General features: G+C 63.4%; 52 protein-coding genes, 3 rRNA genes, 2 pseudogenes and 1 riboswitch (1 of these 58 cut by a window edge). Of the genes and pseudogenes, 31 read left to right on the forward strand and 26 right to left on the reverse strand.

Annotation, left to right across the window (positions count from 1 at the left end):
- On the forward strand, positions 1-526 hold the end of the coding sequence (recD, locus tag NY08_RS00755) for an exodeoxyribonuclease V subunit alpha (RefSeq protein WP_045194350.1). It extends 1337 nt beyond the left edge of the window; 526 of the gene's 1863 nt are visible here — the last part of the coding sequence; its start codon lies beyond the left edge, outside the window; its stop codon occupies positions 524-526.
- Between the two features lie 18 nt (positions 527-544).
- Here recD and NY08_RS00760 read toward each other — a convergent pair whose 3' ends face one another.
- The 4 genes and pseudogenes from NY08_RS00760 to NY08_RS00775 form a co-directional block, all read right to left on the reverse strand.
- A complete protein-coding gene (locus NY08_RS00760) occupies positions 545-1360 on the reverse strand; it encodes a TY-Chap domain-containing protein (RefSeq protein WP_052683690.1) in 816 nt (271 codons plus the stop codon).
- A 77-nt stretch (positions 1361-1437) separates the two neighbouring features.
- Positions 1438-2631: pseudogene (locus NY08_RS00765) on the reverse strand (sulfite reductase subunit alpha); the annotation flags it as partial.
- Between the two features lie 56 nt (positions 2632-2687).
- Positions 2688-4157, reverse strand: coding sequence for a DUF2079 domain-containing protein (locus NY08_RS00770; protein ID WP_045194352.1), 1470 nt, complete (start codon positions 4155-4157; stop codon positions 2688-2690).
- Positions 4158-4207: 50 nt separating this feature from the next.
- Entirely contained in the window at positions 4208-5188 is a 981-nt protein-coding gene (locus tag NY08_RS00775; protein ID WP_032395080.1) for a GTP pyrophosphokinase, read from the reverse strand.
- Positions 5189-5279: 91 nt separating this feature from the next.
- Between NY08_RS00775 and NY08_RS00780 the strand changes: the two genes are divergently transcribed.
- Positions 5280-6254, forward strand: a complete 975-nt coding sequence (locus NY08_RS00780; protein ID WP_032395156.1) for a sigma-70 family RNA polymerase sigma factor — start codon at positions 5280-5282, stop codon at positions 6252-6254.
- A gap of 12 nt (positions 6255-6266) precedes the next feature.
- Here NY08_RS00780 and NY08_RS00785 read toward each other — a convergent pair whose 3' ends face one another.
- Positions 6267-6674 (reverse strand): VOC family protein, encoded by a 408-nt coding sequence (locus NY08_RS00785; RefSeq protein ID WP_045194355.1) that lies wholly within the window; start codon positions 6672-6674, stop codon positions 6267-6269.
- 196 nt (positions 6675-6870) lie between these two features.
- Complete coding sequence (locus tag NY08_RS00790) at positions 6871-7140, reverse strand: hypothetical protein (RefSeq protein ID WP_045194358.1); 270 nt, start codon at positions 7138-7140, stop codon at positions 6871-6873.
- A gap of 268 nt (positions 7141-7408) precedes the next feature.
- On the opposite strand from NY08_RS00790, the gene NY08_RS00795 reads away from it, so the two are divergent.
- Both NY08_RS00795 and NY08_RS00800 read left to right on the forward strand, forming a co-directional pair.
- Entirely contained in the window at positions 7409-8590 is a 1182-nt protein-coding gene (locus tag NY08_RS00795; RefSeq protein WP_045194360.1) for an NAD(P)/FAD-dependent oxidoreductase, read from the forward strand.
- 70 nt (positions 8591-8660) lie between these two features.
- On the forward strand, positions 8661-9770 hold the full coding sequence (locus NY08_RS00800; RefSeq protein ID WP_045199482.1) for a hypothetical protein: 1110 nt from the start codon (positions 8661-8663) through the stop codon (positions 9768-9770).
- A gap of 64 nt (positions 9771-9834) precedes the next feature.
- On the opposite strand, the gene NY08_RS00805 is transcribed toward NY08_RS00800, so the two are convergent.
- Genes NY08_RS00805 through NY08_RS00820 form a run of 4 tightly spaced genes read right to left on the reverse strand, consistent with a single transcriptional unit; the run spans position 9835 to position 14819 of the window.
- Positions 9835-11277, reverse strand: coding sequence for a GntP family permease (locus NY08_RS00805; protein WP_045194362.1), 1443 nt, complete (start codon positions 11275-11277; stop codon positions 9835-9837).
- On the reverse strand, positions 11274-11903 hold the full coding sequence (locus tag NY08_RS00810; protein ID WP_094630839.1) for a bifunctional 4-hydroxy-2-oxoglutarate aldolase/2-dehydro-3-deoxy-phosphogluconate aldolase: 630 nt from the start codon (positions 11901-11903) through the stop codon (positions 11274-11276). Before NY08_RS00810 ends, NY08_RS00805 begins: the two co-directional genes overlap by 4 nt.
- A 5-nt stretch (positions 11904-11908) precedes the next feature.
- Positions 11909-13522: an N-acyl-D-amino-acid deacylase family protein gene (locus NY08_RS00815; protein WP_045194366.1), complete on the reverse strand. Its 1614-nt coding sequence runs from the start codon at positions 13520-13522 to the stop codon at positions 11909-11911.
- Positions 13523-13535: 13 nt separating this feature from the next.
- The gene (locus NY08_RS00820) at positions 13536-14819 is read right to left on the reverse strand and encodes an alanine racemase (protein ID WP_082073658.1); all 1284 of its coding nucleotides are present in this window, start codon (positions 14817-14819) and stop codon (positions 13536-13538) included.
- Between the two features lie 125 nt (positions 14820-14944).
- Between NY08_RS00820 and NY08_RS00825 the strand changes: the two genes are divergently transcribed.
- From NY08_RS00825 to NY08_RS00855, 7 genes are all read left to right on the forward strand, one after another.
- The gene (locus tag NY08_RS00825) at positions 14945-15967 is read left to right on the forward strand and encodes a sugar kinase (protein WP_235387053.1); all 1023 of its coding nucleotides are present in this window, start codon (positions 14945-14947) and stop codon (positions 15965-15967) included.
- Positions 15964-16761 carry an IclR family transcriptional regulator gene (locus NY08_RS00830; protein WP_045194371.1) on the forward strand — a complete coding sequence of 266 codons (798 nt, stop codon included), beginning with the start codon at positions 15964-15966 and terminating at the stop codon, positions 16759-16761. The genes NY08_RS00825 and NY08_RS00830 overlap by 4 nt, the downstream gene beginning before the upstream one ends.
- A complete protein-coding gene (locus tag NY08_RS00835) occupies positions 16758-17159 on the forward strand; it encodes a RidA family protein (protein WP_032395088.1) in 402 nt (133 codons plus the stop codon). The genes NY08_RS00830 and NY08_RS00835 overlap by 4 nt, the downstream gene beginning before the upstream one ends.
- Before the next feature lie 450 nt (positions 17160-17609).
- Positions 17610-19127, forward strand: a 16S ribosomal RNA gene (locus NY08_RS00840).
- Positions 19128-19486: 359 nt separating this feature from the next.
- A 23S ribosomal RNA gene (locus tag NY08_RS00845) occupies positions 19487-22641 on the forward strand.
- A gap of 133 nt (positions 22642-22774) precedes the next feature.
- Positions 22775-22891 (forward strand): 5S ribosomal RNA (gene rrf, locus NY08_RS00850).
- The 16S, 23S and 5S rRNA genes sit together here, the layout of an rRNA operon.
- Before the next feature lie 1236 nt (positions 22892-24127).
- Positions 24128-24343, forward strand: coding sequence for a hypothetical protein (locus NY08_RS00855; RefSeq protein WP_045194373.1), 216 nt, complete (start codon positions 24128-24130; stop codon positions 24341-24343).
- 3 nt (positions 24344-24346) lie between these two features.
- Here NY08_RS00855 and NY08_RS00860 read toward each other — a convergent pair whose 3' ends face one another.
- Positions 24347-24631, reverse strand: coding sequence for a GNAT family N-acetyltransferase (locus tag NY08_RS00860; protein WP_045194376.1), 285 nt, complete (start codon positions 24629-24631; stop codon positions 24347-24349).
- 186 nt (positions 24632-24817) lie between these two features.
- On the opposite strand from NY08_RS00860, the gene NY08_RS00865 reads away from it, so the two are divergent.
- Together NY08_RS00865 and NY08_RS00870 are read left to right on the forward strand one after the other, a co-directional pair.
- Complete coding sequence (locus tag NY08_RS00865; RefSeq protein ID WP_045194378.1) at positions 24818-25588, forward strand: hypothetical protein; 771 nt, start codon at positions 24818-24820, stop codon at positions 25586-25588.
- A 230-nt stretch (positions 25589-25818) separates the two neighbouring features.
- On the forward strand, positions 25819-26139 hold the full coding sequence (locus NY08_RS00870; protein WP_032393530.1) for a hypothetical protein: 321 nt from the start codon (positions 25819-25821) through the stop codon (positions 26137-26139).
- A gap of 15 nt (positions 26140-26154) precedes the next feature.
- Here the strand turns inward: NY08_RS00870 and NY08_RS00875 are convergent, their stop codons facing one another.
- Complete coding sequence (locus NY08_RS00875) at positions 26155-26517, reverse strand: helix-turn-helix domain-containing protein (RefSeq protein WP_045194380.1); 363 nt, start codon at positions 26515-26517, stop codon at positions 26155-26157.
- 74 nt (positions 26518-26591) lie between these two features.
- Here NY08_RS00875 and NY08_RS00880 point away from each other — a divergent pair, with 74 nt between their 5' ends.
- Positions 26592-27248 (forward strand): FMN-dependent NADH-azoreductase, encoded by a 657-nt coding sequence (locus tag NY08_RS00880; protein WP_045194383.1) that lies wholly within the window; start codon positions 26592-26594, stop codon positions 27246-27248.
- Between the two features lie 20 nt (positions 27249-27268).
- Positions 27269-28546 (forward strand): LCP family protein, encoded by a 1278-nt coding sequence (locus NY08_RS00885; protein WP_052683691.1) that lies wholly within the window; start codon positions 27269-27271, stop codon positions 28544-28546.
- Positions 28547-28581: 35 nt separating this feature from the next.
- Here the strand turns inward: NY08_RS00885 and NY08_RS00890 are convergent, their stop codons facing one another.
- From NY08_RS00890 to NY08_RS26360, 6 genes are all read right to left on the reverse strand, one after another.
- Entirely contained in the window at positions 28582-29319 is a 738-nt protein-coding gene (locus tag NY08_RS00890; RefSeq protein ID WP_045194386.1) for an ABC transporter ATP-binding protein, read from the reverse strand.
- The gene (locus NY08_RS00895) at positions 29312-30148 is read right to left on the reverse strand and encodes an ABC transporter permease (protein ID WP_200893157.1); all 837 of its coding nucleotides are present in this window, start codon (positions 30146-30148) and stop codon (positions 29312-29314) included. The genes NY08_RS00890 and NY08_RS00895 overlap by 8 nt, the downstream gene beginning before the upstream one ends.
- Complete coding sequence (locus NY08_RS00900) at positions 30126-31139, reverse strand: ABC transporter substrate-binding protein (protein ID WP_045194388.1); 1014 nt, start codon at positions 31137-31139, stop codon at positions 30126-30128. Before NY08_RS00900 ends, NY08_RS00895 begins: the two co-directional genes overlap by 23 nt.
- Positions 31136-31858: a TenA family protein gene (locus NY08_RS00905; RefSeq protein WP_045194391.1), complete on the reverse strand. Its 723-nt coding sequence runs from the start codon at positions 31856-31858 to the stop codon at positions 31136-31138. The genes NY08_RS00900 and NY08_RS00905 overlap by 4 nt, the downstream gene beginning before the upstream one ends.
- Positions 31852-31951: riboswitch (TPP riboswitch) on the reverse strand. (Overlaps the previous gene by 7 nt.)
- 63 nt (positions 31952-32014) lie before the next feature.
- Complete coding sequence (locus NY08_RS00910; RefSeq protein ID WP_032393467.1) at positions 32015-33412, reverse strand: sugar porter family MFS transporter; 1398 nt, start codon at positions 33410-33412, stop codon at positions 32015-32017.
- 118 nt (positions 33413-33530) lie between these two features.
- Positions 33531-34178, reverse strand: coding sequence for a hypothetical protein (locus NY08_RS26360; RefSeq protein WP_045194396.1), 648 nt, complete (start codon positions 34176-34178; stop codon positions 33531-33533).
- Between the two features lie 98 nt (positions 34179-34276).
- Between NY08_RS26360 and NY08_RS00920 the strand changes: the two genes are divergently transcribed.
- The 10 genes and pseudogenes from NY08_RS00920 (at position 34277) to NY08_RS00965 (ending at position 45807) form a co-directional block, all read left to right on the forward strand.
- Positions 34277-35854 carry a carboxylesterase/lipase family protein gene (locus NY08_RS00920; RefSeq protein WP_032393469.1) on the forward strand — a complete coding sequence of 526 codons (1578 nt, stop codon included), beginning with the start codon at positions 34277-34279 and terminating at the stop codon, positions 35852-35854.
- A 137-nt stretch (positions 35855-35991) separates the two neighbouring features.
- Positions 35992-37505, forward strand: a pseudogene (locus NY08_RS00925) (ATP-dependent DNA ligase).
- A gap of 101 nt (positions 37506-37606) precedes the next feature.
- Entirely contained in the window at positions 37607-38446 is an 840-nt protein-coding gene (locus NY08_RS00930) for a nitrilase-related carbon-nitrogen hydrolase (protein ID WP_197914655.1), read from the forward strand.
- A complete protein-coding gene (hydA, locus tag NY08_RS00935; RefSeq protein ID WP_045194399.1) occupies positions 38446-39867 on the forward strand; it encodes a dihydropyrimidinase in 1422 nt (473 codons plus the stop codon). Before NY08_RS00930 ends, hydA begins: the two co-directional genes overlap by 1 nt.
- A gap of 3 nt (positions 39868-39870) precedes the next feature.
- Positions 39871-40902, forward strand: a complete 1032-nt coding sequence (locus NY08_RS00940; RefSeq protein WP_032393473.1) for a TIGR03842 family LLM class F420-dependent oxidoreductase — start codon at positions 39871-39873, stop codon at positions 40900-40902.
- Positions 40899-41834 carry an ABC transporter permease gene (locus NY08_RS00945; protein ID WP_032393474.1) on the forward strand — a complete coding sequence of 312 codons (936 nt, stop codon included), beginning with the start codon at positions 40899-40901 and terminating at the stop codon, positions 41832-41834. Before NY08_RS00940 ends, NY08_RS00945 begins: the two co-directional genes overlap by 4 nt.
- The gene (locus tag NY08_RS00950; RefSeq protein WP_045194401.1) at positions 41831-42610 is read left to right on the forward strand and encodes an ABC transporter ATP-binding protein; all 780 of its coding nucleotides are present in this window, start codon (positions 41831-41833) and stop codon (positions 42608-42610) included. Before NY08_RS00945 ends, NY08_RS00950 begins: the two co-directional genes overlap by 4 nt.
- Positions 42607-43350, forward strand: a complete 744-nt coding sequence (locus NY08_RS00955; protein WP_045194405.1) for an ABC transporter permease — start codon at positions 42607-42609, stop codon at positions 43348-43350. Before NY08_RS00950 ends, NY08_RS00955 begins: the two co-directional genes overlap by 4 nt.
- 3 nt (positions 43351-43353) lie before the next feature.
- Entirely contained in the window at positions 43354-44496 is a 1143-nt protein-coding gene (locus NY08_RS00960) for an ABC transporter substrate-binding protein (protein ID WP_045194406.1), read from the forward strand.
- The gene (locus NY08_RS00965) at positions 44497-45807 is read left to right on the forward strand and encodes an aspartate aminotransferase family protein (RefSeq protein ID WP_045194408.1); all 1311 of its coding nucleotides are present in this window, start codon (positions 44497-44499) and stop codon (positions 45805-45807) included.
- Here the strand turns inward: NY08_RS00965 and NY08_RS00970 are convergent, their stop codons facing one another.
- The 3 genes from NY08_RS00970 to NY08_RS00980 form a co-directional block, all read right to left on the reverse strand.
- On the reverse strand, positions 45808-47190 hold the full coding sequence (locus NY08_RS00970; RefSeq protein ID WP_045194410.1) for an FAD-binding oxidoreductase: 1383 nt from the start codon (positions 47188-47190) through the stop codon (positions 45808-45810).
- Positions 47191-47280: 90 nt separating this feature from the next.
- Positions 47281-47817 carry a DUF3558 domain-containing protein gene (locus NY08_RS00975; RefSeq protein ID WP_045194411.1) on the reverse strand — a complete coding sequence of 179 codons (537 nt, stop codon included), beginning with the start codon at positions 47815-47817 and terminating at the stop codon, positions 47281-47283.
- A 4-nt stretch (positions 47818-47821) separates the two neighbouring features.
- A complete protein-coding gene (locus tag NY08_RS00980; protein ID WP_045194413.1) occupies positions 47822-48337 on the reverse strand; it encodes a DUF3558 domain-containing protein in 516 nt (171 codons plus the stop codon).
- A 191-nt stretch (positions 48338-48528) separates the two neighbouring features.
- Between NY08_RS00980 and NY08_RS00985 the strand changes: the two genes are divergently transcribed.
- Positions 48529-48840, forward strand: a complete 312-nt coding sequence (locus tag NY08_RS00985) for a hypothetical protein (RefSeq protein WP_032393481.1) — start codon at positions 48529-48531, stop codon at positions 48838-48840.
- Between the two features lie 7 nt (positions 48841-48847).
- Here the strand turns inward: NY08_RS00985 and NY08_RS00990 are convergent, their stop codons facing one another.
- Both NY08_RS00990 and NY08_RS00995 read right to left on the reverse strand, forming a co-directional pair.
- Positions 48848-49492 (reverse strand): Type 1 glutamine amidotransferase-like domain-containing protein, encoded by a 645-nt coding sequence (locus tag NY08_RS00990; RefSeq protein ID WP_045194415.1) that lies wholly within the window; start codon positions 49490-49492, stop codon positions 48848-48850.
- The gene (locus tag NY08_RS00995; protein WP_032393483.1) at positions 49489-49929 is read right to left on the reverse strand and encodes an HIT family protein; all 441 of its coding nucleotides are present in this window, start codon (positions 49927-49929) and stop codon (positions 49489-49491) included. Before NY08_RS00995 ends, NY08_RS00990 begins: the two co-directional genes overlap by 4 nt.
- Positions 49930-50183: 254 nt before the next feature.
- On the opposite strand from NY08_RS00995, the gene NY08_RS01000 reads away from it, so the two are divergent.
- From NY08_RS01000 to NY08_RS01010, 3 genes are read left to right on the forward strand one after another with little or no spacing between them, the layout of a single operon-like run.
- The gene (locus NY08_RS01000; RefSeq protein WP_045194417.1) at positions 50184-51302 is read left to right on the forward strand and encodes a Re/Si-specific NAD(P)(+) transhydrogenase subunit alpha; all 1119 of its coding nucleotides are present in this window, start codon (positions 50184-50186) and stop codon (positions 51300-51302) included.
- Positions 51302-51625: an NAD(P) transhydrogenase subunit alpha gene (locus NY08_RS01005; protein ID WP_032393485.1), complete on the forward strand. Its 324-nt coding sequence runs from the start codon at positions 51302-51304 to the stop codon at positions 51623-51625. The genes NY08_RS01000 and NY08_RS01005 overlap by 1 nt, the downstream gene beginning before the upstream one ends.
- Positions 51625-53046, forward strand: coding sequence for an NAD(P)(+) transhydrogenase (Re/Si-specific) subunit beta (locus tag NY08_RS01010; protein WP_032393486.1), 1422 nt, complete (start codon positions 51625-51627; stop codon positions 53044-53046). The genes NY08_RS01005 and NY08_RS01010 overlap by 1 nt, the downstream gene beginning before the upstream one ends.
- A gap of 43 nt (positions 53047-53089) precedes the next feature.
- On the opposite strand, the gene NY08_RS01015 is transcribed toward NY08_RS01010, so the two are convergent.
- Positions 53090-53815, reverse strand: coding sequence for a hypothetical protein (locus tag NY08_RS01015; protein ID WP_052683692.1), 726 nt, complete (start codon positions 53813-53815; stop codon positions 53090-53092).
- A 589-nt stretch (positions 53816-54404) separates the two neighbouring features.
- Here NY08_RS01015 and NY08_RS01020 point away from each other — a divergent pair.
- Both NY08_RS01020 and NY08_RS01025 read left to right on the forward strand, forming a co-directional pair.
- On the forward strand, positions 54405-54731 hold the full coding sequence (locus NY08_RS01020) for a hypothetical protein (protein WP_052049157.1): 327 nt from the start codon (positions 54405-54407) through the stop codon (positions 54729-54731).
- A gap of 111 nt (positions 54732-54842) precedes the next feature.
- Positions 54843-55868 carry a phosphotransferase family protein gene (locus tag NY08_RS01025; RefSeq protein WP_045194421.1) on the forward strand — a complete coding sequence of 342 codons (1026 nt, stop codon included), beginning with the start codon at positions 54843-54845 and terminating at the stop codon, positions 55866-55868.
- Positions 55869-55872: 4 nt separating this feature from the next.
- Here the strand turns inward: NY08_RS01025 and NY08_RS01030 are convergent, their stop codons facing one another.
- Both NY08_RS01030 and NY08_RS01035 read right to left on the reverse strand, forming a co-directional pair.
- On the reverse strand, positions 55873-56346 hold the full coding sequence (locus NY08_RS01030) for an acyl-CoA thioesterase (RefSeq protein ID WP_045194423.1): 474 nt from the start codon (positions 56344-56346) through the stop codon (positions 55873-55875).
- 10 nt (positions 56347-56356) lie between these two features.
- Entirely contained in the window at positions 56357-57574 is a 1218-nt protein-coding gene (locus tag NY08_RS01035) for a benzoate/H(+) symporter BenE family transporter (RefSeq protein WP_045194425.1), read from the reverse strand.
- Positions 57575-57671 lie beyond the last annotated feature (97 nt).

Consider the following 57671-nt stretch of genomic DNA (forward strand, 5'->3'; position numbering starts at 1 on the left):
AGCACTGCTCGGGCTCGAGAAACATCGCCTCCTGTGCGCGCACCGCGAGGGTCGATGGGGAGTCTCGCGGTGGGACCGGCAAGCGATGGAGTGGGTAGGAGAAGGCACCGGAACATTTCTCGACCCTTCGCTGTGGTATCCCGGTCAGCCGTTGTTGGTTACGGCCAACGACCACGAGGCGAGGATCTACAACGGAGATACCGGCGTTGTGGTGTTGGGAGACAACGGGACTCCGATGGCGGCGTTCGCTCGAGGTCGCGGCCACGTGTTGATTCACCCGAATGTGCTCTCCTCGGTACACACCGTGTACGCAATGACGATCCACCGCAGCCAAGGCAGTCAGTACGACACGGTCTCGGTTCTGCTGCCGGCCGAGGCATCGACGCTGTTGACGCGAGAACTGCTGTACACCGCCATCACCCGCGCACGATCGCACGTTCGAGTGATCGGTACCGAGGAGGCCATCCGCGAGGGCGTCGAACGTCAGGTGCTGCGGGCGAGCGGGCTGCGCCGAAAGATCCTGTAGCTCGTTCGATCGTGTTCGTCACCGGCACGCATGCCGGTCTGCCCTCGTCACGACGTCCATGCTGTGTGCGACCAGAAGCCATGTGCGGGCCAGGTTCTTCCATACCCCGACGTTGTTGCCAGTCGCGTCGGCGGAGGGGCGAGCCCGAACGGCGGCCGATCGATGCAGCGACAGAGCTCGCGCTTTCAGCGCGTCGATATCGCCGTCGGCGCACACCGATCGAACGGTGTGCGCATCGACGCGGCGACCGACCAACTGGCACAACGCTTGCAGTGACCTCAGCTCGGCAGGCACGTCCTCGGATGTCTCCGACGGGCTTTCGGTCGTTGTGCCGGACGTGCGACCGACGAACCCGCGCTGCAGGTCGACCGGTCCCGACGACGCAGCGTCGGCCGCGACGCTCCACACGCTCAGGAACGACGGATGTGGGACGTTCCAGAGCTCCCGGAACGCGCTAGTGATCATCTCCGCGACGAGCGCTGCATCTGCTCGGGTGTCGGTGCGCGTGAGATCGATGATCGACCCGTCTGCGACCGGCTTGCCTCGATCCAGCCAACCGAAGTCGAGGAGCTGCACATCCATGGCCGTTGCGTCCGGGGCATCCGGGTACAGCAGTGACGGCAGCGCTGCCACCGACACCAGCACGCCGCCGTCCGTCGCTGCCACGTCGATGTACGGCCGCAATCCGCGCTCACCGGGGCTCGCCTGGGCAGCGGAAACCGTGATGCAGTCCCGTCTCGGCAGGGTCCGAAGACGGGAGTGCAGGTTTTCGGTGAACGTGGCCCACGCGAGCGCGGTGGCGGAGTCGAAATGGCCGTTCTGCAATGCGGTCACGATGCGAACCCTCTTCTCGGACGAGAACTGATGCCTGTATCCGAGACCGTAGCGAGAGGGTCCGACAAGAACCTGGGTCAGTAGACGTCGCGAAGGTAGCGCTTGGATCGCTTGAGGTCGTTGACGTAGTCCTCGGCGGCGTCGGGGGAGCGGCCACCGTGCTCGGCGACGATCTCGTGCAGTGCCTCGTCGACACTCTTGGCCATCCGAGCCGCATCGCCGCACACGTAGATCAGCGCACCCGCTTCGAGCCACCCGTACAGCTCCTTGCCTGCCGCACGCATGCGGTGCTGAACGTAGATCTTCTGGGGCTGGTCGCGAGAGAAGGCCAGATCGAGTCGAGTCAGCAGACCGTCGCGCTCGAAATCGACCAGTTCGTCCTCGTACAGGAAGTCGCTCGCTCGATGCTGATCGCCGAAGAACAGCCAGTTCTCGCCTGTTGCGCCCCGGGCTCGACGCTCGTGCAGAAAAGCTCGGAACGGTGCCACTCCGGTTCCCGGCCCGATCATGATGATCGGGGTGTCGTCGGATGGAAGGCGGAACGATTTGTTGGCCGACAGGAACACCCCGGCTTGCTGTTGCTCCCCGACGCGGTCGGCCAGATACGTCGAGCAGACGCCGCCGCGATCACGCTCGGCGGACCGATAACGGACCGTGGACACGGTCAGATGCACGGTGCCCTCGTGCGCGAGCGGAGACGAGGAAATCGAGTACACCCGGTGTTGCAGTGGTCGCAGCAGTCCGAGGAACTCGGCTGGATCGAACGCTCCCGACCGATCGAGGTCGAGAACGTCCACGACGTCCCGACCCCACGTCCAGGCGTCGAACGACGCGCGGTCGCCGTTCTGCAGAACGTGATCGAGCTCGGCGTCACCGGCGCGTTCGGCCACGGCCTCGATCAGATCCATGGACGGGATGCCGATCTCGTAGTCCGTGGTCAAGGCATCGGCCAGGGTGATCTCACCGGATTTGGTGTGGACAGCGGTGTCGGCAGGCACTCCGAGACGCTCGATCACGGCCGTGACCAGCGCTGCGTCGTTGACGGGTTTGACGCCGAATCCGTCGCCGGCCTCGTAGGCGATGCCGCTCTCGCCGAGCGCGATCGAGAAGTGTCGAACTTCCTTGGCCGATGTGGGGCCGGAGAGACGTCGGTTGCCCAGAATCTGCGCGCGGTAGGGATTCTTCCGATTCCACGGTGAGCGCTTCGATGCGGTCTTGGTGGCGCCGAGATCGCCGGTTCGAGCGTCGATGTCCTGTACCTGCCTTGCGGTAGTCGTCTTGTGAGCCGACTGGGAGGTCGACTCGTTCGAACACTAATCGGGGCCACTCACTCGCGGTGCAGGACCTCGATTCCGTCGACGGAGAACACGACGTCGTATCCGCTCGCCAGCGCCCGGTCGATCGCCTGACGGTCGCCGGTCTCGTCCGTCGGCCACCCCGCAGGTCGTTGCCGGTTGACGACGATCCAATCCGGGACGGTCGAATCGGTCGTACGCTGCGGAAAGACCGAGACCTCGTGGTCGGCGACGAGTTGAGCCACGAGATTGTTCGACGCCGCAACCCGATCACCGGCGGGAATCCACTCGGAGATCTCCCGTGCGGTCGCGGCCTGCGGATCGATCGTCCATTCCTGCGCGTGCACCACACGTGACATGGGCAGGAAAGGCAGCGCGATGACCGCGAAGGCTGCCACGAACGCGACGATCAGCTTCCGGCCACGTTCGGTGAGCTGACCGTGGCGGTGGCTACGCGCCAACGCGTCGAGCAGGGCGACGAACACGATGACCATCAGGATCGCGTTGTAGTGGTAGATCGGCTTCCAGAAGTTGGTGTTGTCGCTGAGAAAGCGCCACGCGACCGTCGGGACCGCGACCAGGAGCAGTGGCGATCTCAGGGCGAAGAAGCCGGTGACCGCGAGAAGCAGAAAGGCGGTGGCCGCCCGTGAATCGCCGGCAACCAATCCGTGCGCGGTGCCGGCTATGCCCTCGCCGAGCGGAGGCAGCTTCGAGCCCTGATCGTACGAGTTGTCCGAGCTGAGGGCCGGGATGATCACCTTGACCGCGAGCACTACCCAGGTCAGTCCCCAGACAGCAGTCAGCGTCCCTGCAAGGCGCGTTCGGCCGGTCGTCCACAGCGCCACCAACGCCCCGATGACGATCACCGTAAGGCCCATGTCCTCTTTGACGAACACCAACGGTAGAGCCCAGGCCAGGGCCGGCAGCCAATGCTGTCGGACCAGCGCGACCATCGACATGGCCAGCAGGGGCATCGCGAACGCCACCTCGTGGAAATCGAAGTTCAGCGCGGCCTGCACGCCCCACGACAGTCCGAACGCCGCGGCCGTCACGATGCCCACGACCGTGCCGAATTTCTGTACCGCCAGTCGGCTGATCGGAATCACTGCGAGCGCGAACAGCACCGCTTGTGCGATCAGCAGTGTCTCGGCGTGCGGGAACAGTCGGTAGAGGGGCCCCAGCAACGCGGTGATGGGCGAGAAGTGATCGCCGAGCGTGTTGTAGCCGGTGCCGAGCAGGTCGGATGTCGGCGCGCGAAACTGCGAGTACGACGCGATCTGTTGGACGAATATCCCGAGGTCGAATCCGGACGTACGGAGCTGGCGATGGCCGAGGACGGACATCACCGAATACAGGGTCGCCAGCACGGCGAAGGAGACGACCGGCACCAGCGTCTCGGCGGAACGGAACGCCGAGCGCCGGTCTGTGGTGGCTGTTTCGTCGGTCGCTGTGTCGACACTGTCGGCATCGGTGACGACCGTGGATTTCTCGGTAGTGGTCACGAGAAGGCATGTCTACCGGACCGACGTGAGATGTTCCTGAGAACCGCCGGTCAGCGCTTGCGCTTCTTCGCTGGTTTGCGTCGCGGCGGCTGCGAGGTGAGGTGGTAGTAGAGCGCATCCTCGGAGTCCTCGACCACCACATCGATGAAGTCGCCGACTTCGAGGTAATCGTCGACGGCGATCCGGTCGGTCGAGCCGATGACTGCTTTCACCGATCGAGCGGGAACGAGGCCCCTACGGCCGTCCGGTCCGACGGCGAGTGCATAGCGTGGACCGGTACGGGTGACCCTGGCGCTGATGAAGTCCGGGTCCTTCGGTATCGGGTCGGCCGCGAGCACACCCCCGTCCTTCGACGCGGCCGTCAACGAGTCGAGCTGCGCGGCCAGATCGTCGGCCATCGCATCCACCTGATCGAGCAGGTGGGCCATGTGTGCGGCGTAGTCGGTGTGCTTCTTGGTCGGCTTGAGCGCCTCACCGGGCTTGTACATGTCTTCGTGGGTCAGCTCGCCCCAGGCGTCCTGCAGGCGCGTCTTGACCTGAACTTCCACTTTCACATCGAGATCACCCTGATGCGTTGCGACTCGGACGACCAGCACCGCGTGGTACGCGCGATAGCCACTCGGCTTGGGAAAGGCGACGTAATCGGTCGGTGGTTGCGCGAACCGAACAGAGCATTCCGGGTCGTTGCACGCACGCTCGAGAGCAGCGACGAACGTCAGCTGATCGCGCGGGGTCTTGCAGAGCACCTTGACGCCGACGAGATCGGGCAGAGCCTCGGCGACGGCATCGGCGTCGGTCGGCTCGGTGATGCGGCCCTCGGAGAGATAGCGGCGCAGTTTGTCGGCCGATCTGCCCGGGTCCTTGATGCGTGCCGTCTGCGCATTCAGTCGGTCTCGATCGACGTCCTCGAGAATCTCGTCGGCGATGGTCTCGAGGAAATTCTGCGCAGTGACGAGAGCGGCTTCCCACGCTCGACGACGCTGCAGGTACAGCTCTTCGACCAAGTCGTCGATACTCGTTGCCGATGTCACGATGCCGAGGTTAACGCAGAAGTACCGCCGATCCTGTCGGCGGCGCGCATTCGAGCTGTGGCGTGACTGTGTGCGGTTTACGCTCTACCGCATGACCGTGGCTTCGGAACAGAAGGACGACTTCGTCGAGCAGTTCGATCCCTTCCGTCGTGAGTTGCTCGCGCACTGCTATCGCATGACCGGGTCGATCCACGATGCCGAGGACCTGTTGCAGGAGACGTACATTCGCGCCTGGCGGGGGTACGCAAAGTACGAGGGCCGTTCGTCCCTGCGCACATGGCTGTACCGAATCGCAACCAACACCTGTCTCACCGCTCTGGACGGCCGGGCGAAACGCCCCCTGCCGACGGGCTTGGGTGCACCGAGTTCAGGCCCCACCGACGAACTCGTGCAGAACAACGAGATTCCGTGGTTGGAGCCGATTGCAGATTCCGATCTGGCGGATGCGAGTGATCCCGCATCGATCGTGGTGGCGAAGGAATCCGTGCGGCTCGCCTTCGTCGCCTCATTGCAACATCTGTCGTCGCGACAACGCGCGGTGCTGCTGATGCGCGAAGTGTTGCAGTGGAAAGCGTCGGAGGTTGCCGAGGTTCTCGCCACGACGACGACCGCGGTCAACAGCCTCCTGCAGCGAGCCAGGGAGCGCCTCGACGAGATCGCGCCCGATTTGGACGACATCGAGCCGATCGAATCGGCAGAACTGCAGCAACTGCTCGCCCAGTACGTGGACTGTTTCGAGGCCTACGACATCGACCGGTTGGTCACGTTGTTCACCACTGACGCGGTGTGGGAGATGCCGCCGTTCGTCGGGTGGTACCAGGGCGGCGAGACGATCGGATCGCTCATCCGCAACAACTGCCCGGCAAACGGCGCGGGCGATATGCGGATGGTGTCGACATCTGCCAACGGACAACCGGCATACGGGTTGTACATGTTGGGTGAGGACGGTGTGCACCGGCCGTTCCAGCTGCACGTGCTCGATGTCGATGCCAGAGGGGTCGGACACGTGGCCTGCTTCTTCGATCTGACTCTGTTCGATCGATTCGGATTGCCCGACCGCCTCTAGAACAAAGGTCGGTCAGCTCTCCGAGACGGCGGACGGGTCCATCCACATCACTTCCCACACATGATTGTCGAGATCTCGGAACGCCCTTCCGTACATGAACCCGTGGTCCTGTGGTTCCATCCACTTCGATCCACCCGCGGCGATCGCCGCGTCGGTGAGCGAATCGACCTCGTGGCGGCTGTCTGCAGAGATGCACATCAGCACCTCTCGGGCCGAGCCGGTGTCGCAGATCGAGTCCGAAATGAAGTCCTCGAATCGCGCGGTGGCCAGGAACATCACCGTCGCCTGGTCGCTGACGATCATGGAAGCGGTGTTCTCGTCGCTGAACATGTCGTTGAACTCGAATCCGAGACCCTCGAAGAATGCGCGGGTGGCGACGACGTCGCGAACGGGCATGTTGGCGAACAACAAACGTGACATGGGTACACACCTTTTCCGTGAAGAACCTGCTGCGTCGAACCGTCGAACAACGGTCTTGCTCGTACTGACAGCTGTCGATCCGAAAAGTCATCGGGTGAAGATGTGCCGACACGACGCGACCCCGCCGAGCGGGTGCTCGACGGGGTCGCGGACTGCGAAGCTGAAGGGGGCGTGTAGCTATCGCGGGATCTGCTGGCTATCGCGTGATCTGCGCGAGGCGCGACAACATGCGCGAGAAGACGTGGCCGTCGTTGCCGAGATCTGCGTAGGGGTCGGATGCCTCGTCCGACTCGGTGGTGCCGGGCGTTGCCGCAGCAAGCGTGCGCGCCAACCGGGTGCGACGCTCGATGGCGTCGAGGATGGTGGCGTCCAGCGTTGAAACTTCGTCGAAGAGCTGGTCGACGTCAGCTGTCGCGATGTCGGCACTGTCGGTGCCAATTGCGAGCGAATCGATCTGAACAGTCACATCGTCTCCTTTTGTTCGCGTCCTGAGGTGTGAGTCGTTCGGTCGGCCGGAACCGTTACAGCTCCATCCGAGTAAAAACGATGTTTCGTCGCCCAAACCAACATGCCCACTCGACGGGCCTGGGCCAACCTCTTCGGGGTGTGATGCTGCATACAGTCCGGTCGGTTCCGCTACCTGCGGGTTCTTCGGACGGAACGGCTCGAAGGATTCTTCTCGCGATGTTCCGGGTAGCCGTGGAGCGGATACGTCGACTTTCGAGGAGTGAACGATGCGTTACGACTACCTGATCATCGGTGGGGGAATGGTTGCGGACAGCGCAGCTCGCGGAATCCGCGAGCAGGACGCGACGGGCTCCATCGGAATACTCGGCGCGGACCCCGACGCGCCGTACACCCGGCCGGCGCTGTCGAAGAAGCTGTGGACCGACCCGGAATTCGGCCGCGATCAGGTCTCGCTCGACACGACGTCCGACACCGACGCATCGGTGCACACCGGAACTCGGGTGTTATCGGTCGACCGCTCGAACTCGTCGGTCACCACGGAATCCGGAGACACCCACGAGTACGGAAAGCTGCTCCTGGCAACGGGGGCGACGCCGACGCGCATCGAACTGACCCCCAGCCCGCGCGTGGTGTACTTCCGCACCTTCGCCGACTACCGGGCGCTGCGTGAACTGACGAAGACCGCCGACCACATCGCCGTGGTCGGCGGCGGATATATCGGCACAGAGATCGCAGCTGCGCTGTCTCTCCAGGATGTGAAGGTCACACTGGTCACGTCGGACTCCGTGCTCGGCGGACACATGTTTCCGCAGAGCCTGGCTGCCGGCTTCGACAAGGGTTTCGCCGGCCACGGTGTGACCGTGCGCAGAGGAACGAGGGTCGTTTCCGGAGCCGAGGCGTCGGCGCGCGTACAACTGCAACTCGACGACGGTTCGACCGTGGAGGCGGACGGAGTCGTGTTCGGACTCGGCGTGCGACCCGACACGGAACTGGCCGAGGCCGCGGGGCTGGCAGTCGACGACGGCGTGATCGTCGACGAGTTTCTTCGCACCGAGGACGAACGCGTCTACGCCGCCGGTGACGTGGCGAACTACCCCGACGCCATTCTCGGACGCCGACGCATAGAGCATGTCGACAATGCGACCGAGATGGGTAAGGCTGCCGGACGCAACATGGCCGGTGCCGCAGATCCCTACACGTACACCCCGTACTTCTACTCCGACGTGTACGACGACGGCTATCAAGCGATCGGCACGGTGTCCACGACGCTGACCGTCGTCGAGGACTGGAAATCGGTGGGGAAGGAAGGCGTCGTCTACTACCTCGACGACGATGCCGTCGTCCGGGGCGTGCTCATGTGGAACGTCTGGGAGGGGCTCGACGTGGCGCGCAGCCTGTTGGCGGAGAAGAAGCCGCAGACCGAACAATCGTTGCGCGGACTTATCTGACCTTCTGGAACACTCGATGGCGAGCGATCCGTCGACGACGCCGGCGATTCGGCGCGACCTAGGAGAGACGATGTCCGAGTTCGATCGCAGTGAGTCGGCCGATCAGCGTGCCCGGTTCGACGACGAGGTCCATCGCCGCTGTGCCGACTGCCGGCTGCCCGGTCGCTCCGAGCAGCTGTCCGACGCGGCGGCTGTCGCCATCGCGGCCGGACGAGTGGACGAGGCCACCCGAGCAGTCCTCGTCGGCCGATGGCATGCCGGACGCTCGCTGCCGTCGATCGGAGGATTCGGCGCACTGCGCAATCTGGTGGACGAGCGCGATCGCTGGCTCGGCAAGGACACGACGAACAAGCCCGGATCTGCGCTCGTGTACAAACTCCGTGCTGCAGAATTGACCAAACGAGTCAATCACCACCGCACCACCGTGGTGATGTCGAATCGCCACTACGCCACCGGGGTACGCGCGGCGCGCAAAGAGCGCAGGGAAGGTGTGCATCTGGACCTGGACCAGCGGGACGCGATCTTCGATGCGTTGACGAGAACGCCTGCACCACAGAAGTTCGGCCCGATCGCCGAGCGTGGCCTCTCGCTGGTGGACGCGGCCACGGATCGGGTGACCACGCTGGCGCGCAGAACTCCGGTGGCCGACAGGGTCGAGTGGGCGACAGGAGTAGTGGATCAGTTCGTGGATCGAAAGGACGACCGCTTCGTCGATCGTTACGACACCCTGCTGTTCCTTGCCGGCACGGCGTTCGATCGGGTGCGTCGGTCGCCGGCATGGCAGTCGACGTACTTCGAGATCCAACGCAAACAGCTGGACCTGTTCGTCGAACTCACCGAGATCTCGGTCGATGCCACCTCGTTGCATACGGTAGCGAACGAGTTGAATCGGATCGGTGAAACGATGGTCGACGAGGAGACAGCAGCACAGGTCGAATCCCGCCGTGTCGCACTGGAAGTGGTGTGGAAACAGTTGACCGGACGGGTGGCTGCGCTGGTTCGGCTCGCGAACGTGGTCGAGTCCTCGGAGACCGAGGCACGCACCTCCGACGCGATGGCCCGCGCGCACAGCCTGGACGATCGGATCGACGACCTCGTCGGGCGGTCGGGGAGCCGGGAGATGTCTGCCGAGAACACGCACTTCGTCGGTGATCAAGTGCGGACACAGTGGCGCGACTGAGTGACACCACAGGCACAGAGGCGCGATTCACTGCCGTTCGGGCCACTGAATCGCGCCACCGGCTCTAGGCGATGATTGCGAACAGAATCCCTGCGACGGCGAAGCTGACCACGGACAGAATGGTCTCGAGGACCGTCCACGTCTGCAGTGTCTGCTTGACGGTGAGGTTGAAGAACTTCGCGATGATCCAGAATCCGCCGTCGTTGACGTGGCTGGCGATGATCGAGCCCGCCGCGATGGCCATGGCGATGAGCGCGACGGCAGGAGCCGAGTAGTCCTGCGCCGCTACCAGGGGTCCGACGATTCCGCCGGTCGTCACGATGGCCACTGTGGCCGAGCCCTGCGCCACGCGCAGGGCACAGCTGATGATGTAGGCCAAGACGATGATCGGTAGGCCCGCGGCTGCCATGGTGTCGGCCAACGCCGTGCCGATACCCGTGGCCGAGATGACCTTCCCGAAGAACGCACCAGCTCCGACGACCAGCAACAGCATGCCCACCGGACGAAGTGACTCTCCGGTCAGCTTGCTGAGTTCCTGGACTGTGGATCCGCGTCGAATGCCCAGAACGTAGAACGCGATCAGAACTGCGATGAGCAGCGCGACGGCCGGTGTACCGAAGAACGTGAGTACTTCGAGGAGGTTTCCGGGATCGAGCAGAATGCTGCCGAACGTGGCCCCGAGGATCAGGACCAGTGGAACGGCAATGATCGCTCCGATCGTGCCCACCGACGGCGGCGTCGTGACGACCGGGCGCTTGGTTGCGACTGTGCCTGCGCCTCCACTCTCGGTGGTGCTTGCGTCGTCGCCGTCGTTGATGAAGTCCTCGGGGACGTCGACGATGACGCGTTTACCGATCCAGTTACCCCAGACCAGGCCGGCGGCGATGAATCCTGGTATGCCGCAGATGAATCCGAACAGGATGAGCCAGCCCAGGTTCACCTCGAGCAACCCGCCGAGGGCGACCGGACCTGGGTGTGGCGGCAGGAAGGCGTGCGTCATGGACAACCCGGCCAGCATCGGCAGCGCATAGAGCACCAACGACTTTCCGCCTTGACGCGCCGCCACGTACACCAGCGGTGCCAACACGAAGATGCCGATGTCGAAGAAGACCGGGATGCCGAAGATCAGCCCCAGCAGTCCCATTGCGATGGGTGCTCCGCGTTCGCCGAAGATCCCGAGTAGTTTGGCGGTCAAAGCCTGTGCGCCACCCGACTTTTCGAGAATCGCCCCCAGGACCGTTCCCAGTCCGATGATGACTGCGATGTGCCCGAGGATGCCGCCGAACCCGGTTTCCAGAAGTGACTCGTTGCTCTTGATCGCGGTGCCGACTATCTCGTTGACGGGCAAACCGGCAGCCAGAGCCAATCCGAGGCCGACGATGAGAAGTGCGATGAACGGTTCGAGCTTGACCTTGATGATGACTACGAGCAGCACGGCAATTGCGATGCCGCACAGTACGAGTAGACCAGGAGTCGAGGTCCTGAGCCAGTCGACGACAGAATTCATGACGAGCCTTCCTTGATGTGTGCACTGATAGCCGCCACGAACGCCTGCGCTCGCACGGTGATGTCGTCCCACTGGGCGGCCGCGACCGACGCCGGTGGGACCACATCGGTACCTGCAGTCACTGCGACGGCACCTGATGTCAGGAACTGAGCAGCGTTGCCCGCGTTGACTCCGCCGGACGGAACGAGTTGTGCGTCGGGGAAGGGGCCGAGCAGATCCTTGAAATACGCGGGCCCGACGGTCCGAGCCGGAAATATCTTCACGGCATCGGCTCCGAGATCGAGGGCAGTCATCACCTCGGACGGGGTGAGTGCGCCCATCATCAGCGGGACCCCGGCGTCGGTGACGATCGCGGCAACGTCGGGACGCAGCCCGGGTGTCACGACGAAGTGTGCCCCGGCGTCGATCGCGGACCGGGCTTGGTCGGCGGTCAGGACCGTGCCCGCCCCGACGACTGCACCTGCGTCCGATGCCGCGCGGATCAACGCGAGGACACCGGGCGTGGTGAAGGTCAGCTCGAGCGCGCGAATTCCTCCGCGCGCGAGCGCATCTGCCAACGCAGCAGAATCCGAGATGTGCGGGGCGCGCACCACCGACAGTGTGCGGTCCTCGAGAATGGTCGTCATGGCGTTCACGATGTTTGCCTTCCGGTGGGGTTCATCCGCAGGGCGTGGCCTGCCAGAGAATGAGTGGGGCGATGCTCGTCGATGGCGAACGCGCCGTTGACCATGACGTGGCTGATGCCTTGGGCCTGTTGTTTCGGGTTCTCGAACGTGGCGGTGTCGCGGACGGTGGCCGGGTCGAACAGGACGAGATCGGCTGCGTGCCCTTCGGCGATCGTGCCGCGGGCGCGCAGGCGGAGTCGCTCAGCGGGACGGCCGGTCAGGTGATTGACGCAGTCCTCCAGTGACAGCAACTGCTCGTCTCGCGCGTAGTGACCCAGGTAGCGGGGGAACGTTCCCCAGGCGCGCGGGTGCGGCTTCTCGCCGACCAGGATCGCGTCGCTGCCGCCCATATGGCGTGGATGCGCCATGATCTCGCGCACGTTCTCCTCGTGTCCGACGTGCTGCAGGATGGTGGTGGCCAGCGCGTCTCGTCGAAGAAAGTCGAAGAACACGTCCACCGGGGACTTACCCGCCTCGGACGCGATGTCGGACATCGTGCGTCCGACGTACCGATCGAGGTCGGGGTTCGCGACCCCGCTGAGCTGGATGGTCTCCCACTCGACGGTGACGCCATGGCAGCCGTCGGACCCGTTGACATCGACATCTCGTGCGATGCGTCGACGCATGTCCGGATCGTCGAGTCGTTCCAGCGCGCGGTCCGGGCCACCCGACATCGCCCAACTCGGAAGCAGCGCAGACAAGGTGGTGGCTCCGGGCAGGTAGGGATACGTGTCGAGGGTGACGTCGCATCCGTTCGCGATCGCCGAATCGACGCGGTCCAAGAACTCGCGTGCCCGGCCCCGATTGACGCCGAAGTTCATCGTCGCGTGAGTCAGATGCAGCGCGCATCCCGTCTGCTCGGAGAGATCGAGCATCTCCTGATACGCGTCGAGCGCGCCCGCGCCGTAGGACCGCGTGTGCGGCGCATAGAACCCGCCGAAGTCGGCGACGACCTCGCACAACGCTCGTAATTCGCTTGTGTCCGCGTACATTCCGGGCGTGTACGTCAAACCGCTCGACATCCCGACGGCACCCTCCTGCAGCCCCTGTGCCAACAACTGCTGCATGTGGGCGATCTCGGACGGCGAAGCAGGTCGCTGATCAGGGCCGACCGCGAGGTATCGCAGTGTTCCCTGGGGAACGAGATAGGCAGCGTTCGGAGTGATGCCCTGGTCGAGGCGAGCGAGGTACTCCGAGACCGAACGCCACGAGAAGTCGAGGTCGACGGGATTGCCGTTCCATCCGGCGATCTGACGCCGCACCACATCGAGCGTCGCGTCGTCGATCGGAGCGTAGGCGATTCCGTCCTGTCCGATGACTTCGGTGGTGACGCCCTGACTGATCTTCGGGAAGTGGTCGGGGTCGGTCAGCAGACGCAGATCGGAATGGGCGTGCATGTCGATGAACCCGGGGGACAGGACGTGCCCCTCGGTGGCGTCGACGATTCTGTCGGCACCGTGAACGGTGCCGGGTTCGGCGACCGAGGCGATGAGACCGTCGCGTACGAGAACGTCACGACGCTGCCGTGGTGATCCGGTGCCGTCGATGACGTCGGCACCTCGAATGAGGATATCGGACAAGGGTTTCGGCTTTCTAGAAGAATGTGTGCACGAGATCGACGACGCGGGGATCGTCGCCATCGGCGTCGTCGACGACGGGAACCAGACGCCATTTGTCGAAGGCGGTGCACGGGTGAGACAGGCCCAACCGCACCACCGATCCGACCGGCAGCGCCGCGGCGTCCTCGGCCGGTAGGCGAAGGAACGCGTGTTGATCGTTCAGCGCTGTGACCGCGGCACCGGAATCGAGGGTTTCGGTTCCTCGAACCAGCTGGGGGACCGGCAGACCTTCGTCGAACGGAAAGTCCCGCTTGCCTGCATCGAGCAGCGCGAGACCGGGTTCCGGCCGGGATACCGTCCGAGCCCATCCGTGCATCGCAGACATCAGCGGCGCGTCGGTGCGGGCGGGAGTCAGTGGTGAGATCTGCGAGTAGAAGCCGTCGTCGTGCACCACATAGGCACCCGAGCGCAGCACCACGTCGGTAGGTACACCCTCGCCGGTGGTGAGGGAGTGCAACCGCTCGACAACCAGATCCTGGTAGGCGCTACCGCCGGCGGTCACGATCGCATGGTCGCCGTACAACCCTTCGGCATCGAGCGCGCGATGAAGGGTGGCGACGTTGTCGAGGTAGGTCCGAACCGCCGCGAGGCCGCTGTCGGTCCGGTCGTGGCTGAGTGCGCCCTCGTAGCCGCCCACCCCGGCCAGGGTCAGCCGCGGCGACGACGCGATCGCACGAGCGACCGCGATCGCCTCGTCGGTCGTCCGCGCTCCGGTGCGACCGTGCGGGCCACCGAGTTCGACGATGACCGGGATGGAGCGTGTTCCCTGCGCCGCCAGGATGCGGTCCATCTCGTGCACCGTCGCGACGCTGTCCACCCAGCAATAGAACTCGAATGTCGGATGCGAATCCAGTTCGGCCGCAATCCATGTCAGTGCGACAGGATCGATCTCGGCATTGGCGAGAAGGACCCGTTCGACCCCGAACGCACGCGCTGCCTGAACCTGCCATCCCGTTGCGAGGGTGATCGCCCAGCTTCCCGCATCGAGTTGCTGTTTCCACAGTTGAGGGGCCATCGACGTCTTGCCGTGGGGCGCGAGCAGCACTCCCGCGCGCGCCGTCCACTCGGCCATGACCGAGATGTTCGACGCGATGCGTGCGCGGTCGAGAGTGAGTACGGGCGTCGTGAACTCGGAGAGTCGTGGCGACGTGGCGAGAAAGCTCTCGATGGTGTGCCCCCACGACCTGGGTGGCAGCGCCTTGTGCTCGGGTCCGAGCACTCGCCGGCTGAGTGCCTCGACGGCATCGGTGTCGATCACGGTCGTCTCCTGGGTCTCGAAAATCGAAAGCGTTGCGTAATGTGCAACGCTAGTTGCGCAATGTGTTTATGATTTGTAGTCTGCAACGAAAGCCAGCGTTCCCGCAAGAGTTCGAGGAGATCGACGTGAAAGCACCACGAGCGGTGTGCGTAGGCGAAGGCCTCGTCGTTCTGGTCGCCGAGCCTGGCCCACTGGAGAATTCGGACACCTTCCATCGCACGGCCGGTGGCGCTGAAGCCAATGTGGCAAGGGTGTTCGGTCAACTGGGCGTCGATGCATCGTGGATCTCGAGAGTGGGCGACGACGGATTCGGCCGGTACCTCGTCGGCCAATTGGGCGCGGCAGGTGTCGACACCTCCGGTGTGACGGTCGACGACGCGCGACCCACGGGCATGTATGTAAAGCAACGCGGCTCGGGTTCCGATGATCGACACGACCTCGCGTGCGGAGACAGTGCCATGACGTACTTCCGTACCGGCTCGGCTGCGAGCGCCCTGTCGCCGGGAGACATCGACGGGCGTGCGGCGACCTTGGTTGATCGTGCCGACTTGATCCACTTCACCGGGATCACCGTGGCGATCTCCGATACCGCGGCCGACCTGACGAGGTCCCTGATGGATCTACCCACCGTCGTCAGCTTCGATCTGAACTATCGGCCGGCGCTGTGGAAGTCTCGGCCGGACGCAGCTGCAGATGTGCTCGGGGAACATGTTCGGGGAAGCGATGTGGTGTCCATGGGGGCCGACGAAGCTGCGCTGGTGTTCGGCACATCCGATCCCGCCGAGCTGCGCGAGATGTTCCCGCAGCCACGCCATCTGGTGATCAAGAACGACGCGCACACCGTGACGGCGTTCGAGGGAACCTCTCGGGTAGACGTACCGGCGCTGAAGCTCGACGTAGTCGAAAAGATCGGTGCCGGAGACGCGTTCGCGGGCGGGTATCTGACCGGACTGATGTTGGGTAGGAGTTCCGTCGAGCGCGTTCGGTTCGGGCATCTCTGCGCGGCGGGTGCCTTGACCGGGCACGGTGACATCGCCTCGGTGCTGCCCCTGGCGGTGCTGATCGAACTGGCCGAACTGCACGACGCCGACTGGGCGAGGCTGGACTACGCAGTCACCACCGCGCGTCACTCGGGGGTATTGCAGTGAGTCAAAGTCTCGCGCGAGCGATGACACTCCTCGGCTTGCTCGGCGACGGCCCGCGGTCACTCGACGAGTTGGCGTCGGTCCTCGAGGTTCACAAGACGACCGTGCTGCGCCTGCTGCGCACGTTGGAAGCCGACAGATTCGTCCAGCACGACGTGGATAATCGCTATCAGCTCGGATCCAGGCTGTTCGAGCTCGCCAACCGAGCGCTCGAACAGCGCGACGTTCGGAGCATCGCGCGGCCGCATCTGGCCGAACTGAACTCGATCACCGGTCAGACCGTCCACCTCGCCACCTACGAGGCAGGCGTCGTGATCTATATCGACAAGTTCGACGCCCAACAGAGTGTGCGGATGTACTCGCGAATCGGAAAGCCCGCACCACTCCACTGCACAGCTGTGGGGAAGGTTCTGGTCTCGGCCCGTCCCGAGGCAGAACGAGCGCAGATTGCACACGGCATCACATACACACCGTTCACCGAACGAACGATCACGACGGCCGAGCGCTATCTGCGCGAGCTCGACCTCGTGCGCGAGCAGGGGTTCGCCGAGGACCGCGAGGAGCACGAGTCGTTCGTCAACTGCATCGGCTGCGCAGTGCGCGACGGAACCGGCGAGGTCGTGGCAGCGGTGTCGATGTCTGTTCCCGACATGGTGCTCGATCACCAACAGGTCCTCGCAGCACTCCCCGAAGTACAGCGCGCCGCGGCCGCGATCTCCGAGGGATTGGGCTGGCGACCGCGAGAAACCCAGGACCGCAAGACGCAGGACGAGAGCTCGACGGAAGGAACACAATGAGTGAAAAGATCGAAATCCGCACCACAGACGCGCCCGCACCGGCTCACACCTTTTCTCAAGGAGTCCGGAAGGGACCGTTCGTTCAGGTCTCGGGGCAGGGACCGGTCGACCCGGTCACCAGCGAGTACCTGTACCCAGGCGATGTTGCCGCACAGACGACCCGCACTCTCGAGAACGTCAAGGCCATCGTCGAAGCCAGCGGTGCGACATTCGACGACGTCGTCATGCTGAGGGTCTATCTGACCAAGCGCGAAGACTTCTCCACCATGAACGACGCCTACGGACAGTTCGTGTCGGCACATACCTCGGGGGACGTCCTACCGAGCCGCACGACAGTGTTCACGGGCCTGCCACGAGAAGAAATGTTGGTCGAAATCGACGCCGTCGCGATCGTCTGACCGAGTCCGGCGGCAGATGTTCACACGAAAATTACATCTGACCAGGCGATTTGCGTAAGCGTTGGTCTTCGCGTAACTTTTGTCGAGTCAGAGCGACACGGACACCGACCCGGTCTTCACGGACTGGGACAACGAGGTTGTACGGAGTGTGCACTGAACAACCCAGGCAAGGTGAGATGGTATCAGCCATGCCTGGGGTTCTAGCGTGTAAGCCCCGAAGTTACCGTGCAAACGGCAGCGACGGTGTGTGCGTGTTCTTTGAGAACTCAACAGTGTGTCGATGAATGTCAGTGCCGAATTTATTTTGGTGAATGCATTCGATGTATCAGCCATCCGCTTGTGGTGGTTGTTGTCGGGTGTTGTTTGAAATGCTAGTTGAGTTTTTTTGCTAGTGATTTGACTCTTTATGTTTATGACTGATTCGCAGTTTCGGCTGTTGATCGAGAGTCTTTTACGGAGAGTTTGATCCTGGCTCAGGACGAACGCTGGCGGCGTGCTTAACACATGCAAGTCGAGCGGTAAGGCCTTTCGGGGTACACGAGCGGCGAACGGGTGAGTAACACGTGGGTGATCTGCCCTGCACTCTGGGATAAGCTTGGGAAACTGGGTCTAATACCGGATATGACCGCATGCCGCATGGTGTGTGGTGGAAAGATTTATCGGTGCAGGATGGGCCCGCGGCCTATCAGCTTGTTGGTGGGGTAATGGCCTACCAAGGCGACGACGGGTAGCCGACCTGAGAGGGTGACCGGCCACACTGGGACTGAGACACGGCCCAGACTCCTACGGGAGGCAGCAGTGGGGAATATTGCACAATGGGCGGAAGCCTGATGCAGCGACGCCGCGTGAGGGATGAAGGCCTTCGGGTTGTAAACCTCTTTCAGCAGGGACGAAGCGTGAGTGACGGTACCTGCAGAAGAAGCACCGGCTAACTACGTGCCAGCAGCCGCGGTAATACGTAGGGTGCGAGCGTTGTCCGGAATTACTGGGCGTAAAGAGTTCGTAGGCGGTTTGTCGCGTCGTTTGTGAAAACCCGGGGCTCAACTTCGGGCTTGCAGGCGATACGGGCAGACTTGAGTGTTTCAGGGGAGACTGGAATTCCTGGTGTAGCGGTGAAATGCGCAGATATCAGGAGGAACACCGGTGGCGAAGGCGGGTCTCTGGGAAACAACTGACGCTGAGGAACGAAAGCGTGGGTAGCAAACAGGATTAGATACCCTGGTAGTCCACGCCGTAAACGGTGGGCGCTAGGTGTGGGTTCCTTCCACGGGATCTGTGCCGTAGCTAACGCATTAAGCGCCCCGCCTGGGGAGTACGGCCGCAAGGCTAAAACTCAAAGGAATTGACGGGGGCCCGCACAAGCGGCGGAGCATGTGGATTAATTCGATGCAACGCGAAGAACCTTACCTGGGTTTGACATACACCGGAAAACCGTAGAGATACGGTCCCCCTTGTGGTCGGTGTACAGGTGGTGCATGGCTGTCGTCAGCTCGTGTCGTGAGATGTTGGGTTAAGTCCCGCAACGAGCGCAACCCTTGTCTTATGTTGCCAGCGCGTTATGGCGGGGACTCGTAAGAGACTGCCGGGGTCAACTCGGAGGAAGGTGGGGACGACGTCAAGTCATCATGCCCCTTATGTCCAGGGCTTCACACATGCTACAATGGCCAGTACAGAGGGCTGCGAGACCGTGAGGTGGAGCGAATCCCTTAAAGCTGGTCTCAGTTCGGATCGGGGTCTGCAACTCGACCCCGTGAAGTCGGAGTCGCTAGTAATCGCAGATCAGCAACGCTGCGGTGAATACGTTCCCGGGCCTTGTACACACCGCCCGTCACGTCATGAAAGTCGGTAACACCCGAAGCCGGTGGCCTAACCCCTTGTGGGAGGGAGCCGTCGAAGGTGGGATCGGCGATTGGGACGAAGTCGTAACAAGGTAGCCGTACCGGAAGGTGCGGCTGGATCACCTCCTTTCTAAGGAGCCTCTTCGCTCGGATGCACTGCTGAACAGTCAGCAGACGATCCAGCGACAGAAACCGTTTAGTCCTCATATGTAGGACTGCGGTGCTCACGGGTGGAACACTGACAACCAATTCGTTCATCGTGTCGCCGGCAATGCCGGTGGCCGAACGAGTTATATCGATGCACTGTTGGGTCCTGAGAGAACACGCGAAAGCATGTTTCTTTCTAGGCAAGACATATACAGGCCTTCATGGTTGTTCATACCGGGTTGTTTCTGCGAGTTCGCTTGTGGGGGTGGCTGTCTGGTGGCGGCGTTGACGTGAGGGTGTGTGTGTTGTTTGAGAATTGCACAGTGGACGCGAGCATCTTTGTTGTAAGTAATGAAGAGCGTACGGTGGATGCCTTGGCACCAGGAGCCGATGAAGGACGTAGGAGGCTGCGATAAGCCTCGGGGAGCTGTCAACCGAGCTGTGATCCGAGGGTGTCCGAATGGGGAAACCCAGCACGAGTGATGTCGTGTTACCTGCACCTGAATATATAGGGTGTGTGGAGGGAACGTGGGGAAGTGAAACATCTCAGTACCCACAGGAAGAGAAAACAATAGTGATTCCGTGAGTAGTGGCGAGCGAAAGCGGATGAGGCCAAACTTTGTGCGTGTGATACCCGGCAGGGGTTGCGTATGGAGGGTTGTGGGGTTTGCATTGTCGATTCTGCCGGATCGGCCGACAGTGAGAAATTGTGGTGTTAGTCGAAGTGGTCTGGAACGGCCTGTCGTAGAGGGTGAGAGTCCCGTAGACGAAAACATTGCAACTGTCGTTGTGGATACCCAAGTAGCAGCGGGCCCGTGAAATCTGCTGTGAATCTGTCGGGACCACCCGATAAGCCTGAATACTCCCTGGTGACCGATAGCGGACTAGTACCGTGAGGGAAAGGTGAAAAGTACCCCGGGAGGGGAGTGAAATAGTACCTGAAACCGTGCGCTTACAATCCGTCAAAGCCGGTGCATGATTCGTCATGGCTGGTGATGGCGTGCCTTTTGAAGAATGAGCCTGCGAGTTAGTGGCATGTCGCGAGGTTAACCCGTGTGGGGTAGCCGTAGCGAAAGCGAGTCCGAATAGGGCGTATCCACCTTGTGTGGTGTAGTGGCGTGTTCTAGACCCGAAGCGGAGTGATCTACCCATGGCCAGGTTGAAGCGACGGTAAGACGTCGTGGAGGACCGAACCCACTTAGGTTGAAAACTGAGGGGATGAGTTGTGGGTAGGGGTGAAAGGCCAATCAAACTCCGTGATAGCTGGTTCTCCCCGAAATGCATTTAGGTGCAGCGTCACGTGTTTCTCACCGGAGGTAGAGCTACTGGATGGTCTAGGGGGCCTACAAGCTTACCGAAATCAGCCAAACTCCGAATGCCGGTGAGTGAGAGCGTGGCAGTGAGACTGCGGGCGATAAGGTTCGTAGTCGAGAGGGAAACAGCCCAGATCGCCAGCTAAGGTCCCTAAGCGTGTACTAAGTGGAAAAGGATGTGGGGTCGCGAAGACAACCAGGAGGTTGGCTTAGAAGCAGCCACCCTTGAAAGAGTGCGTAATAGCTCACTGGTCAAGTGATCCTGCGCCGACAATGTAGCGGGGCTCAAGTACACCACCGAAGCTGCGGCACTCACACAACAGCCCCATGCAGGTCTGCGGATCTGTGTGCAGGTGTGTGGGTGGGTAGGGGAGCGTCGTGCAGCCATGGAAGCATCGGAGTGATCCAGGTGTGGAGGCTGCGCGAGTGAGAATGCAGGCATGAGTAGCGAAAGACGAGTGAGAAACTCGTCCGCCGAATGACCAAGGGTTCCTGGGCCAGGTTAATCCGCCCAGGGTGAGTCGGGACCTAAGACGAGGCCGACAGGCGTAGCCGATGGACAACGGGTTGATATTCCCGTACCCGTGTAACCGCGCCCATGGTGAATCAGTGATACTAACCACCCTGAATCTCGCTTACTTCACGCCTTCGGGTGTGCGGGGGCGGGTGGATGCGTGGGACCTGATCTGGTAGTAGCCAAGCGATGGGGTGACGCAGGAAGGTAGCTGGGCCAGTCAGTGGTTGTACTGGTGTAAGCCTGTAGGGCGAACGGTAGGCAAATCCGCCGTTCACTAAGCCTGAGAGGTGATGCGTAGCCGATTGAGGCGAATTCAGTGATCCTATGCTGCCGAGAAAAGCCTCTAGTGAGTTGTTACACGGCCCGTACCCCAAACCGACACAGGTGGTCAGGTAGAGAATACTAAGGCGATCGAGATAACTATGGTTAAGGAACTCGGCAAAATGCCCCCGTAACTTCGGGAGAAGGGGGGCCCCTGCCGGTGATCACTCTTGCAGTGTGAGCTGGTGTGGGCCGCAGAGACCAGTGAGAAGCGACTGTTTACTAAAAACACAGGTCCGTGCGAAGTCGTAAGACGATGTATACGGACTGACGCCTGCCCGGTGCTGGAAGGTTAAGAGGACCGGTTAGCCAGTGATGGCGAAGCTGAGAATTTAAGCCCCAGTAAACGGCGGTGGTAACTATAACCATCCTAAGGTAGCGAAATTCCTTGTCGGGTAAGTTCCGACCTGCACGAATGGCGTAACGACTTCTCAGCTGTCTCAACCATAGACTCGGCGAAATTGCATTACGAGTAAAGATGCTCGTTACGCGCGGCAGGACGAAAAGACCCCGGGACCTTCACTACAGCTTGGTATTGGTGTTCGGTTCGGTTTGTGTAGGATAGGTGGGAGACTGTGAAGCGGTGACGCCAGTTACTGTGGAGTCGTTGTTGAAATACCACTCTGATCGTATTGGATACCTCAACCTCGGACCATGATCTGGTTCAGGGACAGTGCCTGGTGGGTAGTTTAACTGGGGCGGTTGCCTCCTAAAATGTAACGGAGGCGCCCAAAGGTTCCCTCAGCCTGGTTGGCAATCAGGTGTCGAGTGCAAGTGCACAAGGGAGCTTGACTGTGAGACTGACAAGTCGAGCAGGGACGAAAGTCGGGACTAGTGATCCGGCACCGGCAAGTGGAAGCGGTGTCGCTCAACGGATAAAAGGTACCCCGGGGATAACAGGCTGATCTTCCCCAAGAGTCCATATCGACGGGATGGTTTGGCACCTCGATGTCGGCTCGTCGCATCCTGGGGCTGGAGTAGGTCCCAAGGGTTGGGCTGTTCGCCCATTAAAGCGGCACGCGAGCTGGGTTTAGAACGTCGTGAGACAGTTCGGTCTCTATCCGCCGCGCGCGTAAGAAACTTGAGGAAGGCTGTCCCTAGTACGAGAGGACCGGGACGGACGAACCTCTGGTGTGCCAGTTGTTCCACCAGGAGCACCGCTGGTTGGCTACGTTCGGAAGGGATAACCGCTGAAAGCATCTAAGCGGGAAGCCTGTTCCAAGATGAGGTTTCTCACCCCCTCGAGGGGGTAAGGCCCCCGGCAGACCACCGGGTTGATAGGCCAGAACTGGAAGCCCAGTAATGGGTGCAGGTGACTGGTACTAATAGGCCGAGGACTTACCACAAAGAAGCTACGCGTCCACTGTGCAATATCTGAAACAACACACGTTTCAGCACAACAATTGAATGAACCCAGTACGTCACCGATCCAGATCCGGTGGCACCGCTGATGTTCCGTGTGTAACTGTTTCGCAGAGTTACGGCGGCCATAGCGGAGGGGAAACGCCCGGTCCCATTCCGAACCCGGAAGCTAAGCCCTCCAGCGCCGATGGTACTGCACTCGACAGGGTGTGGGAGAGTAGGACACCGCCGAACACAATTTCCCAGAACACCCCCAGACCACCCGGTCCGGGGGTGTTCTGCATTTCGAAACCACAACCACAACAACCCATATCCCCGCGACAAACGCGCACGCAAACGCCGTGCGCGCACACAATCGCACCCCGGACACCCACCAATCCCCGCGCACCCGACGAACGCGCGCGCATTCGCGGAATGGCGAGCACCGCACAGCAGCGCGCGCCTACCCGATCTCGACCCAACCACCACCACCACCACCACTGCAGCCGGCATCAGCCCACATCCCCGCGACAAATGCGCGCGCAGTCGCCATCCGTGCGCACAATCGCATCCCGGACACCCACCATTTCCCGCGCACCCGACGAACGCGCGCGCATCCGCGGAACGGCGACCACCACCGACGCGGGCATCAGCCTCCACCCGACCCGAGCAGCCCACACCAACAGGGGGCAAACGCGCGCGCAGTTGTCATCCGCACACAATCGCACCCCGGACACCCACCAATCCCCGCGCACTCGACGAACGCGCGCGCATTCGCGAAATGTCGAGCACCGCACAGCAGCGAGCGCCTACCCGATCTCGACCCGACCACCACCCACCACCACCGCAGCCGGCATCAGCCCACATCCCCGCGACAAACGCGCGCGCAGTCGCCAACCGCGCTCACAATCGCGGCCCGGACACCCACCATTTCCCGCGCACCCGACAAAGGCGCGCGCATTTGCGGACACCCAGGGCTGAACTCCGGTGCCGGTGCGTGACGCGAGGCAGACTGCCGACGGGAGCGCGAACGCGCGCGCGTTTGCGAGCTGGGACTCTCGACCTCGACTCCGGTGGCAGTAGACGGGAGTTTCATCGGGCAGTACACGGTGTGTCGGTTCGTTGCGTCGGCCTATGTCGTCCGCAATGCCTACTGGTTGCCAAATAGCCGCTATGCCAACCTGATTCGTGGACGACAACGCCTGCGCCTCGAGCGTCGAATTTAATCGGTGGAGTTCGGGGCGGCGGCCGTGCATGATCGTGACACAGGCACATCGCAGAGACCGTGGAGGTGGATAATGGCAGCAGAAATGGATTGCGCACGCCGTCGAGTTGTCTGCACGCGGTTTGCCATGGTCGCCGATTATGCTCTCTGAGTAGGCCTTCGGCCCAATCGGTGCTAATCGGTTGACCCGATTTCGCAATCTGACCAATACTTCGCCGCACAACAATGCCCTGTGTCCGGCGTCCACTTTTGTTGTAGGAGAACAGATGTACCACTACGAACAGATCCTGAACGAACACCGACAACGCGTCGCGCGTGGTGTGCAGAATTACGAACGGCGTCGGGTGGCGGAAGAAAGAGCTGCCGAAGCAGTTGTCGCAGAATTGGATTCACGTGAGAGTGAGGCCATGGGATCGGTGGCCTCGAACCACTGCGAATCGGACTCCGAGATCGGCATCGGGGTGATGTCGTCCAGCCGGTGACAGTCAGGTCTCCACCAGATGTGAGTAGCGATCACCCGCGGATGCTATGAAGTCGCGAACGAACCAGCACGTAGGGACAACGCGGAGTCCCTGCGTGCTGGTGTCGTCGAGAGCGAATTCGGTGAGCGCAGCGGCAAGTCCTCGGCCGCGAAACTGCGGAAGCGTCACAGTGTGATGAAACGTTCTGGAACTGTCCGATTCCAGGTATTCCGAGTAGCCCGCCAATTCGGAATCGACATGGATCTCGAATCGATGGTCGGCACTGTCATGGGTGATCTCGACAGTCATGGTGGTACCTCCTCGCCGAGTTCGGTGTCACCACCGTAACCGGCACTCGTCCCGTGGAGTGTTCTGCGGTTACTCGAGCACGCATCGACGCAGTAGGGTGAGAGAAACCGAGTCGTGCGAGCGCCACCCGTCGCAACACCGCTCTTCATAAGTACGGGGCGCTCTCGAGGCTGAAGGTGGCAATCCGTGGAAGACACATCCGACCGGGGAATCAAGGCATTCATTCGAACCGTCGCTCAGCGCGGTGGTCGCGCAGAGCGGCTGACGACGTCGCGGCGTAATCCCGTGCAGGTCTGGTCCATGGACGGTAGTTCCTCGTGCATAGTCCGAGTGCGATCCAAGGTGACGGGTGACTGGAAAGCCCGCAGGCAGGACGAATCTCTCGAGAGTGACGACACTGGATCCTCGTACTGGGTGTTCGTCGATCTCGCGAACGAAGAGCCGCGCTTCTACATGGTCTCGTCCGAGGAGATGGCCACCGACATTCGCGGAGAAGTAGACCTGTGGGTCCAGGACTCGCCCCTCCGTACCAGGACAGGGCATCATGCAATCGCGGTGGACAGAGTGCTGCACGGCAGTGAGCGTTGGGACCTGCTCGGTCTGAGTGCAACCTTGGACACAACGGTCGATCTCGGACCCGAACAGACGTGGGTTCGTACTCCACGGGTGAAGACGCCTCGTAAGTCGGCCAAGGCGGCCGTCGAAGAGGAAGTTGTGGACAACCGAGTACGCGTCGTTGCCGACTGCGAGGGCTATCGGCTGAGCGGCCGCTACGACCCCGAGACGCAACGGCTCGAGATCACCGCAGGGCCGATGGAGGGTCGACGGTTCGACAATCCTTCCGTCGCCGCCAGTGCGGTAGCCACGCACATCAGTGGGGACGTCGAGGAGCGCGACGGTTGGCAGTTCTGGCAGCTGGACACTCCGGATCGAGCTCCGTTGGGATCGTTTCAGTAGGAAACCACAGCGCACGACTGCTCTGTTGTGATTGCTCACCAAATTGGCCTATCCGGCAAAAACGGGACAAAGGTCCGATTAACCTAGCGCTGGTAGGATGAGCTCCCTGCTTTAGCCCCTAGGTCGAATCGATGTTCGAGAGTTCGTCCGCGCATCGAAATTCGGGTACCAGCGAGCTCAACGGTCGACAGTGCGAGGGGTGCTGTCGACCGTGGGGAGAGGTTTTCACCATGGAACATTCCTTCCGGACGGGCACGGCCCATGCGTCCCGTTTTCTGTTCCTCATCGCCCAGTTCGTCGATCGGAGAATCCCGGCCGAGTTCTTCTCTGCTCAGTTCCGCGAGCTGCAGAACACCCAATCCACATATCTCGATGCCGACGTCTCTTCGGTCATCGGAATGTTGTCGGTCGACGTCGGCGCGTACCTGGGCGATGTCGAAATCAGAGGGGTGGACTACATCGACTCCGAACAACTCTGGCTGGCTGCCGGGCAGGCGTTTCGCGATCTCATGACCGTCCAGTCCCAGCACATCGAACGCGAGGCAGGGTGACGGCAACGCGTACCCTCACCGGAATCGATCACGCTGTCGCAGAAGGTCTTCGAGCCTGAATCGTCGGTGCGTGCCGCGCATTTCGATCGATAGGTCGCCCGCGTCGGCCAACCGTCTGACGTAAGTGTCGGAGACACCGAGGACCTCGGCAGCTTGCGAAGTGGTCAGCAACTCGTCCACGGTTCCGATGGCCACCGCCCGGCCGGTCGAGAGTTGGGTCAGAAGTTCCAAGACCGCACTGCGTGATGCGTCGTCGAGTCGAACCTCCGAACCGCCGATTCTGAGGTCGACGTCCGCTCCGTTTCGCTCGTGAACGACTGCCGCCAACGAGTTGGCCGATCGCGACTCGAGAGCAGGCATGACGAATCGGAAGTCCATTCGTCCAGGATAGGAGTGGGCGCAGGCGTCGGTACGCATAGGCTCGGAGCACCCAGCATGTGAGGAGTGTTCCAGTGCCACAGTTGTTGCACCTCGATTCGTCCGCCGACCCGGATCGTTCGATAAGCCGTCGGGTGACGGCCCGCTTCTCGGACGCCTGGCATGGCATCGGCACCGACCACTCGGTGATCCATCGAGACCTGCATTCGAGTCCGTTGCCCCACCTACCCACCTCGGCGCTGCACTGGGCACCTCGCCTGCGAACCGCCGACGAAATCGTGGAGCCGTCCGCCGAGGCGTTGCAGGTCGAACTGATCGAGGAACTGATCTCGGCCGACGCGGTGCTGATCGGCGCGCCGATGTACAACTGGTCGATCCCGTCGACCCTGAAGGCATGGATCGACTACGTACACGTTCCGGGTGTCACTGTTCCGTTCGACAGTGACACGGCACCTCTCGTCGGCAAGCCCGTGGTCGTGGTGACCAGTCGGGGAAACGACTACACCCCCGGTACCGACAACGCATCCTCCGACCACACGACCGCGCAACTGCGACAGGTGCTCGGAGTTGCGCTGGGGATGGACGTCCACTTCGTCCCGGTCGACTTGACGCTCGCCGAGCGGGTGCCGGCGCTCGCACCGCAGATTCCGCAGGCACGAGCCAATCTCGAGGCGGCGTTCTCCGCCGTCGACGATCTTGCGTTGCGATTGGGTGGAGCAACCACCAGGTGAGCGCCGAGTAGCCTGGCGAGGTGCTCTCGAACGGCCCAGGTAACGACACCACCCGCGGTGAACGTGGATCAGGGCGCCATCGCATCAGGACGCCGTCGCGCAACCGCGGTCTCGCACTCCGAATCGGCCGAATTGTCGTCGCCACTGCGGCAGTTGCCTCGATCGCGGTGAGTGGAATCGGGTTCGCGGTGTACCGCGAAGCCACCACGGGGCTGACCACCTCGGACGCGCTCGACGGCATCGCGAACAACGATCCCGGCGGCAACGGCGAGGACACCAACATTCTGTTGATCGGTCTCGACAGCCGCAAGGACATGGACGGCAACGACCTGCCTGCCGAGTTCGTCACCGATGCGCTGCATGCGGGCGACAGCGACGTCGGCGGTTACAACACCAACACACTGCTGCTGGTGCACCTTCCGGCCGACGGAGGGAGGGCGACTGCGCTGTCGATACCTCGCGACGACTACGTCGACGTTCCCGGATACGGCAAGCGGAAGATCAAGGAGGCGTACGGACTTGCCAAAGCCGACGCCGATACACAGTTGCTCGACGAGGGCGTCACCGATTCGGCCGAACGTGAGCGTCGAGCACGCGACGCGGGTCGGCGATCGACGTTGACCGCGGTTCGTGACCTGCTCGACGTGCCGATCGATCATTTCGCCGAGGTGAACCTGCTGGGCTTCTACGACGTCGCGACAGCCGTCGGGCCGATTCAGGTGTGCCTGAACAATCCTGTACACGACAACTATTCGGGGGCGGACTTCGCCGCGGGCGCGCAGGAACTGAGCGCTTCGCAGGCGCTGTCCTTCGTCCGGCAACGCCACGGCCTCGACAACGGTGATCTCGATCGAACCAAACGACAGCAGGCCTTCGTGGCAGGAGTGATGGCCAAGCTCAGCACCTCCGGTGTCATGGCGAACATCGGCGAACTCCGGGCGCTCGTCGCGGGTACCAAGAACGACGTCGTGATCGACGCGTCCTTGGATCCGGTCAAGCTCGCAGGCGGAGCCGGTGCAGTAATGCAGGGAGACATCGATTTCTACACGCTCCCGATCACCGGCTACGACACGATCGACGGGCAGGACGTCAATCTCGTCGACGTCGACGCCGTCCGGGCCGAGGCAGCCCGGCTGATCGGCGACGTACCTGTGCAGGCACCGCCGACCACCGCGGCAGCTGATCCCGCAACGACGCCGCCCCCGCTCGAGGTCGCCGCACAGGATCCGTCCCTGGATCCGGCGGCAGCCCCCGACGAGGGTGTGCACAGCGACGGCGGCATACCCTGCGTCGACTGAGCCCTGCGTCGACCGAACTCGCCAGCGGGTATCGGTCAGGGCGTCGGCGCGCTGAGCAGAACGTCCATCAACTGCTTCTCGACCGCCGCGAACTGCGGCGTCGTGACGATCTCGAGCCCGCGTGGACGGGGCAGCGCCACCTCGATCTGCCGTCGAACGTGTGCCGGTCTGGGGGAGAGGACGATCACGCGATCGGAGAGATAGACCGCTTCGCGGATGTCGTGCGTGATCATCAGGACCGTCCACCGAAACTCCGACCAGACCTGCTGCAACCAGGCCTGCATATCGCTTCGAGTCAACGAGTCCAGTGCCCCGAAGGGTTCGTCGAGCAGTAGTACCGATCGTCCCTGCACCACCGTGCGCAGCAGCGCCGCCCGCTGGCGCATGCCGCCGGAGAGTTCGGATGGTCTGGCCGACTCGTACCCGTCCAAGCCGAACACCGGGAACAGCTCGCGTGCCCGCGCCCGCGCCTCCTTCTTGGCAACGCCCTGCACTTCGAGCCCGAGGGTGGTGTTGTCCAGCACCGAACGCCACGGAAACAGGAGATCCTTCTGCGGCATGTAGGCGCACGGCGGTACTCGAACCGAGCCGGAGTCGGGCTTGTCGAGTCCGGCCAGCATGTTGAACACCGTGCTCTTACCGGAACCGCTCGGGCCGATGATCGACAGGAACTCGCCGGGGCCAGCACTGAACGACACACCGTCGAGTACGGGCTTGTCGCCGAATGATTTGGTGAGATCGCGAACGTCGATGCAGGTGTCGGGGTCAGACATGAAGACCAACCGACCCGTGGCGCGCCCAAGGCGCAACGAACCGCTCCACCAGGAAGGTGGAGACGAACAGGACCACGCTGATCACGGCCGTCACGGCAACCGCGGCGAGAACCAGATCGGTACGAAACGAGTTCTTCTGTTGACTCATGTAGATGCCGAGCCCGGCACTGGCCCCGGCATATTCGGCAAAGATCGCGCCGACCACGGCGTAGGTGATTCCGATGCGCAGGGAGGTGAAGAACCGGGGTAGCGCCGACGGTAGCCGCACGTATCGAAAATGTTGCCAGCGCGAGGCACCCATGCTGGCCAGCAGCGATCGCGCGTCTCGATCGGCCGCCGCGAAACCCTCGATGAGTCCGATGGCCATCGGGAAGAACGTCGCCAAGGCGATCACCAGGATCTTCGGAAGCAGCCCGAAGCCGAACCAGATGATCAACAGTGGCGCGATCGCGATGATCGGAAGCGTCTGCGATACGACGAAGAGGGGAACGAACGCGCGACGCAGCCACGGCGAGAAGTCCACCGCGATGGCCAGCAACCAGGCCAGGGACAAGGAGACCGCGAACCCGACGAGGGTCACCTGCAGGGTTGCCGCTGCGTTCTCGGCGATCGCATCGCGTTGCGCCCAACCCTGGACCACCACGCGACCGGGGGACGGCAGCACCTGCGGGCGGATGCCACTGATCTCGACGTAGATCTGCCAGGCGGCGATGATCAGAACGACGACGGTCAGCGCCGGCCACGCCCAACGCAGCGAGGCTCGGATACCGCTGAGCGAGAAGGAACCTCGATCAGCGGCCACCGTCTCATCGATCGCCGAGGTAGTCATTGGTGAAGTAGGTCGACCAATCCGGCTCCGCGGTCAGAGGCGCGCCGTTCTGATCGGCCAGCACGCCACTGTCGTACAGGAACTTGGAGTACGCCGTCCACTTGTCGATACTCTGTCGTCCTACTTCGCCGGACGAGTCCTTCATGTACTTCGCCGCGAGCATCTTCTGGCTCTCGAAGACCAGCGATTCGTCGGTGAACGTTCCCGGATTGGCGTCGATCAGATCCTGTGCGGCCTTGTCCGGATCGTCGGCGGCGAGTTGGTAGCCGCGCTGAAGAGCCTGGACGAACTTCTCGGCCTGGTCCGGGTGGGCTGCGAGCCAGGGCTCGTTGCCGCTGATCGTGATGGCGTAGGCGTCGGGAAAGCCGTAGTCGGTGTAGTCGAAGTACTTCATCGGGGTTCCGCTGTGCTCGGCTTCGATGCCTTCCCACGCGAAATAGGAGACGGTGAAGTCCGCGGTCCCCGAATACACCGCCTCGTACGCCGAGGTTCCCAGGACGACGGTCTCGTATTCGCCTGTGCCACCGTCGTTCTCGATGACCTGCTGGAGTCCGGCTTGCTCACCGGATTCGCCGAAGCCGGCGTAGACCTTGCCGTCGAGTGCCTTCGGGCTCGGTATGTCGTCTCGATCTGCGCGGACTCCGATGCCGGTCGCCCAATGTTGGAGCGGCGCGAGGACCGAGACGATCTGCGCGCCCGCCGAGGTGGCGAACACACCGGAACTCTGTGTACTGATACCGAATTCGGCGTTTCCGGCATCGACGAGAGTGTCCGCTGCGGTGCTGTTGTACGGCAGAATCTCCACGTCCAGGCCGGCGTCGGCGAAGTAGCCTTCCTGTATGGCCACGTAGAGACCGGTGTGGTTGGTGTTCGGCGTCCAGTCCAACGCGAATCGAATGGTGTCGGAGTCCGTCGACTGCGAGCAGCCCACCAGTCCGGTCGTGGCAACGACGGCCGCCGCCAACGCGGCGAGGATCCGAGCGGTTCTCATGCGTGCACCGCACTCTGGCCCAGCGGCCACGGAGTGGGATGCAAAGCGCTGTCCCAGAACATCAATTCGTACCTCGATGCCACGACGAAGGCGTCGATCATCTGCTCTCGCTGTACCGGAGTCGCGGCAGCCGCCGCGTCGTCCACGAATGTCCTTGCGGCGTCGACGATCGCATGGAATTCGGGTGCGTCGTACGCGGCTACCCACCGCGCGTACGGGTGGTCGGGATCGCGATCGAGAACCGCTCTCGCGGCACCGGCGAGTGAGCGGCCCACGTCGGCGTAGATCCAGAAGCACGGCAGAACAGCCGCTGCTGCAACAGGATACGGTTCGGTTGCCGCAATCGCGGTGAGGTAGGAGGTGTAACCGAGGCATGCCGGTGAAGCCTGGGGTGTGCAGGTCGACGCGGGCAGCGCTCCACCGGTCAGCATCTCTTCGTGCGAGGCGGCCTCGTCCATCGCGCTGGCGGCGGCGCTCGCCCAGAACGCTCCGGCGATCGGGTTCGGTGCGTGTGCTGCCAGTAGTGACAGCGACTTGACGTACCCACCGAGATAGAGCGAATCCTGCTCGAGATACCGACGGAACGCATCGAGCGGAAGTGTTCCGGCTCCGAGAAGCCGGAGAAACTCGAGGTCGTCGATCGCGCGTCGGATGTTCTCGGACGCATCCCACAGTAGATCGGTGAAGCGGACCGGGTCCGCAGATACAACAGGCGTCATCGCCTTGACATCCCTTCGTCAGCATTACCTGCATCAGGTTCGGCGGGTTTGATCTCAGCATCCGCATCGGCGGACACACCCCGTGTCAGAACGAAAGCGACAGTAACACCGCTCACCCGGTGGCGCTGGTGCCGCCCCTGCATCTGCGGTCCGGCGTCAGCCCAGCATGTCCTCGAGTTCCATGCCCTTGGTCTCCCTGATCTTGGCCTTGACGAAGAAGAACGAGAGCGCGGCGAACAGAGCGAATCCTGCGTAGATCGCCCACAGCCCCACGGACGACGTCAGCGGCGGGAAGGCAAGCGTGACAGCGAAGTTGGCCATCCAGTTGGCTGCGGTGCCGATGCCGAGCGCCATGGCACGCATGCGGTTGGGGAACATCTCACCGAGCATGACCCACATGATCGGTCCCCATGTGGAGGCGAAGAAGATGACGAACAGATTGGCCCCGACCAACGCGATCGCACCCCACGGAGCGGGCAACGTGACGTCGTCGCCGCTGCCGGTCGCCTGCGAGAATGCCACCGACGCCATGACGAGCCCGACGAACATGCCGATCGAACCCCCCATCAGCAGTTTGCGCCTACCGATTCGGTCCACGAACAGGATCGCCACGAACGTCATGACCACGTTGATCACAGCGGTGATCACGGAGGTGGTGAACGATTGATCCTCGGAGAAGCCGACCGAACGCCACAGCGTCGTCGAGTAGTAGAAGATCGCATTGATGCCGACCAGCTGTTGCAGCACGGCCATCGTGATGCCCACCCAGACGATGGGTTGCAGGCCGAACTTCGGCCCGCGAATATCGGCGAACGACGAGCGTGACTCCTTGCGCAGCGTCAGCCTGATCTCGTGGACGCGCTCGTCCGGGTGCAGCTCACCGGTGATCTCGGCGAGTACGCGGGCCGCTTCCTCGTCGAGATGCTGACCGACGAGGTAACGCGGAGACTCCGGGATCAGGGTTGCCAGCAACCCGTACACGAGAGCGGGAATCACGCCGACCAGGAACATCCAGCGCCATGCCTCGATGCCGAACCACAGGTCGTTGGACGCGCCGTCGGCGGCACCGGCGAGAAGAGCGTCGGACAGCAGAGCAGCGAAAATGCCGATGGTGATGGCCAATTGCTGAAGCGAGGCCAAGGAACCGCGCCATTTGGCGGGAGCGATCTCGGCGATGTACGCCGGTGCGATCACCGAGGCGATGCCGATTCCGAGTCCGCCGAGCACTCGCCAGAGCATCAGGTCGGGGACGCTGAACGCCAATCCCGAGCCGATCGAGGAAACGACGAACAGGGCCGAGCCCAGCAGCATGACCTTCTTGCGTCCCCAACGATCTGCGAGGCTGCCGGCGAACCAGGCACCCACTGCGCACCCGATGAGGGCGATTGCCACCACGAAGCCGGTGGTGAACGAGCCGAGGAGGAAATGATCTTCGATCGAGTCGACAGCGCCGTTGATGACCGAGCTGTCGAAGCCGAACAGGAACCCGCCCACAGCAGCGGCGATGCTGACGCCGATGACCTTCGCTGTGTGGCGGTCCGAGGTCTGATTCATGTGTGATGCACCTTCCGGCCGCGCGCACGGGCGTCGGCCGCTGGGGAGACCGTACGGCAGGGATTGTCGTACCGTCCCCGGACATTACGCCTGGTAATTTGCCGCGCGAACGAGACCGTCAGCGAAGGTCGAAATCCTCGTTCGAGACGGTGAAACCGTGGCCGACCTGATCGGAGCACGTGACCCCGGTCTTCTCGTCGACGCTGCACTGCAGGCCGTTGGTGGAACCACTTCCGGGGACGGTGAGAACTTCGCCGTACGGCAAGGCCGTCGCAGGCCCGTCGAAACGGTGGAACTTGGGATCGCCGAGGCTCTCGAACTTCGCCGGGGACCCGGCGATCAGCTGTACGGCATTCGGTTTCACCGCCGTCCCCGACGCTCCGCTGCCGGGAACCTCGGGTGCCGAATCGGGGAGTGATCCGTGGCATCCGGCGATCGAGGATTCGAGGACGGCGATACCGCACTCGAATTTTCCGCTGGGGCTCGAGAAGTAGTACCAACCGGGTGCCTTGCCTGCGTAGTCCTGCGGCTTTGCCTGGGCTGCAGCAGGACTCGTCGGCGCCACCGTGGTGGACGTCGGCGTGGCGATCGATGTGGTGGACGGTGATGCCGACGTGGCAGAGGGCACGGAGGGAGCCGTGGCGACCGGGGTGGGGCGGTCGGTGATCACGGTTGCCATCGGACCGTCGCCTTCACCGCTCGCACCGCACCCTCCGAGCATGCATGCTCCGACGACTGCCACTGCGACACATCCGATTCTCTTCATCGCCGGTTCCTTCGCTCGCGGGCGTCGACGCTGTGAGTAACGTCGCCGAGGGGACGGTTGATGTTGGTACGTTGGGCAACGACCGAACGGGAGGTTCCATGGTCACCGCGTCCGACTCCGCTGCGTCCGATTCGACCGTGCTCGTGAGCACGCCCTACGGCGAGGTTCTCGGCTATCCGGTCGATGCCGATACGTCGCCGATCGTTGCCTGGCGGGGTATTCCCTACGCGACGCCTCCGGTGGGCAAGCTCCGGTTCCGCGCGCCGCGACCGTTGCAGCCCTGGGCGGGAGTGCTCGACGGCCTCGAGTTCGGTGCGATGGCTCCGCAGGGCCGCGACAGTCCGGTGCCGATCGATCCGTCGCTGTCGATTTCCGAGGACTGTCTCACGCTCAACGTCTGGGCTCCCCGTCCCGAGGCAGAACTGCGGCCGGTGCTGGTCTGGATCCACGGCGGCGCCTACTCGCTCGGATCGTCGGCACAGCGGGTGTACGACGGGAGGAACCTCAGCGAGAACGGCGATGTGGTGGTGGTGACCATCAACTTTCGTCTCGGTGCGTTCGGGTTCCTCGACCTGTCGTCGTTCTCCACCGACGAGCACACCTTCGAGACCAATCTGGGACTGCGAGATCAGATTGCCGCACTGCAGTGGGTCCGCGAGTGCATCTCGGCGTTCGGCGGCGATCCCGATCAGGTGACGGTGTTCGGCGAATCCTCCGGGGGAGCGTCGGTCACCACGTTGATGACCTCGCCGAAGGCCGAGGGTCTGTTCCAGAGAGCGATCGTGCAGAGCGCGCCTGCGACCTCGGTGTACGGCCCCGAACGCGGAGCCGCGGTGGCCTCGAGGTTCCTGGAGTTGGTAGGCGTCGAGCCGGCGGACATCGGTGAACTCTTGGACATGCATTTCACGAGGCTGGTCACCGCCGGTGACACACTCTGCTACGAGATCCCGACGACAGTGCCTGGGACACTTGGTCTTTCGCCGGTCGTCGACGGAGATATCGTTCCGCGCTATCCCGTGGCTGCCTTCCAAAAGGGGCTCTCGCACAAGATCCCGTTGATCATCGGCACCAACCACGACGAGCCCTCGATCTTTCGATTCATGAAGTCTCCGTTGATGCCGATCACCTCCGACACGGTCTCCGAGATGTTCCGCGCCATCGCTCACGACCACGCGGATCTGCCTGCTTATCGAGTGGCCGAGATCATGGCGGCATACCCGGACCGAGACAAACCGGCCGGGGCACAAGCCATATCGCGCGACGCGGGATTCCTCATGCCGAGCGTGTGGATCGCCGACGGGCACAGCAGGCACTCGCCGACATGGATGTACCGATTCGATCATGCGACACCGATGCTCAAGGCCGCACGAGTGGGAGCCGGCCACGCGACCGAACTGCCGTACGTCTTCGGCAATTTCGGAACGCTCAACCGAGACCCCACCTTCTGGCTCGGTGGCCGAAAGCCGGCAATGGCGGTGTCTGCGCGGATGCAGAGACGCTGGCTCGCTTTCGCGCGGTACGGCGTCCCCGCTGCGTTGGATGCGTCCAAGCATTGGGCTCCGTACACCGAGAAGACGCGCTGGACGCTGGTGATCGATGCATCCGACACTCTCGTCGACGACCCCGACGGCGACATGCGCGCTGCGTGGGGCGACCGCGTTCTGGGATTCAGCTGACACGTCGCCCGTGCGTTGTGTCGCACGGACGTTGCTGACATGAATCGAACGTAACAGCAACAACACGGGTCGCTCGAGTCACAGCGGTAACAATTGGATGTCAGCACGCTGTCGGTGGGGGCGGTTATGTTCGGTGTGTGTTGATGTCGAGGATCGTCGAAACCTCCCGTGCCGTGGCAGCGACGCGCTCGCGCAAGGTCAAGATCGAGCAGCTGAGCGCGCTCCTGGCCGAAGCGGCAGCCGGTGACATCGAGCCTGCTGTCTCGTGGCTCTCGGGGAGTTGCCGCAGGGTCGGATAGGTGTCGGCTGGCGCACGCTGGCCGATCTCGACGTCGCGGCTGCCGCGGATTCGACACTGACGGTTGCCGAGGTGGACGAGGCGATATCGTCGGTCGCGGCGACGTCGGGGGCCGGTTCTGCTGCTCGCCGGGTCGCGCTGCTGACGGCCCTGTTCTCCCGGAGCACAGCCGAGGAGCGTCGGTTTCTGATCCGGCTCGTCACCGGTGAGCTGCGTCAGGGCGCGCTCGAAGGGATCATGGTCGACGCTGTCGCCGCCGCGACGAATCTGCCGCAGGCCTCGGTGCGTCGCGCATTCATGCTCTCGGGGAGGTTGCCTGCCACTGCGATCGCTGCCATCACCGGTGGCGTCGAAGCGCTGGACGCATTTCGGCTCGAGGTGGGTCGCCCGGTCCGGCCGATGCTGGCCTCGCCCGCGGAGTCTCTGCGGGGCGCATGGGAACAGCTCTCCGGCGATGTCACCGTCGAATACAAGCTCGACGGCGCGCGAATTCAGGTGCACCGCTCCGGAACCGACGTGAGCGTCTACACGCGCACTCTGCGCGACATCACTGCGAGTGTGCCCGAGCTGGTGGATCTGGTTCTCGCGCTGCCGTGCGACTCCGTGGTCCTGGACGGTGAGACCCTCGCGCTCGAAGACAGCGGCCGCCCGCGACCGTTCCAGGAAACGATGAGTCGGTTCGGTGCCGAGAGTGCACACGAGCTACTGCTGCAGCCCTACTTCTTCGACTGCCTGCACCTCGACGGTGTCGACCTGCTCGATGCCCCGTTGGAGCAGCGTCTGGCTGCACTGGACCGGGTGGCACCGGGACACCGAATTCCCAGTGTCGTCAGGCCCGACGCGGACGCGGCAGCAGCCCATTTCGACGCGGCACTCGACGCCGGGCACGAAGGGATCATGCTCAAAGCGCTCGGTGCTCCGTACGCCGCAGGCCGCCGCGGAAAGAGCTGGCAGAAGGTCAAACCCGAGCACACCCTCGACCTCGTCGTGCTAGGAGCCGAGTGGGGATACGGGCGTCGCACCGGTTACCTGTCCAATCTGCACCTCGGAGCTCGCGATCCCGACGGCGGTGACCCGATCATGGTCGGTAAGACCTTCAAAGGCCTGACCGACGTTCTGTTGCAATGGCAGACCGACGAATTCCCGAAACACGAGCGCGAGCGTGACGAGCACACCGTGTACCTGCGACCCGAGCTGATCGTCGAAATCGAACTCGACGGCGTGCAGGTCAGCCCACGCTATCCGGGCGGTGTTGCACTGCGATTCGCGCGAGTACTCCGGTATCGACCCGACAAGAACCTTGCCACCGCGGACTCCATCGACGCCGTGCGTGCACTGCTTCCGCACTCGTGAACAGTTCGGACGATTAATACGTACGAAACCGCACGAACGATCCCGTAACACGGCGCAAAATATCTTGAGGGTGCAAGCCAGCGAGAGATGGAGTGCCAATGATGTCCACAGTTCGAGCTGCTCTGGTCCAAAGCAAGTGGACCGGTGACAAAGAATCGATGATCGCGGCGCACGAGGGGTTTGCTCGGTCCGCCGCCGAGCAGGGCGCGAAAGTCGTTTGTTTCCAAGAACTTTTCTACGGTCCGTACTTCTGTCAATTGCAGGATGCGAAATTCTACGAGTACGCAGAATCGGTACCCGGGCCGACCGTCGACCGTTTCGCCGCATTGGCGAAGGAACTCGGCATCGTGATGATTCTGCCCGTCTACGAGCAGGAACAACCCGGACTTCTGTACAACACCGCTGCCGTCGTCGATGCGGACGGCACCTATCTCGGCAAGTATCGGAAACACCACATTCCCCACGTGAACGGATTCTGGGAGAAGTTCTACTTTCGCCCGGGAAACCTGGGGTGGCCGGTGTTCGACACCGCGGTCGGCCGAATCGGTGTGTACATCTGCTACGACAGGCACTTTCCCGAGGGTTGGCGGGCGTTGGGCCTCGCCGGTGCCGAGATCGTCTTCAATCCCTCGGCAACCTCGCGGGGCCTGTCGAACTACCTGTGGAAGCTCGAACAGCCCGCATCCGCCGTCGCGAACGAGTACTACGTCGGCGCGATCAATCGAGTCGGAATCGAATCCGAATACGGTGACGACGACTTCTACGGAACCAGTTACTTCGTGGACCCCGAAGGCAAATTCGTCGGCGAGGTGGCGTCGGATTCCGAATCCGAAATAATCGTGCGTGACCTGGACATGGATTTGATCAAGGTGGTCCGCGACCGGTGGGCCTTCTATCGTGACCGTAGACCCGACGCGTACGGCCCGTTGGTGCAACCCTGATGGCCACCACCTTCGTGCACGGCGGGACGGTGGTATCCACCACCGGCGCACAGGAATTGGATGTGCTCATCGACGGCGAGAGCATCGTCGCGGTACTGGCACCCGGATCGGTCTCCCTGGCCGCGGACCTGAAGACCTCGGCGGACGTGGTCGTCGACGCGACCGGAAAATACGTGATCCCGGGTGGGGTCGACGGGCACACTCACATGGAGATGCCCTTCGGCGGTACGTTCGCCTCCGACACCTTCGAAACCGGAACGCGCGCAGCGGCGTGGGGTGGCACGACGACGATCGTGGACTTCGCGATTCAGACTCCCGGTCAGCGCGTCCAGGACACTCTGGCGCAATGGCACGAGAAGGCCGCGGGGCAGTGTGCCGTCGACTACGGATTCCATCAGATCATCGGCGACGTGACCGACGATTCCTTGAAAGCCATGAGCGAGTTGGTATCCGAGGGCGTCACCAGTTTCAAACTCTTCATGGCCTACCCGGGTGTGTTCTACTCCGACGACGGCAAGATCCTGCGCGCCATGCAGTCCGCCGCCGAAACGGGTGCACTGCTGATGATGCATGCGGAGAACGGCATCGCGATCGATGTTCTCGTTGCTCAGTCGATCGCCCGTGGAGACACGGCCCCGTACTTCCACGGCACGTCACGGCCGTGGCAGCTCGAGGAGGAGGCGACGCATCGAGCGATAATGTTGGCCGACGTCACCGGTGCACCGCTCTACGTCGTACACGTCTCTGCCAAGCAGGCCCTGGAACAGATCGCGCAGGCCCGGGGCAACGGACAGAACGTCTTTGCCGAGACATGTCCGCAGTACCTGTATCTGTCGCTCGAGGAACAGCTCGGCGCTCCGGGCTTCGAGGGTGCCAAGTGGGTCTGCTCGACGCCGTTGCGGTCGCGAGCGGAGGGGCATCAGGACGAGTTGTGGCGATACCTGCGCACCGGAGACGTGTCGACCGTCAGTACCGATCACTGCCCCTTCTGCATGAAGGATCAGAAGGAGATGGGTATCGGTGATTTCTCGAAGATTCCCAACGGGATCGGCTCGGTGGAACACCGCATCGATCTGATGTTCCAGGGTGTCAAGAGCGGCAAGATCACGCTCGAGAAGTGGGTCGACGTCTGCTGCACCACCCCGGCCAGGATGTTCGGGATGTATCCGAGGAAAGGCGTCATCACCCCCGGTGCCGACGCGGACATCGTGATCTACGACCCGAACGGACACACCAGCATCGGCGTCGAGAAGACCCACCACATGAACATGGACTACTCGGCGTACGAGGGTTTCGAGATCGACGGCCATGTCGACACCGTGATCTCGCGTGGCCGGATCATCGTCGACGGTGGATCCTATTCCGGCACTGCGGGACACGGCCGATTCGTCCGGCGCGACCTGTCGCAGAATCTGATCTGAGCCATGGACATCGGGGTAGTGCTCCAGTGCAATCCGCCGGCGTCCCGTGTGGTCGACCTGGCCAGACAGGCGGAGACACATGGCTTCTCGCACGTGTGGACGTTCGATTCGCATCTGCTGTGGCAGGAACCGTACGTCATCTACAGCCAGATTCTGGCCGCGACGAGGCGGGTGACCGTCGGTCCGATGGTCACCAATCCCGCCACCCGCGACTGGACGGTGACGGCATCGACGTTCGCGACGCTCAACGACATGTTCGGCAATCGGACCGTCTGCGGCATCGGCCGAGGTGATTCGGCCGTCCGCGCCCTCGGCGGGAAGCCGACAACCCTTGCCACGCTGCGGGAATCGATCGAGGTGATCCGTAGCTTGGCCAATGGGCGAAGTGCCCGGATCGGGGAGACGACAGTGCAGTTTCCGTGGGCGGAGCGGTCCCGACTCGAGGTGTGGGTAGCGGCGTACGGCCCCAAAGCCCTCGAGCTCACCGGACAGGTGGCGGACGGGTTCATTCTGCAGCTGGCCGATCCCGACATCGCAGCGTGGACGATCGGCCGGGTCCGCGCTGCGGCCGAGCAAGCGGGTCGCGATCCGGATTCGATCTCGATCTGCGTCGCCGCTCCCGCCTACGTCACCGACGGTACCGACGCAGGGCTCGAACACGCCCGAGATCAGTGTCGTTGGTTCGGCGGGATGGTGGGCAATCACGTCGCCGATATCGTCTCGCGGTACGGCGGCGACGGCAGCGGTGTTCCACAGGCACTCACCGACTACATCGCGGCGCGTGAAGGGTACGACTACAACGAGCACGGCCGCGCAGGCAATTCGCACGCAGAGTTCGTTCCGGACGAGGTGATCGACAGGTTCTGTCTGCTCGGCTCCCCGGCCGATCACATCGCGAAGCTGAAAGATCTCGAGGCTCTCGGTGTCGATCAGTTCTCGGTGTACCTGCAACACGATGCCAAGGCAGCGACGCTGGAAGCGTACGGGGAGAGCATAATTCCGCAGATCCGCCCGAGCGTGACGGCGACGTCGTGACGGGTGTTCTCGATCAGGCCTCGGTGGTGACGCCTGCTCCCGCCGGTGCGCATCGAGGAGCGCGGCGTCCGTTGATGGCAGTGGGGGCCGTCGGCGTGCTGCTGGTGTTCTGGGAGTCGGTGAAAGTGCTCGTCCCCGACAACGGGGTGAGTATCGCCGGCGTGCGGGTGCTGCCCCGCACCGACGACGGAGCGCTACCGCACGTGTGGTCGGTGTTGGCAGCGCTGACCGAGCCGGAGGTGAACGTCGCGGGGGCTCGCAGTGTCGGTGCGGCGATCGTGTCCAGTGGCCTGTTCACATTCGGGCTCGCGGTACTCGGGTTCGCGCTGGGGACGGTGGTCGGGCTGGTGCTGGCGGTGGCGATGCAACGATTCGTGTGGGTCGAGCGCTCCGTGCTGCCGTATGTGATCGTCTCGCAGACGGTTCCACTGATCGCGTTGGCACCGCTCGTCGCAGGTTGGGGCGGAAAGATCGCAATCGGCGGTTACGCCTGGCAGCCGTGGATGAGCATCACCGTCATCGCGTCGTATCTTGCGTTCTTCCCGGTGGCGGTGGGGATGCTGCGCGGCCTGCGTGCACCCGATCGGGCAGCGTTGGACCTGATGCACAGTTACGCGTCCGGATGGTGGACCACACTTGTTCGACTACGCCTACCCGCCTCGGTGCCTCATCTGATTCCGGCGCTGCGTCTGGCCGCGGCCGCTGCCGTGATCGGTGCCGTGGTCGCCGAGATCTCCACCGGAACGACCGGCGGTATCGGCAGGCAGATCATCGTGTTCTCGCAGCAGGCAACAGGAGACGCATCCCGCCTTTACGCAGCCGTTCTCGGCGCAGCGGTGCTCGGACTGGTGGTGACCGGGTTGGTGTCACTGCTCGACATCGCACTGGGTCGGTACGCCGGTCGCTCGCCGGGTCGAAAGGATCGGTCATGACCGAGCATGCGGTACTCGTCGAGGGCGTCGGAAAGACGTTCGACGGGGGAGTGACTGCGTTGGAGGGCGTATCGCTCGCGATCGCCCCCGGCGAATTCGTCTCGCTGATCGGGCCCTCGGGGTGCGGTAAGTCGACGTTGCTCCGTATCGTTGCCGATCTCGAGCAACCCACGTCCGGTACTGCCTCGGTGTTCGGTCTGACTGCTCGCCGAGCCCGCGTCGATCAGAAGTACGGCATCGCCTTTCAGCAGGCCGGGCTGCTCGAGTGGCGCACAGTGCAATCCAACGTCGCATTGCCGCTCGAACTCCACAAGGTTCCCAAGAAGGAACGCGCAGAACGGGTTCGCGAACTACTGGACCTCGTCGGACTCACCGATTTCGCCGACAAGTTTCCCAGCCAGCTGTCCGGTGGGATGCAGCAACGAGTGGCGATCGCGCGGGCGCTGGCCCGAACGCCGGGACTGCTGCTGATGGACGAACCGTTCGGTGCCCTGGACGAGATGACCCGCGAGAAGATGCAGAACGACCTACTGCGCATCGCCGAGGAGTCGAGCGCAGCAGTGGTGTTCGTGACCCACTCGATTCCCGAAGCGGTCTACCTGTCCGATCGGGTGGTGGTGATGTCCGCTCGGCCGGGGCGGATCGTCGACACACTCACGATCGACAGATTCGGCACGAACGACGATCCGCGCGAATCGGCGGAGTTCTTCTCGTCCATCACCGCGGTTCGGGATGCACTGCACGGCCGTTCGGTTCGAAGTGCGGATCTGCGATGAAGCTCTGGCTGCCACCGGTGGTGTTCGGGGCGGCGGCGCTCGCACTGTGGCAGTTGCTCACGGTCGTCGCGGGGGTTCCGTCGTTCCTGCTGCCGTCGCCGAGCGCCATCGCCGAGCAATTCGTGCGAAACCTCGGAAACATCGGATCGGCAAGTCTGGCAACGGGAACCAACGCTCTCGTGGGGTTGATCGCAGGCTCGGTCCTCGGTCTCCTGGCAGCAATGGCAGCAGTTCGCCTGCGGATCGTCGACGAACTGCTCACCCCGTTGGCAGCAGGTGCCGCAGCCGTTCCCATCGTCGCTCTCGCGCCGGTGTTCAACTCGATGTTCTCCTCGACCACCGATCTACCGCGCCGCCTCGTGGTCACCATCGTCGTGTTCTTCCCGGTCTTCGTCAGTGCGGCGAAGGGACTGCGTCAGGTCTCGGCCGTGCACCACGACCTCATGACGTCGTATGCCGTCGGTGGTTGGCAGTTCACCCGAATCGTCCGCCTCCCGTCCGCCGTTCCACACATCTTCACCGGGTTGCGGGTTGCCGCTCCCAATGCTGTCATTGCTGCCATCATCTGCGAGTACTTCGGCGGACTGCAGAACGGTTTGGGGTCGCGGATCACCTCCGCCGCGGCGAACACGGCCTACCCCCGGGCATGGGCCTACGTGATGGGTGCCATCGCAGTCGGTTTGCTCTTCTTTCTGGTTGTTCTGCTGCTCGAGAAGCTCGTGTCCCGGCGTCGTACCTAGGAGATGAACGTGAAGATCACCCGAACCCCCCGATCTCTTCTCGCCGCCGCGATGGCGCTTGCAGTGGTTGCCTCGGCGTGCAGTACCACCACGACAGACACCGACACCGGTGCAGACGGAGACACCACGATCAAGCTGCAACTGCAGTGGTTCAAGCAGGGCCAGTTCGCCGGCTACCTCGCCGCCGTCGATCAGGGTTTCTATGCTGAACAGGGGTTGGACGTCGAAATCCTGGACGGTGGAACGGATATCGTCCCGCAAACCGTGCTTGCCCAGGGGCAGGCCGACTACGCCATCGCGTGGGTACCGAAGGCGCTCGCATCCCGCGAGGCCGGAGCCGGCATCACCGACGTGGCCCAGATCTATCAGAAGTCGGGCACCCTGCAGGTCTCGTTCGAGAATCAGAACATCGCCTCACCCGCGGACCTCCGAGGCAAGACCGTCGGAAACTGGGGCTACGGAAACGAGTTCGAATTGTTCGCCGGAATGACGAAAGCGGGAGTGAGCCCGGCGGACGTGACGCTGGTGCAGCAGCAGTTCGACATGAACGGCCTGTTGTCCGGTGATATCGCTGCAGCCCAGGCGATGTCGTACAACGAGTACGCTCAGTTGCTCGAGACCGTGAACCCGGCAACCGGAGCTCTCTACACCGCAGACGATTTCACAACGCTGAACTGGAACGACGACGGCGTCGCGATGCTGCAGGACGCGATCTGGGCCAACACCGACAAGCTCTCGGACGAGGCCTACCAGGAGCAGACCGTCAAATTCCTGGCGGCATCGTTGAAGGGCTGGATCTTCTGCCGCGACAACGTCGAAACGTGCCGCGACATCACCGTCGCTGCAGGCTCCACACTCGGCGCGAGTCACCAGCTCTGGCAGGTCAACGAGGTCAACAAACTGATCTGGCCGTCCGCGGAGGGCATCGGCATGATCGACGAGGCGGCCTGGCAGCAGACCGTCGACATCGCCAAGAGCACCGAGAATGCCGAAGGATCGACGGTGCTGACCGCCGATCCCGATGCCGAGGCGTACACCAACGAGTACGTCACGCAGGCGCTCGATTTGTTGAAGGCCGACGGAGTGGACGTCACCGGAGAGTCGTACGCTCCGATGGAGGTCACACTGGAGGAAGGCGGCAAGTAGATGGATCACGTGTTCTACTCCTGGGCGGCGCAGGCCGAACTGAACCCGACCACCGTCGAGGGAGCGGAGGGGTCGTGGTTCTGGGACGACAAGGGCAACCGGTACCTCGACTTCTCGTCGCAGTTGGTCAACGTCAATCTCGGTCATCAACACCCCGACGTGGTCGCCGCCATCGTCGAACAGGCTCAGGTTCTGACGACCATCTCCCCGACCGTGGCCAACAACAAGCGCAGTGAACTCGCCACGTTGATCGCCGAACGTGCGCCGGGTGATCTGAACCGAGTGTTCTTCACGACCGGTGGGGCGGAAGCCGTCGAGCATGCGGTGCGGTTGGCGCGACAGCACACCGGGCGTACGAAGATGCTTGCCGCGTATCGCTCGTACCACGGTGGAACCGGAGTTGCGATCGGTCTCACGGGCGAGCCGCGGCGATGGGGCACCGAGCCGACCAACGTCGACGTCGTACGTTTCTTCGGGCCGTACCCGTACCGCTCACCCTGGGGCACAACGACTCCCGAGGACGAGACGGCCGCAGCACTGGCACACCTCGAGCAGGTCATCGTGCTCGAAGGTGCGCAGAACATCGCCGGACTGATCCTCGAATCGGTCATCGGCACCAACGGTGTGCTGATCCCGCCGCCCGGCTATCTGGCCGGCGTTCGAGCGCTGTGCGACAAGTATGGGATCGTCTACATCGCCGACGAGGTCATGGTCGGGTTCGGGCGCATCGGCGAATGGTTCGCCTGCCAGGCCTGGGATGTGACACCGGATCTCATCACGTTCGCCAAAGGCGTCAACTCCGGATACGTGCCCCTCGGCGGGGTCGTGATCTCGGAGAAGATCGCCTCGCAGTTCGACCACAAGCCGTACCCGGGCGGCTTGACCTACTCCGGTCACGTGCTCGGGTGCGCCGCGGGCGTGGCTTCCATCGGAGTGTTCGAGCGCGACAAGATCCTTCCTCACGTGCGTCACGTCGGCGAGGACGTACTCGGTGCGGGCCTGTCCAAGCTGGCCGAATCGCATCCGAGTGTGGGCGAGGTACGCGGCAAGGGATTCTTCTGGGCCGTCGAACTGGTCAAGGACGGAACGACCCGAGAGCCACTGGTTGCCTTCGCGGCGTCGGGCAAGGACGCGGCGGCAATGGGCACGGTGACCGCCGCGGCGAAGTCACGTGGACTGTGGCCGTTCGTCGCAGGCAATCGCCTCCAGATCGCCCCGCCGCTGACGACGTCCGAGGACGAGATTCGTCAAGGACTGGAAATCCTCGACGAGGTGCTGACGGTGGCGGACGGATTCACTGTCGACGGGTGATCACAGCACGGCACCGGGGTTGAGGATGCCCGCCGGATCGAGAGCGGTCTTGATTCGGCGGGTCAGTTCCATGACGTCCTCACCGACCTGATCGGGTAGCCACGCCTTCTTGAGGCGACCGACACCGTGTTCGCCGGTGATGGTGCCGCCCAACGAGATTGCCAGATCCATGATCGCGCCGAATGCGATGTTGGCGCGCCGTGTCATGTCGGCGTCCTCGGGGTCGAAGACGATCAGCGGGTGAGTGTTGCCGTCACCGGCGTGGGCGATGACCGCCACCAGCACGTCGTATTTCCTGGACAGCTCGGCGATTCCGTCGACGAGGGCCGGAAGTGCGGGCAGCGGAACCCCGACGTCCTCGAGGAGCAGGCTGCCGAGTCGCTCGACAGCGGGAATGGCGAACCGCCGCGCGGCAGCGAAGGCCTCGCCCTCGTCGGGGTCGTCGGTGGTGAACACATCCGAGGCACCGGCCTCGGTGCACGCGGCCGCCATGATCTCGATCTCGCGGCCTCGGTCGGCGCCGGGGGAGTCGGACCGAGCAATGAGCATCGCCGCCGCCTCGCGATCGAGCCCCATGTTCATGGCATCTTCGACGGCACCGATGGATGCGCGGTCCATGAACTCGAGCATCGACGGGCGCAGTTTCCGGGTGATGGCCAAAATTGCGGCGGTTGCGTCGTGCACCGACGCGAACGAGGCGACCACCGTACTGGCGGGAGGTTGCGCCGGAATCAATCGAAGAGTGATCTCGGTGATGATGCCCAGCGTTCCCTCGGAGCCGACGAACAGCTTCGCAAGGGACAGACCCGCAACGTCTTTCAGTCGTGGCCCGCCGAGCCGGACGGCGGTACCGTCGGCCAGGACGACCTCGAGACCGAGAACGTAATCGGTGGTCACGCCGTACTTCACACAGCACAGTCCGCCCGCGTTGGTGGCCGCATTGCCTCCGATGGAACACATCTCGAACGAAGACGGATCCGGTGGGTACCAGAGGCCGTGTTCGGCGACGGCCTTCTTGACCTCCGCGTTGAGCAGTCCGGGTTGTACGACGGCGATGCGGGTCACCGGATCGACGGTGATCTCTCGCATCAACTCGGTGGTGAGCACGATTCCGCCGTCCACGGCGGTGGCTCCACCGGACAGACCCGACCCCGCGCCGCGTGGGACGACCGCCACGTTGTGCTCGGTGGCCCACCGCATGACGGCACGAACGTCCTCGGTGGACTGTGCGCGCACGACGGCAAGAGGGGTGCCCGCGTCGGGATCCTTCGCCCAGTCGCGTCGGTAGCCCTCGGTGATGTCCGGGTCGGTCACCACCGAGCCGGGCGAAAGAAGGGATTCGAGCTCGCTCAGGCGGGCATCTGCATCGGTCGTCACCGACATCTCGGTCTCCTCACTTCGAAAATGTGACCGTCGACACTCGAGTCTGTCACGGCCTCGCGTGAGGCGGAGTCGGGGTCGGTCGACGCTCGGTCACTGGTTGCGTTGCAGTGTCAGTTCTGCCAGTTCCGTGGCGGCGGCGCACGGGTCGGTCGGACTGGTGCCTCGGTACTGCACCCACCAGGTGATGACGCCCGAATACGCCGCGCTGATTCCGCACGACGACGGGTCGGCCGGTCGTCGTGACAGGAATGCCGTGGTGCCGGCAACAGGGACGTTCTCGGTCGCGTAGCCGAGCCGCTCGGCCAACTCTCGCTCGCGGGAGAGCGCATCGTCCTCGAACCAGGCGAAGGTCACGTCGATGAGCCCGGCGGCACCGATGCCCGTCCACATGCACACTGCACCGTAGAAGTACTGATCGACGAGGTCGGCACCCACTGTGTCGGCGATGGTGGGATCCGGGACGGCGATGCACTCCTCGAGCAGCTTGTCGAACTCTCCGCTGTCGGCCGATCGAGCAGGTACCGCCGTACCGGCCACGGTGGTGGTGCATCCGGTACCGACGGCCGCAGTGACGAGGACAGCGGCGAGGACGCGACGGTTGGACTCGGTGGAGGGGAACGTCCTCATGGGGCTACTTCGCCTTCGACATCGTGGTTCGTGCCAGATCCTCGACGACGTCGCAGGAATCGCGGGGCCCGTCGATCACGTAGTTGACGGACCAGTGCACGAAGCCGTCCCCGTTCTCGACCCCGGCCTCGCACGACGCTCCCGACGCCGCGGCGGTGAATCCCGGGTGACCGTCCACATCGATGCGCTCGATGGTGCGGCCGACGGCTTCGGCCACGGATCTCTCTCGGTCGATGGGGCTGCCGCGATACCAGGTGAACATCGCGTACGCGCCGGTCGCGGATTCCCATCGACACCGAACGGCGTTCTCGGACACCACCGTCAGGTCGGATACGGCCGTGAGTCTCTGCACTTCCGTGTTGTCCATCGACCCGCATTCGCCGACGAAGAGTTCTTCGGTGACGGGCTGTTCGGCCGTCTCGGGCGACTTCGGATCGGCCTCGGTTCCCGGCGTGTTCGAGCATCCCACCAGCCCGCACGCGATCGCTGCGATCGACGCTGCAACGGCTCGGGTGCCCACGAATGCGGACTTTACCCACCCTGTTCGAGGTGGGTGAGCCTTTTCCGGAAGCGAGTCACATCAGTAACACCAGCCTCAGGCGTTACCAGATCGATGCGTCGTCGACACGCAAATTTGTAGTTCGCCACGCTAGCGTCCAGCGCAGCGAATCTCGCACCCCATGTGGTGCGAGTCGACAAGGAGGCTGCACCATGATCGATCCCGGAAGTGACTCCTGGAACTACGTGGCCGCGATGTTCTCGTACGAATTCCTCGGGGGCGGAATCGAATACGACACCATCGAGCGCATTCACCGAGGCGAGGTCGACGAATGGGTTCAGGCGTTGACCCAGTCCGGATTGTTCGATCGAGCCACCATCGCGCAGATTGCCCACTCGTGGCATCAGGCCCCTCGGCAGTTGTTCGACATGCTGGTGCTCGACGCGGACGAAATGACCGCAAGGCGGTGCTCGCTGGCGTGGTCCTCGCTGGATCGGCTCGCTCCACTTGCCCGCCTGGGCTGACCGACGGTCAACTACCGAGCACACGCGTCCCCGACGCGTCGACGACGATGGCCTGGTCGTCGGTCAACCCGTGACAGTCCATGCCGGCCCGGCGAAGGCGCTGCACCGTCGCATGCCCCGAATTCTGCTCGTCGAGAACGGAATTCAGGTGCGGGACAATGGAGAAATCCACCAGACCCAACCCGGTCCACACCGGATCGGCACCGGTGGCGTGCCGAACCTCGCCCGGGTCGTCCGCGTCCTCGACTCCGATCAACGACGGTGCGGCCACACAGGCACCCGCACTGTATCCGCCGTACGCGATCGATCCTCGCCGAACTCGGTCGGCCAGAACCTCGTCCGCACCCGAGCGGGCGAGCTGAGCGCGCAGGACGAAGGTGTTGCCCCCGCGCACCCACACCGCACCGAATCCTTCGAGCGCGCGCTCGAATGCCGCGGGCCGACCCACGTACTCGCGCAGATCCAGCTCCGCCGGCCGATACCCGAGAGCGCGCAGCGGACCGAACTCACTGCGAAGCGAGGACTCGCGAGCGGCGGCGGGCCACGCGTCCGACGCGTTCGCGATCACCGCAAGATCGGACGGCGGCCCGGTCAGCTCGACGAAAGCAGCGGAGTGGCCCCCGAATCGATACGACGACAGGAACAGTCTCACGCCGTCGATTCGCCGTTCAGCCGGGCCAGCCCGACGCGAACGGCGTCCGCGACATGCTCGGGCTCACGCAGGCGGCGCGTCACGAACCCGGTAGCGAACCGCAGCCGGTCCCGATGCCAGCGAGGCACCACGTGCAAGTGCAGGTGGAAAACCGTCTGAAACGCGGCCTTGCCGTCGTTGATCACGAGGTTGGCTCCGTCGGCGCGCAGATCCGAGTGGCGCACCGCGCGCGCCAGCGTGTGACCGACGCGAAATACGTCGGCGGCCGCGTCCGGATGGGTCGAGTTCAGATCGGTGGCGTGCTCGCGCGGGACGACGAGCAGGTGTCCGCGACTGACCGGCCGGATGTCGAGAAAGGCCATCGCGTGGTCGTTCTCGAACACGCGGTGTGCGGGGGCGTCGCCGGCGACGATGGCACAGAAGATGCAAGATTCCACGGTTGTCACTGTAGGGTCCGATCATCACCGATAGACCTGTATGGCGTGCATCACAATTGCCCGCCCTGTAACTGCGGAATGCCGAACGGACTCGATTCAGAACGAATCGGACTGTGTTCCGAGTTACCCGTGGTCTGTTTCCTCTGGCTACTATCAGGGACCTTGTGCCTTTGTCGCATGGGTTCGTCCACTCGTCGCAAGCTCGGGGCCGTTGGCCGATCAGTGGACACCATTCAACGCAGGAAGACGGAGATTTGGATACATCGCAGAGCACTGAGAAGGGTTCGGGATCCACGACCGTGGTCGGTGTGGTTCGGGAATCGGGGGAGGGCGAACGTCGCGTCGCCCTGGTGCCCAAGATCGTTGCCTCCCTGACGGGCAAGGGCGTCGAGATCGTCGTCGAATCGGGTGCCGGTCTGGGCGCTCTGATTCCCGACGAGCTGTACGTCGCCGCTGGAGCGACCATCGGTGATCCATGGTCGGCGGACGTCGTGGTGAAGGTCGCGCCGCCGTCCGACGCCGAGATCGCCAAGCTGTCGTCGGGTTCGACGCTCATCGGATTTCTGGCACCGCGCAACGCGGAGAACAGCATCGGGGCGTTGAAGGCGGCCGGAGTGCAGGCCTTCGCCGTCGAAGCGATCCCGCGGATCTCGCGGGCGCAGGTGATGGACGCACTGTCGTCTCAGGCCAATGTCGCCGGCTACAAGGCCGTCCTGCTGGCCGCGTCCGAGTCCACCCGATTTTTCCCGATGCTCACCACTGCCGCGGGCACCGTCAAGCCCGCCACCGTGCTGGTGCTGGGTGTGGGCGTGGCAGGTCTGCAGGCGCTTGCCACCGCGAAGCGTCTCGGTGGCCGCCCCACCGGGTACGACGTGCGTCCGGAGGTGGCAGATCAGGTTCGTTCCGTCGGCGCGCAATGGCTCGATCTCGGGATCGACGCCGCAGGTGAGGGCGGGTACGCGCGTGAGCTGACCGAGGACGAGCGGGTGCAACAGCAGAAGGCTCTCGAGGAGGCCATCAAGGGATTCGACGTGGTCATCACCACCGCGTTGGTGCCCGGACGCCCCGCCCCGCGACTGGTCACGGCCGCAGCCGTCGAGGGCATGAAGCCCGGCAGCGTCGTGGTCGACCTCGCCGGTGAGACCGGCGGCAACTGTGAACTCACCGAGCCCGGAGAGACCGTCGTCAAGCACGACGTGACCATCTGCTCGCCGTTGAACCTGCCTGCCTCGATGCCCGAGCACGCCAGCGAGCTGTACTCGAAGAACATCTCGGCATTGCTCGAACTCATGCTGGTCGACGGCAAGCTCGCCCCCGACTTCTCGGACGAGGTTCTCGCCGGTGCCTGCGTGACACGTGAGAAGGAGAACTGATGTACACCCCGCTGCTCGCGAACATCGCGATCCTGGTGTTGTCCGGGTTCGTCGGCTTCGCCGTGATCTCCAAGGTGCCCAACACCTTGCACACCCCGTTGATGTCGGGCACCAATGCCATCCACGGCATCGTCGTGCTCGGCGCGTTGGTCGTCCTGGGCAAGGTGGACGATCCGTCCATCGGATTGCAGGTGATCCTGTTCGTGGCGCTGGTCTTCGGAACGGTCAACGTGATCGGTGGATTCGTCGTCACCGACCGCATGCTCGGCATGTTCAAGTCCAAGCCTGTCCCTGCCAAGGCCGAGAAGGGCGCTGACTCCTGATGGACAATCTCGTCAACATCCTCTACATCGTCGCGTTCGCGATGTTCATCTACGGTCTGATGGGTCTGACGGGCCCGAAGACCGCTGTCCGCGGCAATCAGATCGCCGCCGTCGGCATGTTCATCGCAGTGGTGGCGACCCTCATCTCCATCCGAGACACCGGCAACTGGATTCTCATCGTCGTCGGCCTGGTCGTCGGCGTCGCTCTCGGTATCCCTCCCGCGCGTCGGGTCAAGATGACGGCAATGCCGCAGTTGGTGGCTCTGTTCAACGGCGTCGGCGGTGGAACGGTTGCACTGATCGCCTGGGCCGAGTTCCTCGACACATCGGGATTCTCGAACTTCAAACACGGCGAATCGCCGACGGTCCACATCGTCATCGGGTCGCTGTTCGCGGCGATCATCGGGTCGATCTCGTTCTGGGGATCGCTGATCGCGTTCCTCAAGCTGCAGGAGACCCTGCCCGGTTCGCCCATCACCATCGGCAAGTTGCAGCAGCCGCTCAACGCTCTGCTGCTGATCGGTGCCGTGGCGGCTGCGGTGGTCATCGGAATCAACGCCACTCCGGGCGGCGGGGTGTCGCAGTGGTGGATCGTGGCGGTTCTCGTACTCGCCGGAATCTTGGGTCTGACGGTCGTGCTGCCCATCGGCGGCGCGGACATGCCGGTCGTCATTTCGTTGCTCAACGCTCTGACCGGTCTGTCCGCTGCGGCGGCAGGTCTGGCGCTCAACAACACAGCGATGATCGTCGCAGGCATGATCGTCGGCGCGTCCGGCACGATTCTGACCAACCTCATGGCCAAGGCCATGAACCGTTCCATCCCGGCGATCGTCGCCGGCGGATTCGGTGGCGGCGACGCGGCTGCCGGGCCTGCGGGTGCAGGCGGCGGAACCGCGAAGGCCACGTCCGCGGCGGATGCGGCGATCCAGATGGCCTACGCCAACCAGGTCATCGTCGTACCCGGATACGGACTCGCGGTTGCGCAGGCGCAGCATGCGGTCAAGGACATGGCCAAGCTACTGGAGTCGAAGGGCGTCGAGGTCAAGTACGCCATTCACCCCGTGGCCGGTCGCATGCCCGGGCACATGAACGTGCTGCTCGCCGAGGCCGATGTCGCGTACGACGCGATGAAGGAAATGGACGACATCAACGACGAATTCTCCCGTACCGACGTCACGTTGGTCATCGGTGCGAACGACGTGACCAACCCGGCGGCGCGCAACGATCCGTCGAGCCCGATTCACGGCATGCCGATCCTGAACGTCGATCAGTCGAAGTCGGTCATCGTTCTGAAGCGGTCGATGTCGTCCGGGTTCGCCGGCATCGAGAACCCGTTGTTCTTCGCCGAGGGCACCTCGATGCTGTTCGGTGACGCGAAGAAGTCGGTGTCCGAGGTGACCGAGGAGCTCAAGGCCCTCTAGTCACGAGCAGTCAGCAGTCAGATGGGGCGCTTCCGGTTGTTCGTCAACGGGAGCGCCCCATTTTGCGTTGAACGGCCAGAGCGGCCGTGTCGAGCGGGTTGCGAGCTTCGCGGGCAGCTGCGACGGGCGAGTAGAGCATGACGATCGAGCACGCCGGCCACCACACGAACACGATCGACGCTGCGCTCACGATCCCGGTCACGGACGCGGAACCGACGAAAAGAGCAGCCGCCGCGACCGCGAGCGTAGCGACGGTGCCCAGGCCGAGGACCACGGGCCGCCACGCTGCGGACGCCACCATGGACGCTGCTCCGAGTAGAGAGGCCACCGCGACGAGTTGACCGTTCGGAAGATCTGCCGACGGCATCGACGCTCCCAGGACCTCGCGAGCGAGTGCACTGCTGACGACGGCACCGATGGTGCAGGCGATCACCACCCCGATCCCGAACGGCAGCTTTCGTATCAGCGCCACGACGGCGAGCGCGGCGACGGCGATCAACACCGCGGTCACATCGATCGCATCGAGTACGTGAGTGGCCAGTGCCGTGGCAGGGGTCGATTCGACGGACGTCGAGGGTGCGACCTGCGGTGCCCACATCAGGATCATCAGCAACAGGACGGCAGAGGCAGCGGACACGGCCGAGCGAGCGACCACGGCGCGCCGTCGCGGACGGGTGGGGGCACTGGACGACACCGCGGGCGTCTCGGCGTCGGTTTCGGCGTGACGGGACGCTTGGATCGGTCCGGAACCGAGGCTCGGTGTTGGCATGCGGCCACGGTGCCCGACTCGGCTGAACATCGGATGTGAGGAAGTTGGGAACGAGCTGATTGTTTTCGTAATAACGTTTCGATCACGCAGCGGCCTGAGGGGTATCGAAAAGTGAGCGGCAGGATGCTCACTTCGTCAAATTCTGCATGTCGGAAAATCGGCCACAAGTCGGGGAAAGAGATCGAAAACTGGCCCGATACAGAACTGCGTGCCTTGTTGCAGCTCGTGTAGCGGAGGCATGCTGAGTTCGAGTTGCTGCAGTCGGATGTCGGTCCGAATGGTGCGAATGCCCTCCGACCTGGCGTTTTGCCGATAGCTTGTTTCCTGTCACAGCATTTCGTAAACCAAACTATGACTTCGTTGCAAGACGTTGATTGGATGGGTCCAAGTGTGTGACGATAGTCACAGAGTCCAGTTCACCCTGGGCGAGACCGACCAAAAGGGCGTAGTTTCAGCCGCATCGGAAACCCGCAATCGACCGTTACAGCCAAATCGATAACGATCTGGAAACGGACCGTGGTACCCGTCACAACCCGTTGGAATCGGGTATTCGACACCTACGGACGCCGACAACTCGAGGGAGAAGAACATGACCGCAATGTCTCAGGGACAGCTCGCTATGGTCCGCGCGTTCTTTTGCAACGAGTTCCAAGCGGACTCGCTCGACCGATCGACCGTGCCCGATCCCACGGCCGACGCCGTCGCCGAATGGATCGACGCTCTGGCAACCAGCGGACTGTTCGCACCTGCCGAAGTGCGGAACATCTCCTCCGTCTGGGCCTCCGAGCCGGAGACGATGGTTGCCCTGTTGGTCGGTGAAGTGGACGAAATTGCCGTCAAGCGCAACGAGGTAGCCGCTCCGGCTCCGGCGATCGCGACTCCAGCGCTGATCTCCGCGTTCGAGCGCGCAAGTTGATCGGCCCCGCTCGGTGCCTCGGCACCCGAGCGGGTTCAGCTTCGCTACTATCGGTCGAATTCCGATGACGGCAGTCGACAACGGTGTCGCGCGGCGAAGTGAGGGTTCTGTATGGGTGCGGTGGGACTGGACGAAGACGCGGTATCGACCTGGATCGCAGGATTGGGAATCGGCGCAACCTCGCCTCTCACCTTCCATCGGATCGGTAACGGTCAGTCCAATCTCACCTACGCAGTTCGTGATGCCGGCGGCAGTAGCTGGGTGCTTCGGCGTCCACCACTGGGGAAACTGTTGGCGTCCGCACACGATGTGGTGCGTGAGCATCGAATTCTGTCGGGCCTGCAGAACACGGCGGTTCCGGTTCCGAAAATGATTGCGATGACCGAGGATTCGTCGGTGTCCGAGGTCCCGCTCGTGCTGATGAGTTTCGTCGACGGGATCGTCGTCGACTCGGTGGCGGTGGCCGAAGGACTCGACCCCGATCACAGGCGCCGAGTTGGGCTCGGCCTCACGGTCGCGCTGTCCGACATCCATCGCGTGGATCTGGACTCCTCGGGTCTGGCCGATCTGGCCAGTCACAAGCCGTACGCCGCTCGCCAGCTCGCCCGGTGGACCAAGCAATGGCAATCCTCGCGCACTCGCGACGTACCCGGTATCGATTCGCTGGCAACGCGATTGGCAGCCGGCATTCCATCGCAGCACGAGGTGACTCTGGTGCACGGAGACTTCCACCTCAGCAACGTCATCACGGCCCGCGACGACGGCCGTGTCGCCGCGGTTGTCGACTGGGAGCTGTGCACACTCGGAGACCCCTTGGCGGACCTCGGAGGACTTCTGGCCTATTGGCCGCAAGCCGACGACGGGGTCGCCGGTCCCTTCATGGCGTCGACTCTGCCGGGCTTTCCTACTCGGGCCGAACTCGTCGAGTCGTATGCGGCGCACACCGGCCGCGACGTCTCCGATGTCGGATTCTGGCAGGTACTGGCGCTGTGGAAGCTCTCGATCATCGCCGAAGGTGTCATGCGCCGGATGGAAGCAGACTCGCGAAACCGGGCGGTGGCAGGCGGGCCGACCACGACGCTCATCGACGACATCGTCAGCAGGGCTCTGCGTACGGCCGACGAGATCGGGCTGTAGTCGGTCAGGCCGACGCCGTCCCGATCACCAAAGTGCGAGCTGCAGTCTCGATTTCGGGCGGAATCGCCACCGGCCTACGGGTGACCCCATCGACGTACACGTGTACGAATCGACCCCTGGCCGCCAGCTCCAACGCATCGTCGTCGGCTTCGCGGAACAACCCGAGCGAGTACACGATGCTGCGGGTGCCCAGCTTCTCGACTGCCAGGCCCACCTGAAGGCGATCCGGAAAGCTCAACTCGGACAGGTATCGGCACGAGGTTTCGGCAACGACACCGATCGCAGGCAGTGTCCTGATATCGAGACCGGTCGTCTCCATCAGCCAACCGTTGACGGCGGTGTCGAAATAGGCGTAGTAGGTGACGTTGTTGACGTGGCCGTAGTGGTCGTTGTCGTCCCATCTCGTCGTCACCGGCCACAATGCCGGAAAATCCGATGCGTGCGACAAGTCCGACGCGGGGCTCACTCGATCGGTCATGAACGTGACCCTAACCAGTGGCGTCGGTAGCGGGCGTCGCCGGGGATTGCCGACGCAGGATCGCTCGGACCATCAGACCGACGACCAAGGCCCAGAACGCGGAGCCGATCCCTGCGAATGTCAGGCCGGACGCAGCGACGAGGAATGTCAGAACCGTTGCTTCTCTGTCCGCTGCATGTTCCAGCGCGCCGAACAACGACGCCGCGAGGGTCCCCAACAGGGCAAGCCCGGCAACTGTTTCCACCACACCTGCGGGAGCGGCAGCGACCAGGGTGGCCAGGGCGGTGGAGAGAAGCGCCAGCACCAGGTAGGACGATCCGGCCGAGAAGGCGGCGATCCATCGCCGCTTCGGGTCCGGATGGGCACTGGGATTCGCCGACAGCGCAGCGCTGATCGCGGCGAGGTTGATCGTGTGACCGCCGGCGAATGCGCCCAGGACGGTTCCGGTTCCGGTGACGGCCATCGACGCACGCCAGGGAATGCGGAATCCGAACGACGCCATGACCGTGACGCCGGGGATGTTCTGGGACGCCATCGTGACGATGTACAGCGGCACCGCGATACCTATTGTGGCCTGCCAGCTCCAGTGCGGAACCGTCCAGTCGATTCGGGGGACCAGATCGTTCGGCGCGATCGGAGTGCCGCCGCCGACCAGAGCGGCCGCGATCACCACCGCCGCCGCGGCGAATGCTGCCGGAACTGCCCAACGTGCACTGAACCGCAGGACCACGAGCCAGACCAGGACCACCGGAGCCACCTGGGCGGGGGAGTCGGCGAAGGCGACCACCGGTGCTGCGCAGAGAGGAAGGAGAACTCCGGCCAGCATCGCCTGCGCGAGTGGCACCGGAATTGTCGACACGAGTGCGCCGAGTCTCGGCCACAAGCCCGTCAGGACGATCAGCACCCCGACGGTGACGAACGCACCCACCGCCGCGGGCCACCCTCCGACCACCATGCCGGTTCCGGCGAGCAGCGCCGCGCCCGGCGTCGACCACGCCAGCGTGATGGGCTGTCTGTATCTGCGCGCGAGCCACATCATTCCCACGGCCTGGGTGACGCACAGTGCCAGCAAACCGGATGCCGCCTCGGTCGGGCTGGCACCTACCGCCCGCAGGCCCGTCAGTACAACGGCGAACGAGCTGGTGAAGCCGACCAGCGAGGCCACGATTCCAGCGCTGACGGGGGTGGAGAGTGGCGTCGGTCTGTCGGCAGCGTCGGCGGTGGTCACGACTGACGATGATGCACTGTGGGCCGTCGCCTGTCGCGTCGTTTCCCGTCGAGCCGAGTCGCCACCAGGGGTCGGTGGTCGAATGCTGTCGGGGCAC

Source organism: Rhodococcus sp. B7740 (genome assembly GCF_000954115.1).
Classification (GTDB): domain Bacteria; phylum Actinomycetota; class Actinomycetes; order Mycobacteriales; family Mycobacteriaceae; genus Rhodococcoides.

Coding starts and splice junctions, on each gene's coding strand:
- NY08_RS00780 (WP_032395156.1), top strand. CDS start 5,280: ATGACCGTGGCTTCGGAACAGAAGGACGACTTCGTCGAGCAGTTCGAT.
- NY08_RS00785 (WP_045194355.1), bottom strand. CDS start 6,674: ATGTCACGTTTGTTGTTCGCCAACATGCCCGTTCGCGACGTCGTCGCC.
- NY08_RS00795 (WP_045194360.1), top strand. CDS start 7,409: ATGCGTTACGACTACCTGATCATCGGTGGGGGAATGGTTGCGGACAGC.
- NY08_RS00800 (WP_045199482.1), top strand. CDS start 8,661: ATGTCCGAGTTCGATCGCAGTGAGTCGGCCGATCAGCGTGCCCGGTTC.
- NY08_RS00805 (WP_045194362.1), bottom strand. CDS start 11,277: ATGAATTCTGTCGTCGACTGGCTCAGGACCTCGACTCCTGGTCTACTC.
- NY08_RS00810 (WP_094630839.1), bottom strand. CDS start 11,903: ATGACGACCATTCTCGAGGACCGCACACTGTCGGTGGTGCGCGCCCCG.
- NY08_RS00835 (WP_032395088.1), top strand. CDS start 16,758: ATGAGTGAAAAGATCGAAATCCGCACCACAGACGCGCCCGCACCGGCT.
- NY08_RS00855 (WP_045194373.1), top strand. CDS start 24,128: ATGTACCACTACGAACAGATCCTGAACGAACACCGACAACGCGTCGCG.
- NY08_RS00860 (WP_045194376.1), bottom strand. CDS start 24,631: ATGACTGTCGAGATCACCCATGACAGTGCCGACCATCGATTCGAGATC.
- NY08_RS00870 (WP_032393530.1), top strand. CDS start 25,819: ATGGAACATTCCTTCCGGACGGGCACGGCCCATGCGTCCCGTTTTCTG.
- NY08_RS00875 (WP_045194380.1), bottom strand. CDS start 26,517: ATGGACTTCCGATTCGTCATGCCTGCTCTCGAGTCGCGATCGGCCAAC.
- NY08_RS00890 (WP_045194386.1), bottom strand. CDS start 29,319: ATGTCTGACCCCGACACCTGCATCGACGTTCGCGATCTCACCAAATCA.
- NY08_RS00895 (WP_200893157.1), bottom strand. CDS start 30,148: ATGACTACCTCGGCGATCGATGAGACGGTGGCCGCTGATCGAGGTTCC.
- NY08_RS00900 (WP_045194388.1), bottom strand. CDS start 31,139: ATGAGAACCGCTCGGATCCTCGCCGCGTTGGCGGCGGCCGTCGTTGCC.
- NY08_RS00905 (WP_045194391.1), bottom strand. CDS start 31,858: ATGACGCCTGTTGTATCTGCGGACCCGGTCCGCTTCACCGATCTACTG.
- NY08_RS00910 (WP_032393467.1), bottom strand. CDS start 33,412: ATGAATCAGACCTCGGACCGCCACACAGCGAAGGTCATCGGCGTCAGC.
- NY08_RS26360 (WP_045194396.1), bottom strand. CDS start 34,178: ATGAAGAGAATCGGATGTGTCGCAGTGGCAGTCGTCGGAGCATGCATG.
- NY08_RS00920 (WP_032393469.1), top strand. CDS start 34,277: ATGGTCACCGCGTCCGACTCCGCTGCGTCCGATTCGACCGTGCTCGTG.
- NY08_RS00930 (WP_197914655.1), top strand. CDS start 37,607: ATGTCCACAGTTCGAGCTGCTCTGGTCCAAAGCAAGTGGACCGGTGAC.
- hydA (WP_045194399.1), top strand. CDS start 38,446: ATGGCCACCACCTTCGTGCACGGCGGGACGGTGGTATCCACCACCGGC.
- NY08_RS00940 (WP_032393473.1), top strand. CDS start 39,871: ATGGACATCGGGGTAGTGCTCCAGTGCAATCCGCCGGCGTCCCGTGTG.
- NY08_RS00950 (WP_045194401.1), top strand. CDS start 41,831: ATGACCGAGCATGCGGTACTCGTCGAGGGCGTCGGAAAGACGTTCGAC.
- NY08_RS00955 (WP_045194405.1), top strand. CDS start 42,607: ATGAAGCTCTGGCTGCCACCGGTGGTGTTCGGGGCGGCGGCGCTCGCA.
- NY08_RS00960 (WP_045194406.1), top strand. CDS start 43,354: ATGAACGTGAAGATCACCCGAACCCCCCGATCTCTTCTCGCCGCCGCG.
- NY08_RS00965 (WP_045194408.1), top strand. CDS start 44,497: ATGGATCACGTGTTCTACTCCTGGGCGGCGCAGGCCGAACTGAACCCG.
- NY08_RS00970 (WP_045194410.1), bottom strand. CDS start 47,190: ATGTCGGTGACGACCGATGCAGATGCCCGCCTGAGCGAGCTCGAATCC.
- NY08_RS00975 (WP_045194411.1), bottom strand. CDS start 47,817: ATGAGGACGTTCCCCTCCACCGAGTCCAACCGTCGCGTCCTCGCCGCT.
- NY08_RS00985 (WP_032393481.1), top strand. CDS start 48,529: ATGATCGATCCCGGAAGTGACTCCTGGAACTACGTGGCCGCGATGTTC.
- NY08_RS01005 (WP_032393485.1), top strand. CDS start 51,302: ATGTACACCCCGCTGCTCGCGAACATCGCGATCCTGGTGTTGTCCGGG.
- NY08_RS01010 (WP_032393486.1), top strand. CDS start 51,625: ATGGACAATCTCGTCAACATCCTCTACATCGTCGCGTTCGCGATGTTC.
- NY08_RS01015 (WP_052683692.1), bottom strand. CDS start 53,815: ATGCCAACACCGAGCCTCGGTTCCGGACCGATCCAAGCGTCCCGTCAC.
- NY08_RS01020 (WP_052049157.1), top strand. CDS start 54,405: ATGACCGCAATGTCTCAGGGACAGCTCGCTATGGTCCGCGCGTTCTTT.
- NY08_RS01025 (WP_045194421.1), top strand. CDS start 54,843: ATGGGTGCGGTGGGACTGGACGAAGACGCGGTATCGACCTGGATCGCA.
- NY08_RS01030 (WP_045194423.1), bottom strand. CDS start 56,346: ATGACCGATCGAGTGAGCCCCGCGTCGGACTTGTCGCACGCATCGGAT.